This window comes from Azohydromonas australica DSM 1124, assembly GCF_000430725.1.
Taxonomy (GTDB): domain Bacteria; phylum Pseudomonadota; class Gammaproteobacteria; order Burkholderiales; family Burkholderiaceae_C; genus Azohydromonas; species Azohydromonas australica.
In genome coordinates this window covers 546,366-598,970 of sequence record NZ_KE387203.1, presented here as the reverse complement: position 1 = coordinate 598,970, position 52,605 = coordinate 546,366, and the positions used below count along the sequence as shown (strand labels likewise).

The following is a 52,605-nucleotide window of genomic DNA, read 5'->3' as shown; positions in this document are numbered from 1 at the left end:
CTGCTGGTGAACGCCGGCGTGCGCAGCACGGGCGGCGACCTGGCGCTCAAGGCGGCCGACGCCCTGGTGCTGAGCGCCGGTGTGACGGTGGCTACCAGCGCCACGGTGTCGCTGGACGCGCAGTCCGGTGCATTGGCGATGGCCGCCACGGCCGGCGTGTCGGGCAGCAGCGTGCGGCTGCACGCAGCCGCCGACGTGGTGCTGGGCCACGTGGCGGGCACGGGCGTGAGCGTGGTGGCCGGTGGCTCGGTCCTGGGCGCTGCGGGCAGCGGCGCGAACGTCAGCGGCGGCAGCCTGCGGCTGCAGGCCGCGGGCACCCTGGGCACGGCGCAGCAGGCGCTGGCCACGGCGGTGGACACGCTCAGCGGGCGCGCGGGCAGCGGGGCGTGGATCACGGAAGCCGATGCGGTGACGGTGGGCACGGTGGCGCTGAGCGTGAGCGAGCTGCGCGCCGACGGCACGGTGGCGCTGGTGAGCGACGCGGCGCAGTCGGAGCTGGTCACGGGCGCGGGCGGGGTGCTGGTGCTGCGCAGCGGCAGCACGGCGGTGGCCACGCCGGTGGACGGCCAGGGCCGCGACGTGGACCTGGTGGCCGACACGCTGGTGCTGGATGCGCCGGTGACAAGCCCGGGTGCGAACGCGACGATTCGCCCGGCCGACGCCACGCGCGTGCTTGGCGTGGGCGATGCGATGCTGGACGACGGGCAGTCGCTGTACGTGGGCCACGCGGCGCTGAGCCAGCTCGGCGAGGGCTTCGCCCAGGTCGTGATCGGCAGCGGTGCGGCGCAGAACCAGACGGTGCGCATCGCGGGCGTGCAGCAGGCCGTGGCGTGGAAGGACCCGGTGCTCATCGACGCCCACGGCGCGGGCAGCCGCGTGGAGCTGCAGGGCACGGTGCAGGCCGAGGCCTTCACGGTGCACGGCGCGGGCAGCGCCACGCACGCCGGCGCGCTGGCGCTGCAGGTGCAGCGCGAGGTGGTGATCGACGACGCGCTGCAGGTGCAGGGCACGGTACTGATCCAGGCCGGACTGAGCACGGACGTGGCCGACGACGGCGACATCACGCTGGCGCGCTCGGTCGATGGCCAGGCCGGCGGCGAGGCGGACGTGCTGACGCTGGACGCGCAAGGCGGCCACGTGCGGGTGCTGGGCAGCGTGGGCGCGAGCCAGGCGCTGGACGGGCTGCGCGTGGTACAGGCGCACGACGTGAGCTTCGAGCAGTCGGTGGCGGTCACGGGCGACGTGGAGATCCACGCCAGCGGCACGGTGACATTCCAGGGGGCGCTGACGCTGTCGCACGGCACGCTGCGCATCGTGGGCGCCACGCGCGTGGTGCTGGGCGACGTGGTGCTGGGCGAGGGCGACGTGGTCATCAGCGCCGACGCGCTGGTGCTGCACGGCACGGTGCAGGGCAGCGCGGGAGCGGGCGTGAGCCTGTCGCCCAGCCGCACGGGCGCGGGGCTGGTCATCGGCCAAGGCGACGCGTCGCAGGCGCTGGTGCTCAGCGCCCAGGCGCTGTCGCAGCTGCACGGCTTCGGCCGCGTGGAGCTGCACGCCGGGGGCGACATCGCGGTGCGCGAGAGCGTGGCGCTGAGCGACGCGGGGGCGGACCTGGTGCTGTCCAGCGGCGCGGCGCTGACGATGGCGGCCACGGCGCTGCTGTCCACGGCGGGTGGAGAGATCACGTTGCAGGCGCACGGCGACCTGGGCGTGGGGCTGGTGCACACGCACGGCGGCGGCGCGGTGCTGGTGAGCACGGCGGGCACCATCACCGACGCGGCGCTGGACGAGGCGGTGAACGTGCGCGCGGGCTGGGTGGCGCTGCGCGGGCACGGCCCGGTGCTGGGCGCGGGCGCGGCCAGCACGGCCGCGGCGGTGGACGTGGAGGCGGCGCGCGTGGACGTGGACGCGGCCAGCGGGCACGTGCTGCGCGACGGCGACGCGCAGGGGCGCACGCTGTTCAACCTGCTCGACGCGGGGGTGCTGTACCAGCAGCTCATGGTGTACGGCGAGCCGCAGCGCATGGCCTCGGGGCCGCAGCCGGCGCAGCCCGGCGTGGCGGACGGCGGCGTGGCGGCGCAGCGCTTTGCGGCGTGGATAGCGGCACTGCAGCCCACGGTGCGCAGCCTGGAGGCGGCGCAGTCGCTGCAATCGCTGCAGCCGCTGGCCACGGCGTCGCTGGCGGTGGGCGCGCAGGCTGCTGGCTACCTGGAGCGGCTGGGCAGCGGCGATGCCGAGGCACAGGCTGCGCAGGAAGTCACGCACAAGCAGGCGCTGGGGCTGCAATCGGTACGGCTGTTGTCCGAAGAATCCTTCGGGTTGGCGGCACGACTGGAGCCGACGGTGCCAGGCAATGGCCGTGCCACGGTGTACTGGAGCGACGAGTTGATGCTTTGATCTGTGAAGCCCTCAAACGTCTCCAGGAGCGCGGAGAGCGGCTGGCTTGCCCTGCCGCAAGCCGCGTTCCGGGAGCGACAGAGGACACAAGCCTATTTCAAGGAGAAAGCGGCTGCTGAGCCGCAGCCCTGGCGTCGCCAACGACGCCGGTTGTAATGTTGTGCGCGCAACCATTGCATGAGAGCTGCCGTTTTTTGATTCGACCGCGCGTCGTGGCCGGTTCCTGCTTCACTGACGCCAGGTACTGGCCCATGGAAGAGTGATGAATCGGTGCACGTCACGATTGGCCTTGCTCAGTAGTCTTGGGCAGGCGGATTTCACCAAGGAGTTCTCGTGTCCGCTCTTGCTTGTCACAACGTGCAGATTTCCGGAGAGGGCCGCTCGCCGATCCTGTTTGCCAACGGGTACGGCTGCAACCAGCAGGTGTGGCGCCATGTCGCGTCGGGCCTCATGGCCGAGTACCGCGTGGTGCAATTCGACTACATCGGCTCAGGTGGTTCAGACCTTCACGCCTACGACCCAGGTTGTTACGCCACCATCGCAGGCTGTGCCCGGGACGTGATCGACATTTACACCGAAGCGCGGCTGCAGGACACGGTAGTGGTCGGGCACTCGTTGCAGCGCGCATGCGGCCCGATCTCTTCAGCCGGCTGGTGCTGGTGGCCTCCAATCCCTACTACCTCAAGGATGGCGACTACGATGGTGGGTTCATTCGCGAGGATATCGACTCCTTGCTTGAAACGCTGGACAGCAACTACTTCTCGTGGTCTCGGATGATGGCCTCGATCATCATGGGCAAACCCCACAAGCCCGAACTGGCAAACGGCTTCTGCGTAATGGACTTGCATATCGCCCGAGAGTTTGCGCTGGTGCAGACCCCGTGCCTGATCATCCAGTGTGCCGACGACGCCTTGGCGCCCATGGCTGTGGGACACTGCCTGCAGGCCCAGTTGCCACAGAGCATGCTGGCTGTGCTGGACGCCACCGGGTACTGCTCGCACCTGAGCGCGTCGACCAAGACGATCCGGTCGATTCGCCGTTTTCGCGAAGCCTGAGTACGCCTGGATCCCTCATGCTGTATCCCACCGGCTCGCCGCCGTTGTTCGAGGACGCCACGTCTGGCCACCTGCTGGTGCGCTCCGACGGCCTCGTTGTGCGCGTCAACCGGTTGTTCGCACAATGGTGTGGGCGCCTGCCTGAGCAGATTGAGCAGCAACTGCGGCTACTGGATCTGCTGACTCCAGGAAGCCAGATCTTCCACAATACCCACTACGTGCCGCTGCTCAAACTGCAGGGATTCGCGCACGAGATCTCCTTCGACTTGAGCTTGCCGGGCGGCACGACGGTGCCGGTGCTCCTCAACGCACAGGCGTTCGACGCGCAGGGCGAGTGGCCTGCGCTCACCAGCGTGACCGTTTTCAACGCCAGTGTCACCCGTCGATACGAGGCAATGCTCAAGACAGCTCAACGCCAGGCCGAGCAGGCCCTGGACGAGCTGGCTGAGCGCAACGTGCAGTTGCAGCAGCAACAGGAGCGACTGCGCGTGACATTGCAGTCCATGACGGATGCCGTCGTGACCGTCGATGCTGCCGGCCAAATCGATCTGCTCAATCCGGCGGCATTGGTATTGCTTGAGAGCGAGGAAGCGCATGTCCTCGGCCGGCCATTTTCTGATGTGGTTGCGCTGCTGTGGGCTGACGACCGGCAGCCGCGCCAATGCCCCGTCAACGAGTGCCTGGTGCAGCATGAACCGCAGCGCCAGGCACGTGACAGCCTGGTGCGCGTGGGCGGTGGCCAGCGCCTGTGCCGGGTTAACGACACGGTTGCACCGATTCGCGATACCCATGGTCATTGCATCGGCGCGATATGGGTATGCCGTGATGTCAGTGCCCAGCGTCACTTGGCCGAGCGCGCCGCCTATATCACGCACCACGACGTACTCACGGGTCTGCCGAATCGGCGCGAGTTCGAGCAGGAGTTGGTGCGCAGCGACACGGCGCTGCCCCCCGGGCTGCTGTGCTACATCGATCTGGACCAGTTCAAAGTCATCAACGACACGCTAGGCCATGCCGCGGGTGACGCTTTGCTGCGCGAGATCGCCCTCTTGCTGCGTGACGGGGTGCGTCAGAGTGACTTGCTGGCGCGCCTTGGCGGCGACGAGTTTGGCTTGCTGTTGCGAGGCTGCTCGGTCGAGGGCGGTATGCAGTGGGCCCAGGTGCTGCGTGGCCGCATCGAGGCGTATCGCTTCCATTGGGAAGGTACCGTGCATGCCGTAACGGCCAGCATCGGCTTGGCACCGCTCGGCGGTGAGCGGGAACAGGCTTATGCTGTACTCATCAACGCTGACATTGCCTGCCATGCCGCCAAGGAAGCTGGGCGCAACCGAGTTCAGTTCGTCGATTCGGCCGACACGCAACTGCAGCGCCGCCGCAGCGAGATGCACTGGGTCACACGGCTGCAGCGTGCTCTGGCCGAGGACCGGTTTGAGCTTTTCTTCCAACCCATCGTCAGCACGGCGCAGGCGCAGGCGCAGGGCACAGCTTCGCATGGCGAAATCCTCTTGCGCTTGCGCAGCGAGGATGGTCAGCTCGTGTTGCCCGCGTTTTTCATTCCGGCGGCCGAGCGATACCAGCTCATGAGCGCCCTGGACCGCCATGTGCTGCGTAAATCCTTCGCCTGGATGCAAGACACGCCGGACGTCACTTGCTCGATCAACATCTCGGGCCAGTCATTGGGCGACGGAGGTTTTCTTCAAGACGTGGCAAGCATGATCGAGTCAAGTGGCGTGGACCCACGGCGGCTGTGCTTCGAGATTACCGAGACGGCTGCCATCGGCAACCTGGAGTCTGCACAGGCCTTCATCGCGCGATTTAGCACCTTGGGTGTGCGATTCGCGCTCGACGACTTCGGGGTCGGGCTGTCGTCGTTCGCCTACCTGCACTCGCTCAAGGCTGACCTGCTCAAGATAGATGGCAGTTTCGTCAGGGGTCTGCATCGCGACCCGCAGCGCCGCGTCATCGTGGAGTCGCTGCATCGGGTGGCTTCGGCCTTCAACATGCGCACCGTAGCCGAATGGGTTGAGAACGATACCATCCTGAGCGAACTGTGCACGATTGGCATCGATTATGCGCAAGGTTACTTTACCGGGCGGCCAATACCGGTACGGGACTGGAAAAATACGTAGCCGCCATGTCGGCTGCAGGCTTTGCATAGACGGCTGATCCGCCCTCGTGCATCCGGTTTCGACCCTTTGCTCCTTTCAGTGGAAATGTCGCGACTTCCATGCGTGTCAACGCAACTACGGCTTGTGCGATTGTGGCTGTGGCTTCCACAAGTTGTTGATTTTTCAACATATCCGTTGCCTCAAAGCGGCCAACGTTACGAGCGTAGCAAGCGATGGCGTTGTCTTCATCAGCATGCTGACGCTAGAACGTGGTCATGCGCACACTCGCCCACCAGCGCAGAATCTCCGGTCGCGACGGCGCCATCGGTAGTCGGACATGCGAAATTCGTTTCGGCGCGACCGTGCAGAAGTTCACCAGTCACGTGAAGGGTGATAACGGTCCAAATCCGGCTGGTGTCGCAGGCTTGGTCGCCTTGGCGCCGGCGCTGCGCCAGGCAACGGCCAAAGCGAGCAAAAAGTGCAGGCGCAAAAAAGCCCCCTTCAGTCCCAGACGGGCAATGGCGCGCAGCAGCCAGCGCACGTTGTAGCCCGCAGCGCACAGCACGGCATGCAGCGCGTCGCCCTCAGCGCCTTTGAGCCAGCAACGCTGCAACCCGTGGTCGCGCTTGGTATGTCCAATGGCCGGCTCAATGGCCTGGCGGCGACGCAGCCAGCGGCGCTGCAGCTTGGTGAGGCTTTTGAACTTGCCGCGGTGGTCTTACTGAAACATGCGCAAGTAAAGCCTCATCCTGAGGCGTAGCGGCAGGTTGGTGCATGGAAGAAGCTCGCGACCACCCGGAGCAACTTCTGAAGTCGGTGCAAGGCGCGGTAGACCGTGCGCTTGAGCTCGTTCTTGATCCGGGCTGTCGCCTTGGCCACACGGGCCTTCACGTGACCCCAGACGAGCTCGTCGGGATTGAGCTGGGGCGCGTACCCAGGCAGGAAGCACAACTCGAGCCGGTCGGCGTTGTCCTCGACGAAGCGCTTGGTCAGCTTGGAGGTGTGTGCGGGGTGCCCGTCTACCACCAGGAAGATCTTGCGGTCCATGCCCGTGATCAGCCGGCGCAGGAACTCGCAGAAGGCTTTGCCATTGAGCCGGCCTTCGATCGTCATGAAGCGCAGGTGACCCTTTGCAGAGATGGCTGAGAGCATGTTGAAGCCATATCGCGCGCCCGTGGCCTCGACCACCGGTGTCTGGCCTTTAGGCGCCCAAGTCGTGCCCGCATGGTGGTCTGCCCGAATCCCGGACTCGTCGGCAAACATCACCAGCGCTCCCTCACGCTTGGCCCGTGCAGCGATCTTGGGGTATTCGTGCTCGCGCCAGTGCGCCACCAGCGCCGCATCCTGCTGCCACGCCCGGTACAGCGGCCGCTGCGGTGAAAAACCCAGGCGCTGCTTCATCATCCGCCCCAGCGCGCTCTCGCTCAGACTCACGCCAAAGCGGCACTGGATCAGCTCGCCGATGATCGCCAGTGTCCACAGTGCCCCCTCGAAGCCGAAGTCCAGCGGCGTGTGCTCGCGCAGCAGCTGCGCCAGCTCCTGCATCTCCTGCGCGCTGAGCTTGGTCGGTGCTCCGGGTATCGGCTTGGCTGCCAGCGCATTGCTGCCGCCGCTTTGGGACGCCTCCAGCCAGCGGTAGATCGTGCGGCGGTTGATCCCCAGCCCCGCGGCGACGGCTTCCGGGCTCTCGCCTTCCTCCACTCGCTTGACTGCATCCCGGCGCAGCCGCTCCAGCATGTCGTGCGGGTAGCTGCGCGCATCAATCGTCTTCTTGCAACGCATGCTTCATTTTATCAATGAGGCAATACTTACGCATGGTTTGGTATGTGGTGACGTGGTCTCAGCTGGTGCAGGGCTTCTCGGATCCCGACAGTTACTGGATGGATGTCTTCGATCTGAGGGTGGTGGAGCACGGCCACGCGGAGCGCAATGCGGACAGCAGCTGGACCATCACGCCGGATGCCGACTTCAACGGGCAGCTGAAGCTGGAGTACTCCGTCACCGACGGCGAGGCGAGCAGCGCGCTGGCCGAGCTGTACCTGACGGTGGCCGGCGTCAACGACGCACCGGTGCTTGACGGTCCCCAGGCCGTGCTGGCAGCGGGTGCCGAGGACACCGACTACGTGGTGACGCAGGAACAGCTGGCGCTCGGGTTCACGGATTCGGAGGGCGATGTGGTGTGGCCGTCCGACCTGACGGTGGAAAACGCCCGGGTGTCGTTGAACGAGGACAGCACCTGGACCATCAGGCCGTACGAAAACGTCAGCGGACAGCTGGAGCTGAAGTACATCGTCAGCAACGCCATTGGCACGGCCCCCGACGTGTTCACGGAGGCCAAGCTGTACCTGGACATGCTCCCCGTCAACGATGCGCCGGCCCTCACCGGCCCGCAGACGGTGCTGGCCAAGGGCGCCGTGGGCTCGGACTTCGTGGTGACGCAGGGCCAGCTGCTGGAGGGCTTCTCGGACGTCGACAGCGAAAGCATGTGGGTGACCGACCTGGCGGTCCAGAACGGCACGGCGGTGTCCAACGGCGACGGCAGCTGGACCATCTCGCCGACGGCCGAGGGCGAGCTGTCGCTGATCTACAGCGTCACTGACGGCATCGACGACAGCACGCAGACCCAGCTGGTCACGCTGATCGGGCCCAACTCGGAGCTGTTCCCGGTCTGACCCCGGCGCCAGGGGCGCCGTCGCCGTGGCCACACGGCGGCGGCGTCCCGCGCCGACCCGCCGGATCCACACCACCCGACTGGGAAGTCCGGTGCCGGCGGGTGCATCACCGGCCGAAGCCCGCTCCGGCGGCGCCAGCGCGGCCGCTCAGGCCGCGCGCCTGCGCCTGCGCTGGTAGAGCTGCATGACCGGTGTCGCCGAGGAGCCGTGCAGCAGCACGGACAGCGCGATGGTGACCAGCACCGCATCGATCACCACCGGGGTGTCCTGCGTGAGCGCGCCGTGCGAGACGGCGTAGGCCAGGTAGTACAGCGAGCCTACGCCGCGCACCCCGAACCAGGCCGCGAGCACGCGCTGCATGGGCGTCCAGCCCAGGCGTGACGTGGTCAGCCACACGGCCAGCGGCCGGGCCACCAGCAGCAGCGCCGCCGCCACCGGCACGCTGTGCCAGCCGAAGTCGTCGGCGCTCAGCAGGCTGCCGACGATCAGCATCACCGTCAGCTCGACGAGCTTTTCCAGGTCCAGCGCGAACTCCAGCGCCGCTGGCGCGATGTAGTGCTGCCTGGCCGGCTCTACCGTCTCCCCGTCGCACGGCTTGTCGGGGTGGTCCACGTGCTCGACGTGGCGCATCGCCAGCCCGGCCGCGAACACCGCCAGGAAGCCGTAGGCATGCAGCTTCAAGGCCACGCCGTAGGCCAGCGCGATGAGGCCCAGCGACAGGAAGCTCTCCATGCCCAGCCCCTGCATGCGCTCGCGGCGCAGCCAGGCCACGGCGCGGGCGAAGCCCACGCCCATGAACCAGCCCAGCGCCAGCCCGGCGCCCACCGCCCACAGCACGTCCACGGTCCACCAGCGCCAGGCCCGCTCGCCCATGTCGTGCAGGCCCAGCCAGCCCAGCCCCAGCATGACGAAGGGGAAGGCGGCGCCGTCGTTGAGCCCGCCCTCGCCGGTGAGGCTGAAGCGCAGGCGGTCGCGGTCGCCCACCTGCTCGATCTGCACCTCCGAGGCCAGCACCGGGTCGGTCGGCGCCAGCATGGCCGCCAGCAGGATGGCGGCGCCCAGGGACAGCCCGTCCAGCCAGAAGCCCAGCGCCGTGATGAAGGCAATGGTCAGCAGCATCGCCACGCTCGCCAGCAGCACCGGCGCGCGCCACAAGGGGTCGTCCAGGTGCACCCGCAGCCGCAGGCCGACGGCGAACAGCGACACCAGCACAGCCACCTCGGTGACCCGCTCGATCAGCTGGGCGTCGCGCACGATGTCGAGCTGGATGAAGCCCAGCATCTGCGGCCCAAGCATGTAGCCGGCGGCCAGGTACAGCGCCGCGGCGCTGACCGGCAGCCGCTTGAGCAGCGTGTGGCTCAGGCCCATCGTGACGAGCAGCGAGCCGATCAGCAGGCACCAGGAGGCGAACAAGGCGGCAAGGGAAAAGGGGATCGGGGCGCTCGATCCGGCGGGCTCGCTGCCCGGCCGGCAGGGGCTTGCCGGATTCAGCAACGGGCATGCCGCTGAAGCGGCGGGCCCGTGTGGCGGACAATGCCGCGCATGACGGAACCCTTGCAGCTCCTGGTGACCACCGTCATGCCCTACGGCAAGTACAAGGGCAGGGCCATCGCCGACCTTCCTGGCGCCTACCTCGAATGGTTCGCCCGCACGGGCTTCCCCTCGGGGCAGCTCGGCCGGCTCGTGGCGCTGATGCATGAAATCGACCACAACGGTCTGCGGCACCTCCTGGCGCCGTTGCGGACCGGCTCCAGCGGAACTTGACCAGATGTCGCTTCAAGCCTTCCAGCATGCGCTGGACCAACTGCGCGCCGGCACGCTCGACGTACCCACCTTCTGCCAGCGCCTGCGCGCCGAGCCGCTGCCGCCGGGCTTGCCGCCCAGGTTCGGCGAGGTGCTGGGCAACCTGCTCGACCGGACGGAGTCCGGCGCCCTGTTCGGCGGGGAAAGCTGCTCCTTCAGCCAGGAGGATCTCAACGCCAGCCTGCAGCTCTGGATCGACAAGGCGCGCGAGCGGCTCGCCGGGTCGTGAGCGGCGGCGACGACGCGGCGGCGCGTGAAGCCGCCGCGCTGAAGGCGCTGAGCCGCCGCATCGGGCGGGCGCACCTGCGCCAGCGCCTGGGTCTGGAGCATGAAGCCGAACTGCGGCAACGCCGCCAGGGCGCGCGCTCGCCGCACCTGGAGAACTGGCGCGCGCTGCCGTCGCTGCTGCACCTGCTGCTGACGCTCACCGGGCTGCGCGAGCGGGGCCGGCGCAACACGCTGCGCATCGAGTTGCTGGAGCGCGACTGCGCGCTGGCGCGGCTGCCGGCGGCCTTCGAAGGGCTGCGGCTGCTGCACCTGAGCGACCTGCACTTGGACGTGGGCAATGGCTTCGTCGAAGCGCTGATCGAGCGGGTGCGCGGCGTGCCGCACGATCTGTGCGTGCTCACGGGCGACTTCCGCTTTCGCACCTACGGTCCCTGCGAGCCGGCGATGCAGGCGCTGGCCGCGCTGCGGCCGCACCTGGGCGCGCGCACCTTCGCGGTGCTGGGCAACCACGACAGCATCCGCATGGTTCCGGCGATGGAGGCGCTGGACATCCGGGTGCTGATGAACGAGTCGGAACGCATCGAGCGCGGCGGCGAGGCGCTCTACGTCGCGGGCATCGACGACGCCCACTTCTTTCGCGCCCACGGCCTGCACAAGGCGGCCGACAACATCCCGGCCGAGGCCTGCACCGTGCTGCTGTCGCACACGGCCGAGCCCTACCTGCAGGCGGCGCACTGCGGCTTCGACCTGATGCTGTGCGGGCACACCCACGGCGGGCAGATCTGCCTGCCCGGAGGCATTGCGCTGATCACGGAGTCCACGGCCCCACGCGCCCTGGTGCGCGGCGCGTGGCGCCACGGGCCGATGCAGGGCTATACCTCGGTGGGCTGCGGCTCCTCGCTGCTGGACGTGCGCTTCAACTGCAGGCCCGAGGTCACGGTGCACCGCCTGGTACGCGCCGGCGGCTGAGGCGCGCCGGCGGCGCCGGCCGCATTTGTGCTGCATCAAGGAAAGGCGGCGTTGGACGCGGCAGGCGCGGGAAGACCCCGGTGTCGCGCCGCGCTCCCGGGCACAGCATGGCTTCAGGCATCAACGGTGCGACGAGCGAGAAAAGGCGAGGGCGCTTCGGCAAGGAGGGCCGCCACGCGACATCCTCGATTGTCGAATTCCATCCAAAGCATCCAGCCGGCTGCCCGCGCCGACCTGCTGAACAAGGCCTGCCACCGTGGAACCGATCTTCGACTTCGACCGTTTCTCGCAACTGGCCCACGAGGACCCGATGGCGTTCGAGACGCAGCGGCAGGCCTTGTTCGCCGCCGCGCTGGACGAGATGCCGCCGTCGGTGCAGGGCGCCGCGCGGGCCTGCCTGGCGGAAGTTCAGGTGCGGATGCTGACGGCCTGCACGCCGGCCGGGCGGCTGGCCGTCGCCATGTCGGCGCTGGGCGACTCGGTGCAGGATCTGCACTTGAGCATGGCCTGCCTGAACCGGGAAGCGGTGCACATGGCGGTGCTGCACAACTGAGGCGTTGACGCGCCGCGCCCACGGTCCCTGGCGCCCGGGGCCGCCGTGGCGGGGAAGGGCTTCAGCCCGCAGGCCCCTCGGGCTTTTTAGACGGCACCGGTTGCACGACCTCGCCGTTGACGCGGACCTCGTCGCCGTCGACCTCGATCAGCATCGAGCCGAAACGGTGCTCCCAGACGAAGCGCTGAATACCTTCGGCCGCCAGCGGCAGGCTCGCCTGGGGCGAGGCTTCACGCAGCGTCAGGACCTCTTCTCGCAGTGGTGCATTCATGCCTTCAACCATACCGCGCCCGGAGCGGCACGGTATGCGTGCCCTGCCTGAAGTTCAGAACCAATGCCACACGCGGCGCAGCCAGCCCGGGATGCGGTCCGGCGCGGGCCGGTAGTGCTGGCGCAGGTTGTTGATGCTGGGGGTGCTGGACGTGTTCATCATGTGACTCCTGATGGACTACTGTATGTTTATACAGTCGTCGCGACAAGTCCTTTGGGACGCTCCGTCCCGTTGATGCAACGTCCGTACCCGCGTCACGCCGGGCGGGCCGCGCGCTTGTCCGCACCGCGCCGGGCCCGGCCGCACCGTCCGGTAGCCGGGCGCACGGTGGCGCGGCTCACTGCGCCTCGGACCACAGCACGTTCTCCCGCGCCACCAGCGCCGAGGCTGCCGGCGGTCCCCAGTTGCCGGCCGGGTAGGGCTTGGGCGGATCGCCCAGACTGTCCCAGCCCTCCAGGATCGGATCGGCCCAGCGCCACGCCGCCTCCAGCTCGTCGCGGCGCATGAAGTGCGTGAGCCGCCCCTTCACCACGTCGATCAGCAGCCGCTCGTAGGCCTCGGCGCGCCGCTCGGTGAAGGCGGACTGCAGGTCCAGGTCCAGGTACACCGGGCGCATGCGCAGGCCCGATCCCGGCTCCTTGGCCATCATCTGCAGCCGGATCGACTCCTCCGGCTGCAGCGTGATGAGCAGCCGGTTGGGCTGCTGCAGGCCGGACTGGTCGCCGAAGAGCGAGAAGGGCGGCTGCGAGAACTCCACGATGATTTCCGACTGCCGCCGCGGCAGCCGCTTGCCCGTGCGCAGGAAGAAGGGCACGCCGGCCCAGCGCGCGTTGTCGATGTGCGCGCGCAGCGCCACGAAGGTCTCGGTGCGGCTGCCCGCGGGCACGCCGTTCTCCTGCAGGTAGCCCGGCACGCGCTCGCCTTCGACGCTGCCGGCGGTGTACTGGCCGCGCACCGTGTCCTGGCGCAGCTGCGCGGGCGTGAGCTTGCGCAGGCTGCGCAGCACCTTGAGCTTCTCGTCGCGCACGTCGTCCGCTTCGAGCGAGATCGGCGGCTCCATGGCCGCGATGCACAGCAGCTGCAGCAGGTGGTTCTGAACCATGTCGCGCATCGCGCCGGTGTGGTCGTAGAAGCCCGCGCGCGTGCCCACGCCCACGGTCTCCGCCACCGTGATCTGCACGCTGCGGATGAAGGGCGCGCGCCACATCGGCTCGTAGATGGCGTTGCCGAAGCGCAGCACCATGAGGTTCTGCACCGTCTCCTTGCCCAGGTAGTGGTCGATGCGGTAGATCTGCCGCTCCTCGAAGTGCCGCGCCACCGCCTCGTTGATGGCCCGCGCCGAGGCCAGGTCGTGGCCCAGCGGCTTTTCCAGCACCACGCGGGAGTTCGCGTCCACCAGCCCGGCGCCGTGCAGGTGGGCTGTGGCCGCGGTGAACAGGTCCGGCGCCATGGCCAGGTAGAACACCTTGACCGAGTCAGGCTGGCACGCGGCCTTCAGCCGCTCGTAGCCCTCGGGCTGCGTGGCGTCGAGCTGCACGTAGTCCAGGCGCCGCAGGAAGTCCTGCCAGTGCAGGGGCTGCATCGACGCCGGGTCGATGCCCGGGCGCGACATGCGGTCCACGAACTCCACGTACTGCTTGCGCGGCCAGTCCTGGCGCCCCACCGCGATGATGCGGTGGCGCTCGCCCAGGCTGCCGTGGCGGTGCGCCATGTACAGCGCCGGCAGCAGCTTGCGCCAGGCGAGGTCGCCGGCCCCGCCGAAGATGATGAGGTCCAGCGCCGCCGACTCCGAAAGCTCCATTCGCTTGCTCCGTCAAGGATCGCCCGCCGCGGCCGGTCCGGGCCGCGGTGCGGTGGCCATTTCCGTTGGCCGTTGGGTTGCCGTTCCCGGCGCCGCTCAGGGCTTGAGCTGCGCGCGCACCTCGCCGCTTTGCTGGGCCGCGCTGTGCACGTTCACGTACAGCTCGCCGGCGCGGTAGGCCTTCATCTGGTCGGGCGTGAGCTTGGTGCCCTGGGGCACGCTCCAGCTGCCGTTCTCGCCCTTGGTCAGCGGGATGATCACCGGCCCGTTGCTGCCGGCGGCGGCGTGGTGGATGTGCGCGGCCAGGGCGTCCACGCCGGTGGTCTTGATGCTGCCGCTGACCGTGCCGTCCTCGGCCACGCTGATGCTGCCGGTGCCCAGCGCCATGGTCTGGACCGGCGGCACCTCCTGCTCGCCCGTGAGCTTCAGGTCGCCGGCCCAGGCCGCCGCGACCGGAGCCGCCAGCGCCAGCCCGAGGGCGGCGCGCAGGAGGGGTTGCTGCAGGTGCTTCATCGGTGCTTCCTCGTGTTGACTTGACGCGGCGATGATGCGTCGGCCTGGGCGGCGACGCCGTAACAGAGCTGCGACCCGGCCTTGCCGACCACGGTATGGCGCTTGCCCCAGGCATTCCGTTCTCACCCGCACTGAAAGCGCTCCGATGGCTCCGCCCCGTCTCCCCGCCTGCCGTGTTCCATGCCGCCGCGCGTCCCCGCGCGGCGCGCTGCTGGGCGCCGGCCTGCTGGCCGGCCTGGTGTTTGTCACCGCCCCCGCCGTGGCCGCGCCCGATGCCCCGCCCGACGGCGCGGGCGATTCCCTGCAGGCCCGCTACGCCGAGCTGCAGCCCGAGCTCGCGCGCAGCCCCTTCCGGCGTCCGCTGCTGCTGCAGTCCAACGATTCCTCCAGCGCGCCGCTGGGCGAGGTGTGGGCGCTGCTGGACCATCCCTTCGACGCCGTGGCCACCGCGCTGCAGCAGCCGCGGCACTGGTGCGACATCCTGATGCTGCAGACCAACGTCAAGCGCTGCATGCCCGCCGGGGGCGGCGCGCAGCAGCGGCTGGAGGTGGCGATAGCGCGGCGCTACACCGACCCGGTGGACCAGGCGCAGTCCATGGCCTTCGACTTCGCCGTGCCGGCCATGCAGCCGCAGTACCTGGCGGTGGCGCTGTCGGCCGCGGAAGGCCCGCTGGGCACGCAGAACTACCGGCTGCGTTTCCAGGCCGTGCCGGCCGGCGCCAAGCAGACCTTCATGCACCTGTCCTACGCCTACGAGATGGGCATGGCCGCCCGCATGGCCACCAGCGTCTACCTCTCCAGCGCGGGCAAGGACAAGGTCGGCTTCAGCGTCGCCGGCCGCGACGACCAGGGCCGGCCGCAGTACGTGCGCGGCATGCAGGGCGTGGCCGAGCGCAACACCATGCGCTACTTCCTGGCCATCGACACCTTCCTCGACACCGCGTCCGCCCCCATCGACGCCCGGCTGCGCCGCTTCCACGACGCGCTGGAGCGCTACCCGGCGCAGCTGCACGAGACGGAACAGGGCGAATACCTGGCGATGAAACGGCGCGAGACGCAGGCGAACTGAGCCGCGCGGCACCCCGGTTGCCTCGCTTCCATGTGAAGCCGGCAATGCCGCCGGCCGGAAGCACGGTGAAGGAGTCGACATGCCTGGTGAAGAACGTCCCGCGGGTCCCGATGACAAGGCCGCCCGCAGCGGGGAGCTGAACACGCAGTCCGGCTCGCGCATGGGCCAGCAGAGCCTGGACAGCAGCCACGTGGGCCAGCACGGGCAGCAGATGCACAGCCCGCCGGGCGGCGGCCCGCAGCAAGGCCAGGGCGGCGCGGGCGCGCAGCAAGGCGGGCAGCCGGTGGGCAAGAGCGGGGAAAAGGTCTCCGGCAGCCCGGATGTCGAGATGCAGCGCAAGTACCCCACGCCGCCGCAGTGAGCCGGCGCTGCGGCCGGGACGGCGCGGCCTCGAAGCGCCCGTCCTCGCGCCTGCGCGGGGCGTCACCGGTCAGGGGCCGGGCCCCGTGGGCGCGCTCGCGGCCGGCAGGCCCGCATCCACGCGCAGCTGGGGCAGGAACTGCGGGTACTCGCGCTGCATGAAGTCCAGCAGCGCCTCGCGCACGCGGCAGCGCAGCTCCCAGGCCTTGCCGCTGTCGGCCGCGGTCACCAGCGCGCGCAGCTGGATCGCGCGCTCGCCGGCTTCGGTCACCTGCAGCACGCAGAAGCGCCGGTCCCACTCCGGCGCGGCGTCGCAGGTCCGCTGCAGCGCCTCGCGCAGCGGCTGCAGCGGCATGCGGTAGTCCACCCACAGGAAGACGGTTCCCGTCAGCGCCGACGTGCTGCGCGTCCAGTTCTGGAACGGCTTCTCCACCCAGTACTGCAGCGGCACCACCAGGCGCCGCTCGTCCCACAGCCGCACCACCACATAGGCGCCCGTGATCTCCTCGATCACGCCCCATTCGCCTTCGAGCACCACCACGTCGTCGAGCCGGATGGGCTGCGTCAGGGCGATCTGCAGCCCGGCGATGAGGTTGCCCAGCACGGGGCGCGCCGCGAAGCCGGCCACGAGGCCGACCAGGCCCGCCGAGGCCAGCAGGCTCGCACCCACCTGGCGCACGCCGGGCAGCGTCATCAGCACCATCGCCCCGCCCACCACCACGACCAGCGACGACAGCGTGCGCGACAGCACGCGGGCCTGGGTGTGGATGCGGCGCGTGTCGGGGTTGTAGCCGTCCGAAACCGGGTGCGCCTCGATCACCGCGTGGCCCAGGCCGTTGATGCAGCGCACCAGCAGCCAGCTCACCGCGCCGATGAGCAGCATGCCGGTGAGGCGCTGCACCGGCGTCAGCCCGGGCAGCGCGTCGGGCGCCGCCTGCCAGATGAGATTCAGCGCCACCAGCGGCAGCACCAGCCGGGCCGGCAGGCTTGCCGCACGGGCCACGGTGGTGGCGGCGGCCCGGCCCCGGGCCGCACGCTGGATCAGGCGCTGGCCGATCAGGTAGAGGGCCTGGGCCAGCAGCAGGCCCAGCAGCGCGGCCGCGAGGGTGGGCAGCCACGCGGCCAGTGAGGCGGGTATCCAGTCGGGCATGGTGCTGCGGCGTTGCGGCGGAAGTGCCCGCGCGGCTGGGCAGCGCGCATGCCCGGACGGCCGGACCCGGCCCGTGCACGGGCCGCGGGATGCTCAGCGGGTCCCGCTGCCGCTCGCGGGTGCGCTCGCCGCCGGTGCGGTGCCGGACCCGGCGCCTCGTCCCGTGCTGCCGCTCGCCGTGCCGGTGCCGGCCTCGCCCGGCCGGCCGGGCGTCGTCGTGGAGCTGCTGCTCCCCGGTGCTCGCCTGGCCGGGTCGCCGCCGTTGGGTCCATCGACCACCCGGCCGTCGATGCCCGAGCCGGTGCCGCTGTTGGTGCCGCTGCGTGCGCCGCCCGCGCCCGGCGGGGTTGGCGCGCCCGTGCCGCCCAGGCCGGAGCCGCCGTTGGGCGCCACCACGATGGCGCCGCCGCTGCTGCCGCCCGGGCCGGTGGGCGTGCTGTTGCCGCTGGGGTTGTCGCTGCCGCCCGAAGGCGCGCCGCCGGCCTGCGCGTGCGCGAAGGCCGCCGCGCCCAGAGCCAGGGCCGCCAACCCGGTGCGGACCAGGCTTGCCGTTGCATTCATGTCGCACTCCGTGGCGGCCGACGGCCGCCGTGTCTTGGGTGTCTTGGGATACGGGCTCCGTCGGGCCCGTGTCACCCAGGCTTCAGCAAGCGGAGCGCCGCCTACGTGTCGCTTGTCCCGGACAGCGCGGAAGCCGCGCGCGCCGCCTCGCCCCCGCGCCCGCGATCCAGTGCCTGCAGCCAGTCCAGCACCCGGGGCCAGAGCTCGCGGTGGGCGCTGTCGCCGATCAGCGCGCCCAGGTGCTGCAGCGCCACGCCCACGTCGCCGCCGTACTGCAGCAGCAGCTTGTCCGGGCTCGCGGCGGCCTCCACGAAGCCGGCCACCGACGCCGCCGGCACGACCTGGCTGCGCGGATCGACGATCGCCGCCACCGGCACCGCCACGTCGCGCGGCGCGACGCGCTGGCCGTCGATGCACAGCGTGCCGCGCATGAAGCGGTCCTCCCGGTACAGCGCGTCCATCACCTGCGCCACCAGCCGGCCCGACAGAGGCCGCTCCTCCAGCGTCCAGCGCACCGCCAGCCAGTGCCGCCGCCACGTGCGCGGGCCGTGCAGCGCCGAGGCCAGCGCGTCCTGCCGCACGCCGGTGGAGAACTCCTCGGGCGAGGCCTTGCTGGCGGCCAGGCCCACCAGGCTGCCCGGCACGTGGTCGAAGCGCCGCGCGAAGCCGGGCGGCAGCGAATTCACCAGGTCCGCCAGGGCGCCGGTAGCGCTGCCGAAGCGCAGCGGCGCCTCCACCAGCACCAGCGAGGCCGCGTCCTGCGCATGGCGCGCCGCGCACAGCGCGGCCAGGGTGCCGCCCAGCGAGTGGCCGAGGAGGTGCGGGCGGTGCCTGACGAGGCCGCGTACCTGCGCGGCGGCGCGGGCCACCGCCGCCACGTGCTCGTCCAGCCCCCAGGATGCCGGCACCGACTGCCACTCCAGCAGGTGCACCTGGCAGCCCCGCGCCAGGGCCGCGCGCACCACGCTGCATTCGGGCGCCAGGTCCCAGATCCAGTGCGCCTTGATCGGCGACGGGACGATCAGCAGCGCCGGTCCGTCGCCGCCGCCCTCGTAGCGCCGCAGCCGCACGCCGGCCGCCTCGTGCAGCACCCGGCTGGGCGCGGGTTGCGGGCCCAAACCCAGGCTGTCCATCCCGCTGCCCGCGGCGCGGCGCAGGGCATCCATGCGCTGGAAGAAGGCGCCGTCCACGGCGGGTCCGTCGTCTTTCGCTGCCGCGATCCTGTGGTGCATCTGCATCCCCTTGCCGTGATCGCGGCTCCCCTGGCAAGCCCCGTACCGGCAGGCGTGCGGTTTCCGTACGGCCGTCCGGATTCCGGACGCCCGGACGGTCGGCCGCCGGGGGCGCACTGACGCTTCTGGTCTCCGTGCAAACCCGAGGCGACGTCAAGCAAATCAAGCACTTGCAAGACGCCTGGATACCGCGAGCCCGGCGTGGCACAGGCCTCGCGACTGAAAGCTCCGAGCGCGGCAAGCGTTCGAGCGGACGGCGGCGGCGCCGCCGTCCTGATCAAGCCAATTCAGGAGACCCAGTGATGCAAACGCTGTCCCAGGTCCAGGTGATGGGCATCGATGCCGGCGGCACGATGACCGACACCTTCTTCGTCAGGGCCGACGGCCGCTTCGTGGTCGGCAAGGCCCAGAGCAACCCGGCCGACGAGTCGCTCGCCATCCTCAACTCCTCGCGCGACGCGCTGGCCCACTGGCAGCGCGACGTGGACGAGGTCTATCCCGAGCTGCTGACCTGCGTGTACTCGGGCACTGCCATGCTCAACCGCGTGGTGCAGCGCAAGGGCCTGGAGGTGGGCCTGATCGTCAACCGCGGCTTCGAGCACGTGCACTCCATGGGCCGCGCGGTGCAGAGCTACCTCGGCTACGCGCTGGAGGAGCGCATCCACCTCAACACCCACCGCTACGACGAGCCGCTGGTGCCGCTGTCGCGCACGCGCGGCGTGACCGAGCGCACCGACGTGCAGGGCCAGATCGTCATCCCGCTGCGCGAGGAGGAGGTGCGCCAGGCCACGCGCGAGCTGGTCGCGCAGGGCGCCAAGGCCATCGTCATCTGCCTGCTGCAGTCGCACAAGAACGGCACGAGCGAGCAGCGCGCGCGCGACGTGTGCCGCGAGGCGCTGCGCCAGCTGGGCCGCGACGTGCCGGTGTTCGCCTCGGTGGACTACTACCCGCAGCGCAAGGAAAGCCACCGCATGAACACCACGGTGCTGGAGGCCTACGCCGCGGAGCCCTCGCGCCAGACGCTCCGGAAGGTCAGCGACCGCTTCCGCGAGCACGGCGCCAAGTTCGACCTGCGCGTCATGGCCACGCACGGCGGCACCATCAGCTGGAAGGCCAAGGAGCTGGCGCGCACCATCGTCTCCGGGCCCATCGGCGGCGTGATCGGCTCCAAGCTGCTGGGCGAGGTGCTGGGCTACGAGAACGTCGCCTGCTCGGACATCGGCGGCACCTCCTTCGACATGGCGCTGATCACCAAGGGCAACTTCGCCATCGCCGCCGACCCCGACATGGCGCGCCTGGTGCTCTCGCTGCCGCTGGTGACCATGGACTCCGTGGGCGCGGGCGCCGGCAGCTTCGTGCGGCTCGACCCGTACAGCGGCGCCCTGAAGCTCGGCCCCGACAGCGCCGGCTACCGCGTGGGCACCTGCTGGCCCGAGAGCGGGCTGGACACGGTCACCGTCTCCGACTGCCACGTGGTGCTGGGCTACCTCAACCCCGACAACTTCCTGGGCGGCGCCATCAAGCTTGACGTGCAGCGCGCGCGCGACCACATCAAGGCGCAGATCGCCGACCCGCTGGGCCTGTCGGTGGAGGACGCCGCCGCGGGCGTGATCGAGCTGCTGGACCTGCAGCTGCGCGAGTACCTACGCTCCAACGTCAGCGCCAAGGGCTACAACCCCACCGAGTTCGTCTGCTTCTCCTACGGCGGCGCGGGCCCGGTGCACACCTACGGCTACACCGAGGGGCTGGGCTTCAAGGACGTGGTGGTGCCGGCATGGGCCGCGGGCTTCTCGGCCTTTGGTTGCGCCTGCGCCGACTTCGAGTACCGCTACGACCGCAGCGTGGACCTGGCGCTGCCGCAGTCGGCCTCGGACGACGAGAAGGCCAGCGCCGCCGCCACCATCCAGTCGGCGTGGTCGGAGTTGGCGGCCAAGGTGATCGAGGAGTTCCGCATCAACGGCTTCGAGGCCAAGGACGTGATCCTGCGCCCGGGCTACCGCATGCAGTACCTGGGCCAGCTCAACGACCTGGAGATCGACGCGCCCATCGCCGCCGCCGCCACCGCGCAGGACTGGGACCAGATCGTCTCGGCGTTTGAACAGACCTACGGCCGCGTGTACGCCAGCGCCGCGCGCTCGCCGGAGCTGGGCTTCTCGGTCACGGGCGCCATCATGCGCGGCATGGTCGTCACGCAGAAGCCGGTGCTGCCGGAGGACCCCGAGGGCGGCGCCAAGCCGCCCAAGGAGGCGCACCTGGGCACGCGGGCGCTGTACCGCCACAAGACCTGGCACGAGGCGGTGATCTGGAAGATGGAGGCGCTCAAGCCCGGCAACACCATCGCCGGGCCGGCCATCATCGAATCCGACGCCACTACCTTCGTCGTGCCCAAGGGCTTCAGCACCACGCTCGACAAGCACCGCCTCTTCCACCTCAAGGAAGTCCGGTAAGCAACCCAAGGAGACATGCCATGAACATGATGACGGCCAAGGAAGTGGGCTTCGCGGACCTGCTCAAGAACGGGCAGACGCTCAAGGAGTTTCGCGACGGCATCCTGGAGCGCACCGCCAGCACCGGGCACTACAACGGGCTGGAGCGGCTGGAGCTGCGCGAGAAGGACCCGATCCGCTACGAGAAGCTGTTCTCCAAGCTGCGCGGCGGCCTGGTGCACGCGCGCGAGACGGCCAAGAAAATCGCGGCCAGCCCGATCGTGGAGCAGGAAGGCGAGCTGTGCTTCACGCTCTACAACGCCGCAGGCGACTGCGTGCTGACCTCCACCGGGATCATCATCCACGTGGGCACGATGGGCGCGGCGATCAAGTACATGATCGAGAACGGCTGGGAGCACAACCCGGGCATCCAGCCCGGCGACATGTTCACCAACAATGACTGCGCCATCGGCAACGTGCACCCCTGCGACATCGCCACCATCGTGCCGATCTTCGCGGAGGGCAAGCTCATCGGCTGGGTCGGCGGCGTCACGCACGTGATCGACACCGGCGCGGTGACGCCGGGCTCGATGTCCACCGGCCAGACGCAGCGCTTCGGCGATGGTTACATGATCACCTGCCGCAAGACCGGCGTGAACGACACGCCGCTGCGCGACTGGCTGCACGAGTCGCAGCGCTCGGTGCGCACGCCCAAGTACTGGATCCTGGATGAGCGCACCCGCATCGCCGGCTGCCACATGATCCGCGACCTGATCGAGGAGGTGGTGGCCGAGGAGGGGCTGGAGGCCTACGAGAAGTTCGCCTACGAGGTGATCGAGGAGGGCCGGCGCGGCCTGCAGACGCGCCTCAAGGCCATGACGCTGCCGGGCAAGTACCGCAAGGTGGCCTTCGTGGACGTGCCCTACGCGCACGAGGACGTGCAGACCTCCAACGCCTTCGCCAAGCTCGACTCCATCATGCACTCGCCGTGCGAGATGACGATCCGCCCTGACGGCAGCTGGCGGCTGGACTTCGAGGGCGCCAACCGCTGGGGCTGGCACACCTTCAACGCGCACCAGGTCGCGTTCACCAGCGGCATCTGGGTCATGATGTGCCAGACGCTGGTACCCACGCAGCGCATCAACGACGGCGCCTACTACGGTACCGAGTTCCACCTGCCCAAGGGCGCCTGGTGCAACCCCGACGACCGCCGCACCGGCCACGCCTACGCCTGGCACTTCCTGGTCTCGGGCTGGAGCGCGCTGTGGCGCGGGCTGTCGCAGGCCTACTTCAGCCGCGGCTACCTGGAGGAGGTCAACGCCGGCAACGCCAACACCTCCAACTGGCTGCAGGGCGGGGGCATCAACCAGGACGGCGACATCCACGCCGTCAACAGCTTCGAGGCGTCCTCGTGCGGCACCGGCGCCTGCGCCATCAAGGACGGCCTGAACCACGCCGCCGCGATCTGGAACCCCGAAGGCGACATGGGCGACATCGAGATCTGGGAGATGGCCGAGCCGCTGCTCTACCTGGGCCGCAACGTGAAGGCCAACTCCGGCGGCTACGGCAAGTACCGCGGCGGCTGCGGCTTCGAGACGCTGCGCATGGTCTGGAAGGCGCAGGACTGGACCATGTTCTTCATGGGCAACGGCTACATGAACAGCGACTGGGGCCTGATGGGCGGCTACCCCGCGGCCACCGGCTACCGCTTCGAGGCCCACAAGACGGGCCTGAAGGAGCGCATCGCGCTGGGCGACAGCCTGCCGCTGGGCGGCGACACCAACCCCGACCTGCCCGACTACGAGAACCACCTCAACGCCGGCGCGGTGGTCAAGCGCGACCAGCAGTGCATGACCACCGAGGACTGCTACGACAACCACGACCTGTACCTGAACTACCTGCGCGGCGGCCCCGGCTTCGGCGACCCGCTGGACCGCGAGGTGGAGGCCATCGCCAAGGACCTCAACAACGCGCTGCTGCTGCCCGAGTACGCGCGCAAGGTCTACGGCGCCGTGGCGACCAAGGACGCCAACGGCGTGTGGACGGTCGATGCGCAGCAGACGGCGCTGCAGCGGCTGGAGATCCGGCGCCAGCGCAAGGAGCGCTCGGTGCCCACGCGCGAGTGGATGAAGGAGGAGCGCGAGCGCATCCTCACCAAGAGCGCCTCGCCGCAGGTGCAGCACATGTTTGCCACCAGCTTCGGGCTCTCGCCCGCCTTCGAGCAGCAGTTCCGCGCCTTCTGGAACCTGCCCGAGGACTGGAAGCTGAGCGAATCCGAGCTGGGCGTGCCCAGCTACGGCGCCAAGTACCGCATGGACCTCTCGAAGATGCCCGACGTGCGCACCGTCGTGCTGGTCGAAGAGTGAACCGCCCCACCGAGGAGAACCGCGATGTCCGCCTACACCCGTGAACAAGTCAAGAACCTCGTCGACGGCAAGCTCGACTGGGACACCACGCTGCGCATGCTCTCCATGCCCAAGGACGGCGAGCGCTTCCAGCTCTACCTGGCGGCGCTGCAGGAGAAGCTGGGCTGGAGCGACCGCATCGTGCTGCCGCTGGGGCCGCACCTGCACATCGTGCAGCAGGCCAAGACCAGCAAGTGGGTCACGCAGTGCGACTGCGGCCACGTGTTCTGCGACTGGCGCGAGAACTGGAAGCTGCACGCCAACGTCTACGTGCGCGACAACGAGGAGGCCATGGCCGAGGTCTATCCGAAGCTCATGGCGCCCGACACGCGCTGGCAGGTCTACCGCGAGTACACCTGCCCGCAGTGCGCCGCGCTGCACGACGTGGAGGCGCCCACGCCGTGGTACCCGGTGATCCACGACTTCGAGCCCGACATCGACGCCTTCTACAAGGAGTGGGTGAAGCTGCCGCTGCCTGAACGCGTCGACTGACGCCTCGGCGGCACGGGCCGCCGCGCGCCCTCCCACGGCTGTACGGCGTGGGAGGGCGTGCTACTTTGCGGGTCGCAGGCCGGGTACACGGCCGCGTGGAGACAACGATGACATCGGAGCCTCAGCAGATGTTCTCGAACCCTGGCAATGAGCCCGAAGTGACGGCCGCGTGGGAAGCCTTCCTGAGCGGGGACGGCCGCCCGCTGGAGACGCTGCGCTCGCTGGTGGACGCTTCCTGGCAGCGCTGCCTGCAGGCGCAGGTCGATCCGCACGCGCGCCGCGGGCCGCAGCCCGTGTCGGACCAGGACCTGTTCCTGCTGCGCGAGCGCCAGCGCGAGATGCTGGAGGCCAGCGCGCCGGTGATGGCCTGCGCGCGCGACTTCCTCTCCGAGACCGGCACGCTGATGGCGCTGGCCGACACCAGCGGCACCATCCTCGCCACCGAGGGCGACGTGCGCGCGATCGGTTCGGCCGAAACCATCCGCCTCATGCCCGGCGTGAGCTGGAGCGAGGACCTGGCCGGCACCAACGCCATCGGCACTGCGCTGGCGGTGGGGCAGCCGGTGCAGATCCACAGCGCCGAGCACTTCTGCGAGGGCATCAAGCGCTGGACCTGTTCGGCCACGGTGCTGCGCCACCCGCTGGACGGCGAGGTCGTGGGCGTGCTCGACGTCTCGGGCCTGTCCCAGACCTACAACCGTCAGACGCTGGCGCTGGTGGTGACGGCGGCCAGCCGCATCGAGAACCGCCTGGCCGCCAGCGAGATGGAGCGCCGCTACCGGCTGCTGGACCACGCCGTGGGCCGCCTGGCCCGCGCCGGGCAGGACGGCGTGGTGCTGTTCGACCGGCTGGGCTGCCCGATCAAGGCCAACGAGCACGCCGCCGACGCCATCGCCGCCGCGGGCGGCGAGCTGGACCTGGCCCGCGCGCGCCGCCTGCCCGCGCTGGCGGCGCAGCGCGTGGGCCGCGGCAAGCTGGCCGGGCTGCCGGCGTGGATCCGGCCCGAGTGGCTGGAGCCGCTGGTCGTGCAGGGCGAGCCCATGGGCACGCTGCTGGTGGTGCCGACCTCGGCGCGCACCCGCGTGCCGGTGCCGCGTCCGTCAGCGCCCGCGGGCGCCGCGCCGGTGGCGCCGCCGGCGGCCGACGCCTTCTCCTCGCTGGTGACGGCCGACGCGGGGCTGCAGGACGTGATCGCCAAGGCGCGCCAGCTCTCGCGCTCGCGCGCGCCGGTGCTGCTGCACGGCGAGACGGGCGTGGGCAAGGAGGAGTTCGCGCGCGGCATCCATGGCGCGGGCACCGGCGCCTACGTGGCGCTGAACTGCGGCGGGCTGTCGCGCGAGCTGCTCGCCAGCGAGCTCTTCGGCTATGCCGAGGGCGCCTTCACCGGCGCGCGCAAGGGCGGCATGGTGGGCAAGATCGAGGCGGCCAACGGCGGCACGCTGTTCCTGGACGAGATCGGCGAGATGCCGCTCGACATGCAGCCCAACCTGCTGCGCGTGCTGGAGCAGGGCGAGCTGTACCGGCTGGGCGAGAACACGCCGCGCAAGGTGCGCTTTCGCCTGATCGCGGCCACGCACCGCGACCTGCGCCAGGAGATCGCGGCCGGGCGCTTCCGCATGGACCTGTACTACCGCATCGCCGTGACCAGCCTGCGCATCCCGCCGCTGCGCGAGCGCCGCGGCGACATCCCGCTGCTGGCACGGTTTTTCCTACAGCGCTTCCGCACCGAGCAGGGGCTGGAGCCGGGTGCGCTTTCCGAAGAGGTGGTGCAGGCACTGCAGGCCTACGCGTGGCCGGGCAACGTGCGCGAGCTGCGCAACATCATCGAAGGGGCGGTGCTGCTGTCCGAAGGGCCGGTGCTGACACTGGACGCGCTGCCGCGCGAGTTCCTGGAGACGGTGCAGTCGGCGCCGTCCGGGCCCGCCGCCGCGCCGGCGGGCGGCGTGTGCAGCATCGCCGAGGGCGAGGAGGCGCTGATCCGCCGTGCCATCGAGGCCAGCGGCGGCAACCTGACGCTGGCCGCGCGCCAGCTCGGCATCGCCAAGAGCACGCTGTACGTGAAGCTCCAGCGCTACGGGCTGTCACGGGCCGGTGCCAGAGCGTGAGCCGCGCGCGTCCCACGCCGCTGATGCCGGCGCGGAATGCGGCTTGCCCTGGCTGGCCTGGCCCGGGGTGAAGCGCGCTTCGCCCCGGACGGCACCGGGCCCGCGCCCGGGATGACGAAACCAGGATGCCCACCCCGCCGGCTGCGCCATGCTCGCGGCGGCCACTTCCGACGGACTCCACTTGCTTCCCCCTTCCGCACCGCCAGATCCAGCCGGCTAGGCCGTGTCCGCCGAGCCGCCGCCCGCCCACTCGCTGCCCGCGCTGCTGCAAGCCGCCCTGCGCCGGGCGCCACGCCGCTACCGCATGCCCGCCTTGCCGGCGGATGCCGAAGCGGCCCGTGCCGCCGGCGTCGAGACGGCGCTGGCCTTCGCACTGGAGGCGGCGCGCGGCGCGGCCGAGCACCACACGAGCGTGCCGGCCGGCGTGGAGGCGCTCTTCACCTGGGCGCTGGAGACGCTGATCCGCGAATCCCTGCAGCCCGAAGGCGGCGACCCGAGCTTCCAGGCGCTCGTGCTGCGGGCGCGCGAGCCCGCGGTGGACGAGTACGTCCGGCTGTCCGCCCAGGTCCTGACCGACGCGCGCGCGGTCCGCGCCGCCGTCAACGCCGTCGCCCATCCCGGCAAGCTGCGCCACCAGGCGCCCGTGGAGGTGCAGGAGGCGCTGGCGCCGCTGCACCGCCATGCCATGGCGGGCGAGTGGTCCGCGCTGCGCCCGGCGCTGGAACCGCTGCTCGCGCAGGCGCCAGCGGAGCGGGCCGAGTCGCGTCCCCTGCTCGAAGCGCTGTCGGACCTGTCCGCGCTGCAGCGCCTGGAGCGCGGCGCCGCGCTGCTGCGGGACGAAGCCGTGCAGCGCTACCGCGCCCTGTGCGAGCGCCGCGGCCCGCTGGCCGGCACGGCTTCCGCCGCCGCGAACGGCCGCGCGGCGGCCCGGCTCGGCGCGGCGGCGGAAGCGGGCACGGTGCAGGCCTTCAGTCAGGTCGCCGCGCTGCTGGACCGCGAGGCGCCGGCGGGTGCGCGTCACTCGGTCGTGCACGGCCTGCGCATTCCCGGCCACTACCCGGGCGTGGCGACGCAGACCAAGGGCGAGTGGGACGTCGCGCTCGCGCGCGCCGTGGAGGGCTCCGACGCGGTGGACATCGTGCTGCTGGCCGAGGTGAAGGCTTCCGCGGCGGCCGCCACCACCGACTTGCCGCGCCTGCTGCGCGGCTTGGAGCGGCTGGCGCAGGCCCAGCCCAATGCCAGCTACACCTTGGCGGCCAACGGCGGCGAGGTGAAGGTGAGCGGCGGCTCGCTGTGCGCGCTCCAGCCGCAGGACGAAGCCCTGCCGCCGCAGGTGATCTATTGCTGCGCGGCGCCGACCGATACGCCGCCGGCGATGCTCAGCGCCGCCGCGAAGGCGGTGCTCCTGACCGACGCCGCCTGCGTGGCCTTCGCGCGCGGCCTGGTCGAGGGCGCTTCGCCGGATGCCGCCACGCTGCTGCCGCTGTGGGCGGACCTGATCAGGCGCCCCCTGCGCTGGCGCTCGGTGCTGCGGCAGTACCCCAACGCCTGCCATGCGCGCGAGGCGATGCTGCAGCCGCAGGACCTGGTGAGCGCCCTCGTGGCGGCGATGGCGGCCTGATGCCGCTGCTGCCCGCCGCGGCCTCCCGCAGTTACCCCCGCGATCTGTGGACAACTCTGTGACGTACCTGCTTGCGGCGAAGCCAAGTCGTTGATTCGTATGGATGCCGTGGGTGGTGCCTAAAAAATGGGCGCTTTCGGGCGTTCCACGCCGCTGTGGCGCGGCTGGGCAGGTGCGCCGGCAACTGCCGAAGCGCGTGTGCTCACCAGTCGGGCTGCTGGTGCTCGACCCGGGCGCACACCACCAGCGCGGTGGTGATCTCCAGCAGCCGGGCCTGCAGGTCGCTCACGTCAGACTGGTGCAGCGGCTGGCCGCTCACGCTGGCGGCGAGCTCTTGCCATTGGCGCAGCTCCGCGCGCAGCCGCTGCGTGGCCCAGGACGGCGCCACGGCGCCGGCCGCCTCGTCCAGCGGACGCAGCAGCGCATGCGCCTCCTCGACGATGCACCGGCACAGCGCCTCCCACTGTGGACGCGACAGCTGCTTGCCCGTGTAGCCGGCGCGCATCTGGCCCAGTTGCCGCTCCAGGCCATGCAGCCGCAGCGCCAGCGCTTCCAGGTCGACGGCCTGCACGCGGCGCCAGGCATCGCGCGCACCGCGTCCGGGCCAGTGGCTGGGACGATGGCGCCACGCCGCGTGCAGCACGCGCCACAGCTGGCAGCGAAACTTCCGTTCCCTCACCGCCATGCGGCCTCGGGCGCCGTGGGCGGCGAAAGAGAAACTCGGGTCATTTACAAAGCGGTAGTGGATTCACTCGCACCCAGTAGGCCCGCCCCTCCACGGTGCGCCTGTTGCGAGCCGCTGGATTTGTGCGCCGGGGGCAACCAGCCGTTTCCCCCGGACCGGGTGGTGGGGTTGCCGATACATCCGATACGGACAGGGTGTCTCGAATCCGCACCGCGCCTTGCCAGCCGCGGCGCTACGTGCTAGGGCACAGCCTCATCCTCAACGATCCCATGCCGAAACGAAGTTCCCGCCGCCTGCTTTCCGCCCCCTTGTTTTCCAGCCTGCACTCGCCCGAGGCGTTGCGCGCCGACCTGCTGGCCGGTGTGCTGGGCGCGGTGCTGGTGCTGCCGCAAGGCATCGCCTTCGCCACGCTGGCCGGGCTGCCGCCGCAGTACGGGCTCTATTCCGCCGTGGTGCCCTGCATCGTCGCGGCGGTGGCGGGCTCCAGCCGCCATGTCGTGTCCGGGCCTACCAACGCCAACTCGCTGGCGCTGTTCGCCATGCTCACGCCGCTGGCGGCCGTGGGCAGCCCGGCCTACGTGGAGCTGGCGCTGGCGGTGACGGTGCTGGTGGGGCTGCTGCAGTTCGCCACCGGCGCGCTGCGGCTGGGAGCCATCGCCAACTTCATCTCCCCGACAGCGCTGCTGGGCTTCACCACCGGCGCGGCGCTGCTGATCGTGGTGCACGCGCTCAAGGACGCGCTGGGGCTGACGCTGCCACCCGGGCCCGGCGCCGGCACGGTGCTGCGCGCGGCCTTCACGCAAGTGCCGCAGCCCGGGGCGCTGCTGGTGGCGCTGGCCACGCTGGCCACCGCCGCGGGGCTGCGGCGCTGGAAGCCCGGCTCCCCGTTCATGCTGGCGGCACTGGGCGTGTGCACGCTGCTGGCGTGGACGCTGCAGCACTGGGCGCCGCCGACGTGGCAGCTGCGGCTGCTGGGGCCGCTGCCCTCGGCGCTGCCGCCGCTGCACGTGCCCAGCGTCAACCTGGAGCAGCTGCCGCAGCTGCTGGCCATCGCCGCGGCGCTGACGGTGGTGGCGCTGGCGCAGTCCATCGCCATCGCCAAGGCCGTGGCCGCGCGCTCGGGCCAGCGCATCGAGGCCAACCGCGAGTTCCTGGGCCAGGGCCTGTCCAACCTGGTGGGCGGCCTGTTCTCCTGCTACGTCTCCTGCGGCTCGCTCAACCGCTCCATGCCCAACCTGGAAGCGGGTGCGCGCTCGCCGCTGGCGGCCGTGGCGTCGGCGCTGCTGGTGGTGCCGATGGTGGCGCTCACGGCGCCGGTGCTGGCGTGGATTCCCTTCGCCGCCATCGCCGGGTTGCTGGTGCTGGTGGGTTGGACGCTGCTGGACTTGCCGCGCTGGCGCCGCTTGGGCGCCGCCAGCCGCCAGGAACTGGCCGTGGCGCTGATCACCCTGGCCGCCACGCTCACGTTGCACCTGGAGGTGGCGGTGCTCGTCGGCAGCGCGCTGTCGCTGGGCCTGTACCTGCACCGCACCTCGCGCCCGGCGCTGCGCGCCATGGGCTTCGGCACGCCGCGCGGCGACCCGCACCGGCCCTTCGTGGTGCTGGCCCACACCGAGCACGCGCAGCCGGAGTGCCCGCAGCTCAAGCTGCTGCGCATGGAAGGCTCGGTCTACTTCGGCGCCACCGCCCATGTGTCGGACCGGCTGCAGGGGCTGCGCGACGCCCCGCACCCGCAGAAGCACCTGCTGGTGATGGGCAAGAGCATGAATTTCGTGGACGTGGCCGGCTCGGAGCTGTGGCGCCAGGAGCTGCGCGCGCGCCGTGCCATGGGCGGCGACTTGTACTTCCACCGCCCCCGCCCGGGCGTGCTGGCGCAGTGGAAGCGCGACGGCTTCCTGGACGAGCTGGGCGAGGGACACATCTTCCCGGACAAGCGCCGCGCCATCGCCACCATCACGCACCGGCTGGATTGCCCCACCTGCACCCGCTGCACGGTGCGGGTTTTCGAGGAGTGCGCCACCCTGCCCGGCCCGGGCTGTGAAAAGGGGAACCTGGGTTGAGGCCCGGGGCCGGCGGAAGTGCCCCGGGGTTGTCACCCTTTCGGGGCACCGCGTCCCATATGACGGGATCCGGAGACTGCTCCAACTCAACTCCGCCGTAGGCACGCCGATAGCGCGCCGTCAGCTTTCATTAAGAAACACGCAAGGAGACGGCGATGTTCGAGAACCTCAAGACCCGCACGGTGCTGCCGCTGGGCTTTGCCTGCGTGCTGCTGTTCATGGTGGCCTTGACGGCGTTGGGCGTCAGCGGCCTCAACGACCTGGAGCGCCTGCACCGCCAGTCGCTCGTGGCCGAACGGGCTGCGACGGCGCAACAGGAGATGGAGCGCGAGGTGAGCACCCTGAGCACGCTGATGATGGCGCTCACGGGAGCCGGGCTGCTGGTGGGCGTGGGCGTTGCGGTGGGTCTGGTGCGGGCGATCTCCAAGCCGCTGGACGAGGCGGTCTACATCGCCGAGACCGTGGCCGCGGGCGACCTCAGCCAGGAGTTCGACACCGAGCGCGGCGGCGACTTCGGCCGCTTGCTGGGCGCGCTGGGCCACATGGAGAACACGCTCACGGACCTGGTCACGCGCATCAAGGGCAGCACCGACCTGATCGCCACGGCCTCGCGCCAGATCGACGGCGGCAACTCGGACCTGGCCCGGCGCACCGAGCAGCAGGCGGCCTCGCTGCAGCAGACCGCCGCCAGCATGAGCCAGCTCACCGAGACGGTGAAGCTCAACTCCGACCGCGCGCGCTCGGGCAGCTCGCTGGCCGCGCAGGCCAAGCAGGTGGCGGAGCAGGGCGGCTCGGTGATGGCGCAGGTGGTGCAGACCATGGACTCCATCAACCAGAGCTCGCGCAAGGTGTCGGACATCATCGACGTGATCGAAGGCATCGCCTTCCAGACCAACATCCTCGCGCTCAACGCGGCGGTGGAAGCCGCGCGCGCGGGCGAGCAGGGCCGCGGCTTCGCCGTGGTGGCCGGCGAGGTACGGCAGCTGGCGCAGCGCAGCTCGCAGGCGGCCAAGGAGATCAAGGAGCTGATCACCGACGCCGTCGACCACGTGGACAGCGGCTCGACCCTGGTGCGTCAGGCCGGCGGCACGATGCAGGACATCGTGCAGGCGGTGCAGCGGGTCAACGGCATCCTGGGCGAGATCTCGGCCGCGCTGGCCGAGCAGAGCGGCGGCATCGAGGAAGTGAACCAGGCCGTGTCGCACATGGACCGCGTGACGCAGGAGAACGCCGCGCTGGTGCAGCAGGCCGTGGCCGCCACCTCCGCCCTGGCCGCGCAGGCGCGCTCGCTGCAGGGCGTGGTGGACGAGTTCAAGCTCGAAGCGGCCTGAGCCAAAAAAAAGCCGCCCGGACCTGGCCCTTTGACAGGCCCGGCACGGGCGGTAGAAGGTTCGCCTGTCGAACCGTGATTCTTCTTACTGCGCCTTGAGCCCCGTGGGTGCCGCCACCCTGGTGGCTCCGGTCTCGAACTCGAAGGCGCCGCGCTCGTACACGCCGTCCCCGCCGCGGGTGTTGCCCAGCGCGTCCACGTTGAAGGGCGCGCCCAGCGGCAGGCCGGTGGGCATGGCCTTCTTGAGCCGGAAGTCCTTGCCGGCGATGTCCACGAAGGGGTTCACGCTGTCGGTGATGCCCTTGGGCTCGCCCTGCGTGCCGCCGGAGTTGATGAAGACGTTGTAGTCGTGCTTCGAGAAGCGCGAGAAGTCCGGGCTGTCGCTGTTGTAGAAGATGTTGTTGTAGGCCTCGTTGCCCGAGGCCACGCGCGGCAGCGAGCTCAGCGGCGCCTGGTTCACGTTGATGAAGGCGTTGTTGTAGACCTTGGCGTTGTGGAACTCCTCGCCGCCGTTGCCGGTCCAGCCGCCCACCACGCCGTTGGCCTCCTGCCAGTTCGCGCCCTCCGGTCGGTAGAACACGTTGCCGTACACCAGCAGCCGGGCGCTGGGGTTGGAGGAGTTGTCCCACATCAGGCCGCCGGTGCTGCGGATGTCGGTGACCAGGTTGTGGCGGAAGGTCACGTCGCCCACGCTGCCGGAGAAGCCCCAGATGCTGGCGACCTCGGAGTGCACCGCGCCGGAGCCGTTGTACGACTCCACCCAGCCGTGCTCGATGACGAGGTTGCGCGGGCTGACGAAGAAGGGGCAGCGGCCGATGCCGGTCATGCGGAAGTACGACAGCGTCACGTTGGAGGCGCCGTACACGGCCAGGCCGTCGTTGGAGTAGGAGCCGCCGGCGCTGCTGACGCTGCCCTTGCCCACCAGCTCGACGTGGCGGATGGTCACGTTGTTGGCCGTGCCCTCCTGGCCGACGTTGAGCACGGGGTTGCCGTCGCCGCGCTCGACCACCTTGATGCCGAAGTTGCCCGCCCAGTCGTTGGCCGCGCCGCCGCCGGTCTGGCCGTCGATGACCCAGTAGGAGCTCTTGAAGTTCAGCCCCCCGCCGAACACCGCCTGGCCACTGCCGTAGGCGCTGTTCCAGCCGGTGCTGGTGCCGTGGTCGGTCGCGGTGGCCTTCTTGATGGTGATGGTGGCCGTGCCGCTGGCGGGCGTGGAGAAGCTGCGCGCCGGGTACAGGCCCGCGGCGATGTAGTAGGTGTCGCCGCGCTGGAAATTGGTCGGCAGCGCGGGCAGGGCATTGGCCCAGTCGCGGCCGGAGTCGTTGCCGTTGGCGCCCGGGCGCACGTACCACGTGGCCGCGCTGGCTAGCGCCGGCAGCAGGAAGGCGGTACCCAGCGCCGCCAGGCGGAAATATCGGATCGTGTTCATGGCGTTCCCCTGTTCGAGTCGGTGCGTGTTCTGTGGCCGGTAAGGATCCATCAGGGGATCGGCTTGATGGCCTCACTCGAATAGGTACTCTCCGCGCCGTCAACCGTCACGGCGGTGACCGCGAAGTAATAAGTGGTGCCGCTGTCGAGATTGGGCACCGAGACGGTGGTGTTGGTGACGTACAGGCCGGCGCCCTTGTCCTGCGCGTAGGCGCGGGAGCTGGTGCCGTAATAGACGCGGTAGCCCGACACGGAGCCGGCCGGCGCGGTCCAGGTCAGCAGCGCCGAGCCCGTGGCCGCCGGTGCGGGGGCGGGCGCGGGAGAGGGCACGGGTGCCGGAGCGGGCGCAGGGGCCGGGGCGACCGGGGCCGGGGTGGTGTCCGCCGCGTAGACCTCGCAGACCTTGGTCACGCCCACCGCGGGATCGGAACCGAAGAAATCATTGGCGCATTGCGCGGAGCCGGCTTCCACGTATTTGCCGACCCAATTGCTGCCCGAGCCGTAGCGCACGAAACTGCGCGTGGCGAGCTTGAAATAAGCATATTCGCTGGCCACCCTGTTCCAGGTTCCGGACGAGGTCGGGGAAATTTCCTTGGAACTTTCGTTGTTGTTTCCAGCGGAAGTGGCGGTATTTTCACTGTCCTGGCCGCCGCCGCAGGCGGTGGCGAGGAAGGCGCTCGCCATCAAAGCGGCGAGCAAAGCAAGGCGAGAGGAGCGATTTTGTGGCGGCATGATGTCTATAAAAGCAGACATGAAAAAGGCATCCCGGCGCCGAGCCAAATGGGCCAAGACCGGGGACGGCTGAGCGCAGTGGATGCCTAGTTACTGCGCCGAACTTGGGAACACGGCTGCCGGCTGTAAAACCGTGCAGGGGACGTGACCCGATGTGCATGAATCCGGGTCAATAACCCAGGAAATTCATGCACCTTTTTGTTGCTTGCTCAGGTTGGGAAGGACTCGCTTTCAGCAAACTGGCCGGAACGAAATCGTCTCAGGTTCGGAAAATGGATCCGTTTACTTCGCTTTCCTAAGGATGCAAACGTGATACAAAATCTGATTGAAACGAAACTGCTTCCCGCGCCTAGGGCAGGCGCAAGTCGAAGCAGCCGTGAAGTGGATGGCGAGATGATAGATATGAATTGATGGCCCGTCCCGGCGTGATGACAATGCTTAGACAATGAAAAGATCTGACACATCGTCCCCCGGCCTGCGGCAGCGGGCGGAATACCGGAAAATTTAATTTAGGCTTAAACAATATCCGGGTTCTCCCGGGACGGGACGACCCGGTGCCGGGCACCGGTTTTGCACACCGTGGCGTACTGCGGGTGCAGCACGCGCGCGGCAGCCGTTGCGGCCACCGCGCGGGCTCGGTGGCTCAGGTCGGGCGCGGACCCACTTCGAACTCGAAGCCTCCCACGCCGGCCACGCCGCCGCGCACGCGGTCGCCCGGCTGCAGCGCGCCGACGCCGGCGGGCGTGCCGGTGAAGATCAGGTCGCCGGGCTGCAGCGCCACCGCCTGCGAGATGTGGCTGATGATGTCCGGCACCGGCCAGATCAGCTCGGTGAGGTCGCCCTGCTGGCGCAGCTCACCGTTGACCTGCAGCCAGATGCGCCCGGCTTCCGGATGCCCCACCGCCGACACTGGCTGCAGCGCGCCGCAGGGTGCGGACGCATCGAAGCCCTTGGACCAGTCCCACGGCCGGCTCATCTGCTTGGCCGTGTCCTGCAGGTCGCGCCGCGTGAGGTCCACGCCCACGCCGTAGCCCCACACCAGCGCCAGCGCCTGCTCCGGCGCGATGCGGCTGCCGCCCTGGGCCAGCGCCACCACCAGTTCGACCTCGTGGTGCAGGTTGGAGGTGAGCGTGGGGTAGGGCACCACGCCCTCGGCCGGCACCACCGCGTCGGCGGGCTTCATGAAGAAGAACGGCGGCTCGCGCGTGGGGTCGTTGCCCATCTCGCGTGCATGCGCGGCGTAGTTGCGGCCGACGCAGAACACGCGCCGGATCGGGAAGCGCGCGCCGCTGCCGGCCACGGCGAGCGAGGGAACGTGCGGGGGCGGGAAAACGTAATCGGTCATGTCGTGTCTCCTGGGCGGGGCCCGCCGCGAACAGCGCGGGGGCGCGAAGCGCAGCGTAGCCGCCGGCGCGCGCCGCGCCGGTGATGCCGCCCGCGCCGTGTCCACGCCGCGGGACGGCACGGCTTATGCCCCGGGCGCGGGACCTGTTTTCGCCCGACGGGAGAAGCCTGCTGCCATGGCCTTGCGCCCGACGCCGACCCGCCTGCGCGCGGACGCCCCGCGGCTGCGCCAGGGCGTGCGCACGGCGCTGAGCGCCCACGTCACCAACGGGCTGTCGGCCGCGCTGGGGCTGCTGCTGATCTCAGCCGGCGTGCACGCGGTGCTGGGCGCGTCCGCCGCCTCGGCGGCGTCGGTGGGCGTGATCGTGTGCATCCCGCCGGACCAGCCCGCGCCGCAGCGCGGCAAGCTGCTGCGGCTGCTGCCGGCCGCGCTGTTCGGCTGGCCGCTGTTCTGGGCCGCCCACGCGCTGCACGGCAACGCCTGGCTGCTGGGGCTGCTGCTGGTGCCGGCCACCTTCCTCGCCTTCCTGGCCGGCGCCTGGGGCAAGCGCGGGCTGCCGATCGTGGTGTCGGTGATGTTCGCGATGGTGTTCGCCACGGCCGTGCCGCGCCACGAGGCCCCGGGCGCGGCGCTGCAGGGGGCGCTGCACTTCGGGCTGGGCGCGGGGCTCTACCTGCTGTGGGCCACGGCGGCCAACGCGCTGCTCAACCGCGTCTACCGGGTGCAGATGCTGGCCGACGTGCTGTTCACGCTGGCGGCGCTGATGCGGCTGCAGGCGGCGCGCTTCGTGCCGGCACCGGATACGGCGCCGGCGCTGGACGCGCTGCTGCGCCGCCAGGCCGCGCTGGCGGACCAGCTCCAGGCGGTGCGCGACTTGGTGCTGGAGTCGCCGCGCACGCCGCGGCGCCAGCGCCAGGCGGGGCTGCTGCTGCACGTGCTGGAGCTGCGCGACCACCTGCTGGCCTGCGAGCTGGACCTGGACGGGCTGCTGGCCCATCCCGGCCACGTGCCGGTGCTGGCGGGCCTGCGCGCGATGCTGCTGGGCGCCGCGGCCGACGTCGAAGCGCTGGCCGACGCGCTGCTCACCGGGCGTGCGCCGGTGGCCTCCGAGTCGCGGCGCCAGCGGCTGCGCCGCCTGCCGTGGGACGCGATCCACGCCCTGGCGCAGCGCCAGCCGCAGCCCGCCGCGCGGCTGGCGCGCAGCCTCGCCAACCGGGTGCGCCACGTGGCCGACGAGGTGGCGCACGCGGTGGCGCTGGCGCGCGGCGAGCGCGAGCCGGACCTGCCGGCGGTGCGCACGGCCTGGCGGCTGTTCGTCAGCCCGACGGCCTGGTCGTGGCGGCCCTTCGTGGCGCTGTGGCGCTGGGACGCGCCGCCGCTGCGCCACGCCCTCCGCGCCGCGCTGGCCGTGGGCAGCGCCTACGCGCTGGCGCAGGCGCTGCCCTGGGGCACGCACGCGTACTGGATCCTGCTGACCATCGTGGTGGTGCTGCGCGGCAGCCTGGCGCAGACGCTGGAGCGGCGCGACAGCCGCGTGCTGGGCACCTTCTTCGGCTGCCTGCTCACCGGGGCGCTGCTGGCGCTGCACCCGCCGGGTTGGGCGCTGCTGCTGGTGCTGACGCTGGCGCAGGCCGTCGCGCACGCCTTCGCCGTGCGGCGCTACCTGGCCACGTCGGTGGCGGCCACGGTGCTGGGCCTGGTGCAGGCGCACCTGCTGGGGGCGGGGGGCGGGCCGGTGTTCGACATGGTGGAGCGGCTGGCCGACACGCTCATCGGCGTGGGCCTGGCCTGGGGCTTCAGCTATGTGCTGCCCTCGTGGGAGCGCGGGCAGCTGCCGGCGCTGATCACGCGGGTGCTGCGGGCGCAGGCGCGGCACGCGCGCGTGGCGCTGGCGCTGGCGCAGTTCGAGGCGGTGGACGACGAGCCGGAGCTGCAATGGCGGCTGGCACGGCGCGAGGCCTACGACAGCCTCTCGGCGCTGGTGCAGGCCACGCAGCGCGCGCTGGTCGAGCCGCGTGCGGTGCGTCCGCCGCTGCAGGCGCTGGAGCGGCTGCAGGTACAGGCCTACCAGCTGCTGGCGCAGCTCACCGCGCTCAAGACCATGCTGGTGTTGCGTCGCGGGCGGCTGGACTTGCAGGCGCTGCGCGCGCCGCTGGCACAGGCGGCCGAAGACCTGTGTGCCACGCTGGAGCACGGCGTGCCGCCGGCGCTGGAGCCGGCCGAGCTGGACGGCACCTCGCGCCTGCCGGCCTACCTGCCCGAGGAGGACCTCAATCCCTGGGCGCTGCGCCGGCTGGCGCTGGCGCGGGGCTTGGCGGGGCGGCTGCGGCAGGAGGCCGACCAGGTGGGCGAGGCGCTGCGCGACCCGCCCGCCCCGCCGGCTTCGCCCGCCCAGGCGGCGTAGACGGGGCGCAAGCGGCCAGTGGCCTTGCGGCCCGACAGGGGCAGCCCGGCAGCGGAGCGGCACCCTGCATCACGCCGTGAAGGAGCAGGCACGGCGCCTGCTTCATATTCACGATCGTATTTGTGCCGAATTCAATGGCCTCCTGCCCCTGGAGTTTGGGCAGCCTTGAATCAAACTCCTCATCAGCCCCGCTGCCGTGGGGCTTTCCCATTTTCTGGGGGATCCGGCATAAGCCCGGGTGGAGGCGGCACGCCCGCTGCTATGGTCAGGGCAGAAGCAATACAAGCACCGGTGCGGCAGTCGGGAGCGCCGGGCATGACGGAGTTGACGCCATGAATCAACCGGATATCGATTCCACCGGCTACGAGCTGCATTTCGAATCCCTGGCCGACCCGTGCCAGGCCTGCGCCTTCCCTTGCGACGCGCACGGGCAGGTGGACATGGACCGCCTGGGGGACGCGGCGCTGCACCGCTACCTGTACGCTCGGGCCGTGATCGGGCGGGTGTACCGCCTGCCGGCGGTCAGGAGCCGCGCACGGCGTTGAGCCCGCCAGCAGCGGGCGCGGGCGGTGGGATGGGCGTTCCGGTGGCGGCCGGCACCCCTACGGACACGAGATTGATGGCGCTTGCTTAGCCGCGCGTTCGGCTTGGCTCAAGAGATTGCGCGCAATCAGGCGCGCTGGGTGTGAAATCGTTGGCACGGTGGTGCAAGAGGCGTTGGATATTGCCGACGCCAAACCGCTTGTAAGTCTGGGCAATCTCAATAAGCGGCATGCCCATGCCAGCCTGAAACATGTCCGCAAACCAGAACGTGCCACTTGCACACGCCCTTGTTGTTAAAACGTGAAAACCTTTTCGCGTCAGTCGGCAGCAAGGCAGCGCACTGACACTGCGGCCCCATGCCCTTCTTGGTGTTAACCCTTGGATTTTCGGCCTTTGCAGCGTTGGCACGGTCGATGCAGTAAAGGCGGCGTGCAAAGGAGACGTGTTGCATGAGCACTCTGGAACTGGAACAGCCCGGCTACGAACTGCGCTTCGAATCCCTGGTCGATCCGCTGCGTGCCTGCGCCTTCCCGTGCGACGCACGTGGGCTGGTGGACATGGACGGCCTGGGTGAGCAGGCCTTGCGCCGCTATCTGTATGCGCGCGCCGTCATCGGCAAGGAATTCAGGCGCCCGCTGGTGCATGCCGTCGGTATGGAGCGTGCCGCTGTGCCAGCCTGACACAATGACATCACGGGCGCGCCGCCGTGACGGCGCTGTCGCCTGATTTCCGTCTTCCTGGATTTCCCGCGGTTCGCACTGCACTGGGCTTGCCCGGCTCTGACGGCTGCCGTGCCTCGTGCGCCGTGGCCCTGGCCTCCAACCACGCAGGAAGCGGGCGAGGCGCCTTCTAAGGAAATGTTCGCGGTGCTTGAGAAGACTCGCACGAATTAGTCGGTGTGGTGACGGCCGGGCGCCCTGTCGGTCTCACACCAGCCCCGCCGCCGCCAGCTCCTTTTTGGCGTAGGCGTAGTACAGCGGCGCGGCCACGAGCCCCGGGACGCCGAACAGCGTCTCGGCGGCGAACATCACCGCCAGCAGCTCCCACACGCCGGTGCTGGTGCGCGCGCCCACCACGCGGGCGTTGATGAAGTACTCCGCCTTGTGGATGCCGATGAGGAAAGCCAGGCAGCCCACGCCCACGAACACCGACACCGACACGCCCACCAGCGTCATCACCACGTTGACCACCAGGTTGCCGACGATAGGCACCAGGCCGAAGACGAAGGTCATGCCCACCAGGGCGTAGTCGTAGGGCATGGCGACGCCGAAGGCCGGCAGCAGCGCAAGCACGAACAGCGCCGTGAGCACGGCGTTGAAGGTGGCGATCCAGAACTGCGCCGCCACGATCTGGCGAAAGGCGTCGATGAAGTGCGCCGCGCGCGTGGCGATCGCCGCCGACAGCGGCCGACGCTGCGCCGGCGGCCGGCGCGTGGCCAGCAACGCGCCCACGATCAGCCCCACGTAGGCCAGCAGCAGGCCGTGCAGCCAGGTGCGTCCCACCGTGGCCAGATGGCTGGCCTGCGCGCGCAGGTGCGTCGCCACCAGTTCCTGCACGCCGGCCACGCCCTCGGGCAGGTGGCGCACGATCTCCGGCGGCAGCCGCTCGCGCATCTCCAGGATGGTGTTGGCCAGGTGGTTGAGCAGCTCCTGGTACTGCTGCACCGCCAGCAGCGAGTAGCCCTTGGCGTTGAGCATCAGCGCCACCAGGCCCGCCAGCGGCGCCACGATGACCAGCGTCGCCGCCAGCCACGGCGGCAGCCCGCTGCTGCCAGCGTGCCGCGCCGCCAGCGGGACACGCGTGAGCGCGCGGGTGAGCAGGAAGCTCACGCACACCGCCAGCAGCCCCGGCAGCAGGCCCGCGGACAGTGACAGCAGGCACAGCACGCCCACCAGCACGAAGCTCGCGCCCTGCACCATGCGGTGCGCCAGGGTGCCGGGCGCCGCCGGCCAGTCCGATTTATTCGTCATGCACGTTGTTGGTATTGCATTCAGGCCCACGGCGGGGCGGCGGGTGTCCGCGGTCCAGGATGGTCAAACCGGCAGCGCCGAGCGCGGCAGCCCGAACACGCGGTCGAACACCCAGTTGAATACGAAGGTGTAGGCGAGAAAGAAAAGCACCAGCCCCAGGTCCATCGCCACGGCGTGCCACAGGCCCACGTCCAGCCACCAGGCCATCACCGGCACCAGCATCGCGGCCAGCCCGCCTTCGAAGCCCACCGCGTGTGCCAGGCGCCGGCGCAGGCTGCGTCCGCGCACCGCCTGGCGAGACTCCCACCGCTCGAAGGCATGGTTGAACGCCACGTTCCACAGCACGGCAACGGCCGAGCTGATCACGGAGAGCGCGCCGGCGTGCGGCAGGTCGGCGTCCGACATCAGCAGGAAGCCGGCACTGGCCAGCACGATGGCGATCGCCTCGTACAGCGTCACGTAGACGACGCGGCGCTTGATGCCCTGCATGCCGGGCCGCTCAAGCCCCGCCGCCAGGCTGCGAGGCCTTGCGCGCCGCCTCCTGGCGAGCCTTGAACTTGAAGTACGTCCACAGCACGCCCAGCGTGGCGAAGGCGACCATCCACCAGCCGAACAGCACGTAACCCGCGTAGACCAGCACCACCCACAGCAACAGCAGCAGCACGAAACCCAAAGCTCTCATCGCATCTCCTCCAGAGTGGGATTGTCCCAGGCCCGGCGAGGTTCCCTGCGCCGGGCGCGATGGCGGCCGTGCGGACCTGCTCATGCCGGCACGCGGCGGCGCAAGGCGCGGAAATGGTCGCACCGGCAACGGTGAGGAGGGTGCAGGCGGCCACCGACACGGGGCTGGGTGCCGCCACGCACAGCCAGGTCGGCGACTTCGTGCGCGGCGAGGACCGCATCGACCTGACGGCGCTGATCGACGCGGCAGCGGCGATCACGGCACCAAGGCAGCTGTGCTTTGCCGACGGTGCGCTCTACGGCAACACCGATGCGGCGTTCAGCCTGGCGCTGGCGCGTGTGACGGCGCTGTCGCTGTCGGATCTCGTGCTGGCGCGCTGAGCCCGGTCCGCGCTGCGGCTGGAAGACCTTCGTCATGCCCGCCCAGGCGGGCATCCACGCGCCCCGGGATGCTGCCTGGCGCTGCTGGACACCCGCTCCACGCCTGTGCGGCTACGGGCTGTGCGGGTGCAGCGAAGTCATTCGACTGCCGGCATCCGGATCAGGCCGCCGCGGGCTGCGCGCACTGGGCAGCTTCCAGCCCGGTCCTGATCTCCAGAATGGTCGGCAGGATGGACTCGAAGAGCCGCACCAGGCGCGGCTCCAGCTGGCTGCCGGACGCGCCGCGCAGGGTGGCCATCGCGATGTCCACGGGCCAGGCCTTGCGGTAGGGGCGCGTCGTCGTCAGCGCGTTGAACATGTCGGCCACCGCCGCGATGCGTGCTGCTTCTGGAATGTCCCGCCCGGCCAGGCCCGCCGGGTAGCCGCTGCCGTCCCACTTCTCGTGGTGGTGCAGCGCGATCGTCGCCGCCAGCTGGAACACCGGGGAATGCTGCCTGGCGAGCATGTCGTGGCCGATCTGGCAATGGGTCTTCATGAGTTCCCACTCGCCGTCGTCGAGCTTCAGCGGCTTGAGCAGGATGGCCTCGGGCACGCCGAGCTCACCGATGTCGTGCAGCGCGGCAGCCACGTTGATCAGGTTCACCTGCTCGGCGCTCCAGCCCGCGCTTTCCGCCAGTGCCGCGGCATAGGCAGCCACGCGCAGGGGGTGCTTGCCGGCCCGGTCCGGGCGGTCGCTGCCGGCGTTGCACAGCAGGTCCAGCGCGTCGCGGTAGTCGGCGTCCAGGGCCGTCTGTGCCTGCGGAACGAGCTGGCTCTTCACGCAGTCCAGCAACTCCTGTGCGCTCACGGGCTTGATCAAGCAGCCGTCGGCACCCAGGGACGCGGCGGCCTTGCGGCTGGCGTGCGCGCGGCTTGCGATCAGTACCAGCGGGATCGCCGCGGTGTCCGGATCTCCTTTCAGGGCCCGGCACAGGGTGGGGCCGTCCAGGTCCGGCAGCTCGGTGTCCAGCAGGATGAGTGCCGGTCGTTGCCTGCGCACGGAGGCCAGGGCGTCCCGGCCGGTCCAGGCAAAGGACAGCCGGTGGCCGGCGGCCAGCACCTGCGCCATGTTGGCGAGATCGTCGGGATGGCTTTCCACAATGAGAACGGGCGGGGTGGTCATGGTCGTGAGTCTTGATGGATACCGTGCCGCTATGAGTGGCGGGTTGCCCCTGGTATCGACCACCGGCAGGGGCGTGTTGAGGCCGCAGCATTGCAACAGCGCGTCATGCCAGGACACTGTGGCCAGATCGCGCGCCGCGGCACCGTGCCTGGGCGGGACAGGGCGGGTGTGGCCGGCGCGATCGTGGGCCGATCTAGCGGCGGGCGTGCACCATGGTGCGGATCGTGCTAGCTTGAGTCTGAGGCCTGGCAGCAACGGGGCCGTTCCTTCCAGACCGCGGTGGTTGGGGACGGCACGCCGCAGGGCCAGTCCCTCGTCAACGAGCGCGTGCCGAATGCGGCATTCACGGAGGGAAATCGTGATCGAAATGCATGCCACCATCCCTGAGGGCATCAACTTCTCGGACCTGCAGCTGTCACGGGACGCCGAGGACGGCGCCGTGGTCTTCGCCATGGAGCCGATCGAGGCGATCTGCGAAGCCAGCGGGCTGGACATCGAGGAGATCGTGGACGGGCCCGAGCCCACCATCTGCGTGCTCATCGCCGCCTGGTATGAGATCCACCTGCAGCGCGGCGGCGAGCCCGACCCGGTGCAGGAGGACTTCCTGGAAGAAACCCGGCTGGAGCTCGAGCGCGGCTTCGGCTTCACCTACCCGCCCGGGCACGCCTGATTTCCTGACTTCACGACGGTTTGAGTTGGCCCGTCATACCCGCAGGTGCAAGCCCGGGGTGTGACGCGGCTCATTCAACGACAGCCGCCAAGCGGCTGAGCCACGGCTCCGGATCCGCCTGCGCGGATCCGGAGCTTTTTTCTTGCCCGGGTGCTTTTCCTAATAATCAGTCATCTTGATTTAAGTAGTTGCCTGCACCACACTGGTTCACGAGGGCCATTGGGCGAGCGTCAGGATGGTCCGTGATGAACACACGGGCGGGCACGGCCGGCGGGCCGGGGCGCGCAAGGAGACAAGCTTGAGCGTCGAAGCACTGCAGCAGGAGGGGGCCACCGCGTCGGCGCGCCTGAAGCCACGCGGTTCCAGCCAGGGAGGGCTGCGCCAGTACAACGAGCGCGTGGTGCTGCACGCGATCCGGCTGCATGGCGCGCTGCCCGGCGCCGAGCTGGCGCGGCTGACCGGGCTGACCGCGCAGACGGTGTCGCAGATCAGCAAGCGGCTGCTGGAAGAGGGGCTGCTGCTCAAGGGCACGCCGGTGCGCGGCCGGGTGGGACAGCCCTCGGTGCCGCTGGGCCTGCGCCCGGACGGCGCCTTCGCCGTGGGCGTGCACGTGGGCCGGCGCCGGCTCGACACGGTGCTGGTGGACTTCGTGGGCACGGTGCGCGAGCGCTGGTCGCTGGAACACGACTTTCCGGATCCGCAGGCGGTACTGGCCGAGATCGGGCAGCGGCTGCAGGCCATCCGGGAACACCTGGGCGCCGAGGGCAGCGAGCGCATCACCGCCGTGGGCCTGGCGGCGCCGCTGTCCATGGGCGGCTGGGCCTCGCTGCTGGGCATCGACCCGGCGCAGGCCGCGCGCTGGCACGGCGTGGACCTGCGCGCCGAGGTGGAGCGGTGCACGGGGCTGCCGGTGCACGCGCTCAAGGACACGGCCGCGGCCTGCGTGTCGGAGCTGGTGGCCGGGCGCGGCCACAGCGTGCACAGCTTTCTGTACCTGTTCGTGGACACGCTCATTGGTGGCGGGCTGGTGCTGGACAGCCGACTGCGCACGGGGCTGCACGGCAACGCCGGCGCCGTGGGCTCGCTGCCGCTGGGCCTGGCGAACGAGGAGGGCGGCCGCCCCTCGCAGCTACTGAGTGCCGCCTCGCTGCTGGGCCTGGAGCAGCGCTGGCGCGACGCCGGCCTGCCCACCGATGCCGCGGCGCTGGCGCAGGCGCTGCAGCCGCCCTGGAAGCCGCACACCGAGGCCTGGCTGGCGCAGGCCGGGCGGGCCATCGCCATGGCCATGAACGCCGCGGCCTGCCTGCTGGACCTGGAGGGCGTGATCATCGACGGCGCCTTCGACCGTGAATTGCTGCAGGCGCTGCTGGAAGCGGTGCAGCGTGCCCAGGCGCTGTACGACTGGGAAGGCGTGGCGGCGCCGCAGCTGCTGGCGGGCACCATCGGTGCGGAGGCCCGCGCCGTCGGCGGTGCGCTGCTGCCGCTGTACGCGGCCTTCGCACCCGACCGGGACCTGTTTCTCAAGACCGAGGGCTGAAGCGCCTGGCCTTCCGTGCCGCCAAGGCGCATCGCAAGGCACCGGGCACGCCTTCACACTCATGCCACCCTCGCCAATGCCAAGAAACCTAAGCTGCGCGACATTCGTTGATGCAGTGCAAGGTTCACGGCTGTGCAATTACTGACTCTCTCCCGCGAGCATCTTTTTTCGCAATCCCGCTTGCCCTTCGACATCGTTGACCGCGACGGCAAGCTGCTGCTGCCCGCGTTCAAGGCGCTGGACGAGCAGGCGGTGCGCGCCAAGCTGCTGGCCTTCGGGGAGGTCTATGGCGAGGCACGCAGCGTCGAGGCCTGGCGCCGCAGCCTAGCGCAGACGGTGGACGCGCTGGTGCGGCGCAACGCGCCGCTGGCGCTCATCGCGCGCGCGCAACCCATGGCCTCGCGGCACCCGGCCGGCAACGATGCTGCCGTGACGGGAGAGACCGACGCGGACGTGTGGGAGCAGTTGCAGTCTCAACTGGACATGGCGCTGCGCGATGCGGCTCCCGGGCAGCCCTGGCTGCACCGCGTGCTGCAGCTGCATGCGCGCGCCAGCGCCCTGGGCCGCTCGCGCCTGGACGAGGCGCTGTTCCACTTCTTCCACAGCCGCGCACGCCATGCCGAGCAGTACAGCAGCCACCAGGCGCTGCGCTGCATGCTGGCCGCCGGCGCGATGGCGCGCGAGCTGGGCTGGGACGCCGGGCAGGTCCAGGCGCTGGAGCTGGCGGCGCTGACCATGAACGTGACGGTGCACCGGCTGCAGGACCGCCTGGCGCGCACGCACGTGGGCCCGCTGGACCGGACGCTGCGCGCGCGCATCGCGCGCCATGGCGACGACGCGGCGGCGCTGCTGCAGGCCAGTGGCGTGAGCGACCCGGTGTGGCTGGAGGCGGTGCGGCTGCACCAGGACGCGAGCCTGGAGTCGCTGCCGGAAGCCGCGCTGCGCCCGGGGCAGCGCATGGCCCGGCTGCTGCGCCGGGTGGACGTGTACTGCGCCAAGCTCAGCTGCCGTGCCGACCGCGTGGCGCTGTCGCCCCTGCAGGCCGCCAAGCAGGTGTGCCTGGGTCCCGACGGCCGGCCGGACCGCCTGGGCGCGGTCCTGCTCAAGGTGCTGGGCCTGTACCCGCCGGGCAGCTTCGTGCTGCTCGACAGCGACGAGGTGGGCATCGTGCTCAGCCGCGGTGCGCGCGCCGACCAGCCGCTGGCCGCCGCGCTGGTCAACGCGCAGGGCGAAGGCCTGCTGGAGCCGCGGCTGCGCGATACGGCCCGGCTGGGCCTGCGCGTGCGCGCCGCGCTGCGCGCGGACCAGGTCGCCGTGCAGCCGTCGCGCAAGCAGTTCAAGGTGCTGCACCAGGCCAGCCGCGCGGCCTTCGCGCCCGCGGGCCGGCGCCTGATGGCGATGGCCTGAGCCCGGCCACGCGGCGCCGGGGCCGGCTCAGCCGCGGCCGCTGCCGCCCGTGGATTCGCGCTCGATGATGCGAAAGCCCAGGTCCACCACGCGCTGCGCCACGGCCTCGTCGCGGCAGCGCGCGAGCAGCAGCTCGGCAGCCATGCGGCCGATGGCCGGGCCGTCCACGTGCACCGTGGTCATCGACGGGTCGTAGTGCGCCGCGAAGGCGGCATTGCCGAAGCCGCAGACCGCCAGGTCCTGCGGCACGCGCAGCCCGCGCGCGCGCGCCTCCACCAGCACGCCCTGCGCCATCTGGTCGGAGCTGCAGTAGACGGCCTGCAGGGCCGGGTCCTGCGCCAGCAGCTCGCCCAGCGCGCGCCGGCCGCTTTCCAGGCTGCTCGGTGCCGGCGCGACCGCCACTGGCACTTCGCGGCCCAGCGTGGCGACGAAACCCTCGCGCCGCTGCGCGGCCCGCTCGTCGTCGCCGGTGGCGATGCCCAGCCGCTGCCAGCCCTTGGTGAGGAAATAGCCGGCGATGGCGCTGCCCACCTTCAGGTGCGAGAAGCCGACCACCATGTCCACCGGGTGGTCCGTCAGGTCCCAGGTCTCGACCACCGGAATGCCGGCGCGGCGCAGCCGCTCGCGCGACGCCTCCGAGTGCACCAAGCCCGACATGACCAGCGCATCCGGGCGCCGGCTCAGCATCGTGCCCAGCAGCGCGTCCTCCCGCGCATGGTCATAGCCGGTCTGGCCCAGGATGAGCTGGTAGCCCGCCGCGTCCAGCACGTCGGTCAGCGCCTGGATCGTCGGCAGGAACTGCGCCACCGACAGCGCCGGCACCAGCGCCGCGACCATGTGGCTGCGCTGCGACTTCAGCCCCCCGGCCAGCAGGTTCGGGATGTAGCCCGTGGCCCGCACCGCCTGCTGCACGCGCTCGATGGTGTCCTTGGACACCAGGGCCGGGTTGCTCAGCGCGCGCGAGGCGGTGATGGTCGAGACGCCCGCCTCGCGGGCCACATCGTGGAGCGTGACGGTCTTTCGGGCGGGACGCGAGGCGGCCATGCGGTGTCGGGCAGGTGGATCGGTGGAATCCCCAGGATTGTCCATGAATGCCTGCAAGCCTCTTGACCTAGGCAATGACAACGATAACATTCGCGACCTGCGCACCGCTTCAGCGTTTATCGCCAAAGCAATGCCGTGAATGACAACGATGTCATGTTCTGAGGAACATGGCGCTTTCGCTTCCCTCCCCGGATCCGCCCATGACGACTCCCCTCTCCGCCAGCACCGACCGCATCGAATGGGTGCGCATTTCCTCGTGCTACCTGCCGCTGGCCACGCCGATCAGCGACGCCAAGGTGCTCACCGGGCGCCAGAAGCCGATGACGGAGATCGCGATGCTGTTCGCCGAGGTCCGCACGGCCTCGGGGCACGAGGGCCTGGGCTTCAGCTACTCCAAGCGCGCCGGCGGCCCGGGGCAGTTCGCGCACGCCAAGGAGATCGCGCCGGCGCTGCTGGGCGAAGACCCCAGCGACATCGCCAAGCTGTGGAACAAGCTGTGCTGGGCCGGCGCCTCGGTGGGCCGCAGTGGCCTGTCCACGCAGGCCATCGGCGCCTTCGACGTGGCGCTGTACGACCTCAAGGCCAGGCGCGCCGGCCTGTCGTTGGCCAAGCTGCTGGGCAGCTACCGCGATTCGGTGCAGTGCTACAACACCTCGGGCGGCTTCCTGCACACGCCGCTGGAGCAGCTGCTGGTCAACGCGGCCGCGTCCGTCGAGCGCGGCATCGGCGGCATCAAGCTCAAGGTGGGCCAGCCCGACAAGGCGCTGGACATCCGGCGCGTGGAGGCCGTGCGCAAGCACCTGGGCGACGACGTGCCGCTGATGGTGGATGCCAACCAGCAGTGGGACCGCCCCACCGCGCAGCGCATGTGCCGCGTCTTCGAGCAGTTCAACCTGGTCTGGATCGAGGAGCCGCTGGACGCCTACGACCACGAAGGCCATGCCGCGCTGGCTGCGCAGTTCGACACGCCCATCGCCACCGGCGAGATGCTCACCAGCGCCGCCGAGCACGGCGAGCTCATCCGTCACCGCGCGGCCGACTACCTGATGCCCGACGGCCCGCGCGTGGGCGGCATCACGCCCTTCCTGAAGATCGCCTCGCAGGCCGAGCACGCCGGGCTGATGCTGGGCCCGCACTTCGCGATGGAGCTGCACGTGCACCTGGCCGCCGCCTACCCGACCGAGCCGTGGGTGGAGCACTTCGACTGGCTGGAGCCGCTGTTCAACGAGCGGCTGCAGATCAGGGACGGCCGCATGTTGGTGCCCACGCGGCCCGGCCTGGGCGTGTCCCTGAGCGAGCAGGCGCGGGCCTGGACCCGCGAGACCGCGGAATTCGGCCAGCGCGCCTGACCACCCGGCGCCGCAGCGGGCGGCCGCAGAGCCTTTCCCCTTCACCCGACGACACCACCACGAGGAGACATTCGATGGTCAACCACGCACATCCCCGGCGCTGCCTGCTCGGCATCGCTGCCGCTGCCGCCTTGGTGGCAGCCACGGCGCTGCCCCGGGCCGTCCTGGCGGCCGAGCCCGGAAGCGCCCATTTCGCCGGCAAGACGGTGAAGATCGTCGTGCCCAACCCGGCGGGCGGCACCTCCGACGTGCTGGCACGGATGCTGGCGCCGAAGCTGGGCGAGCTGCTGGGGGCCACCGTGGTGGTCGAGAACAAGGCCGGCGCCACCGGTAACCTGGGCTCGGACTTCGTTGCCAAGGCACCCGCCGACGGGCTGACGCTGCTGCTGACCGACATCGGCTCGCTGGCCATCGCGCCCAGCGTGTTCAAGCAGCTGCCCTTCGATCCGGTGAAGGACTTCGCCCCCGTCACCCTCGTCGCCTACTCGCCGCACCTGCTGGCCGTCAGCCCGCAGCTGCCGGTGAAGAGCGTCGCCGAGCTGATCAAGCTGGCCAAGGCCAAGCCCAACACCGTCAACTTCGCGATCTCGGGCACGGGCGGCGCCAATCACCTTGCCGGCATCGAGTTCGCGCTGCGCAGTGGCGTGGCCTGGTCCTACATCCCCTACAAGGGCGGCGCGCAGGCGCTCAACGACGTGGCGGCGGGCCAAGCGGACGTGTTGTTCAACGGCATGGTTGCCACCTTGCCGCTGGTGCAGGGCGGCAAGCTCAAGGCGCTGGCCGTCTCCAGCGCCAAGCGCTTCGCGGCGGCGCCCGACGTGCCGACCGTGGCCGAGGCCGCGGGCCTGCCCGGCTTCGAGACCGGGTCGTACCAGGGCATCGCCGCGCCGGCGGGTACGCCGCCCGCCGTGGTGAACACGCTGCACGCCGCGGTGACGAAGATCCTGGCGACGCCGGACGTGCAGGCCCGGCTGGCGACCATGGGTGCCGAGCTGCGCCCGGGATCGCCGGCCGAGTTCGGCGCCTTCATCCGCAAGGAGAAGGAGCGCTGGGCGCGCGTGGTGAAGGAATCCGGTGCGAGCTTCGACTGAGATGAGCGCATCGAAACCCCTGCCGGGGTCGCGGCCCCGGCTGCTCAACGTCGGCCGCATCGCCCCGGCGCTGCTGGCCCGGCTGGCCCAGGACTACGAGCTGACGGACCTCGCGGGCGAGCGTGACCTCGCTGCGCGGCTGCAGGGTGATGCAGCGTCCTTCCGCGCCCTGGTGACCTCCGCGCCCGTGGGCGTGGACGCCGCCATGATGGCCGCGCTGCCAGGCCTGCAGGTCATCTCCAGCTTCGGCGTGGGCCTGGACCGCATCGACCTGGCGGCAGCCCGCGAGCGCGGCATCCAGGTCGGCTACACGCCGCACGTCCTCGACGACTGCGTGGCGGACACGGCGATGGGCCTGGTCATCGACGCCGCCCGCGGCCTGAGCGCGGCCGACCGCTACGTGCGCGCCGGGCGCTGGCCGGGCGGACCCTTCGCGACCATGCGCAAGGTCAGCGGCGCCCGCATGGGCATCGTCGGGATGGGCAGGATCGGGCAACAGATCGCCGCGCGGGCCGAGGGCTTTCGCATGGAGGTGCGCTACCACGCACGCCAGCCAGTGAGCCGCCTCCCGCAGGCGCACGAGCCCTCGCTGCACGCGCTGGCGCGCTGGGCCGACTTCCTGGTGCTGGCGCTCCCCGGCGGCGCGGCCACGCGCCACATCGTGGACGCCGCCGTGCTGGACGCGCTGGGGCCGGAGGGCTTCCTGGTCAACATCGCGCGCGGCAGCGTGGTGGATGAGGACGCACTGGTCGAAGCGCTCGCCGAAGGCCGGATCGCCGGCGCCGGCCTCGACGTCTACCAGAACGAGCCGCGGGTGCCGGAGCGCCTGCTGCAGCTGGACAACGTGGTGCTGCTGCCCCACGTCGGCAGCAACACCCGCGAGACGCGGGCGGCGATGGCCGATCTGGTGGTGGACAACCTGCGCGCGTTCTTCGAGCGGGGCCAGCCGGTCTGCAGCGCAGAGCCGCCCACGCTGTAGCGCTTGCCGTCCGTACGGAGCGGCGCGTCCGCCCGACGCCGCTTTCCATTCAATTCGAGAACTCTGGAGACACACCCATGCGCAAGCTTTTCGCTGCCCTGGCTTTCGGACTCGCCGCGACGAGCGGTGCCCATGCCCAATCCTGGCCGTCCAAGCCGGTCACCCTGGTGGTGCCGTTCCCGGCGGGCGGCTCCACCGACATGATCGCCCGCACGCTGGGCGCCAAGCTGCAGGAGAAGCTGGGCAGCACCTTCGTGGTGGAGAACAAGCCCGGTGCGGGCGGCACGCTGGGCGCCGCCGCGGTCAAGCGCGCGGCGCCGGACGGCTACACGCTGCTGGTGTCCTCGTTGGGGCCCTTCGTGATCGGGCCGCACCTGATCAAGAACACCGCCTACGACGCGCTCAAGGACTTCGACTACATCACCGTGGCGGTGCAGGCGCCCAACGTGCTGACCGTGCCAGGCACCTCGCCGCACAAGAGCTTCGCCGACGTGCTCGCCTACTTGAAGGCCAACCCGGGGAAGATGACCTTCGCCTCCGCAGGCAACGGCACCAGCGACCACCTCACGGCCGAGCTGTTCTGGCAAGCCACCAAGACCAGCGCCGCGCACGTGCCCTACAAGGGCGGCGCCCCGGCCATCCAGGACCTCATCGGCGGCCAGGTCGATGCCACCTTCATGAACATCAACACCGGCCTGCCCAACTACAAGGCCGGCAAGCTCCGGCCCCTGGCCATCACCAGCGACAAGCGCTCGCCGCTGCTGCCCGACGTGCCGACCCTGGCGGAGCTGGGCTTCAAGGACGTCACGGTGTACTCGTGGCAGGCCTTTGCCGCGCCCAAGGGACTGCCGGCGGACGTCAAGGCCAAGCTGCGCGACACGCTGGTGGCCGGGCTGAACGACTCCGCCGTGAAGCCCAGGCTGCAGGAGCTGGGCTTCGAGATCGTGGGCAACACGCCTGAGCAGTTCACGGCTTTCCAGGCGGCCGAGTTCCAGCGCTGGAAGAAGGTGATCGAGACCGGAAAGATCACCGCCGACTGAAGGCGCCCCGTGCCTCACGCCCACCCGAACCCCTGACCAAGACCCGAGCCATGGAACCCCTGACCATCAAGATGCACGAGCGCGACAACGTCGCCATCGTCGCCAACGACGGCGGCCTGCCCGCCGGCACCGAGCTGCCCGGCGGCCTGGTGCTGCGCGAGCACGTGCCCCAGGGCCACAAGGTGGCGCTGGTGGACTTCAAGGCCGGCGACGCCGTGCGCCGCTACGACGTGCCCATCGGTTTCGCCCTCGACGACCTGCCCGCTGGCAGCTGGATGCACGAGCGCCGGCTGCAGATGCCCGAGGCCCGCGGCCTCGAAGACCTGCCCATGGCCACGCGCCAGGTGGAGCTGCCGCCGCTGGAGGGCTACACCTTCGAGGGCTTCCGCAACCCGGACGGCTCGGTGGGCACGCGCAACCTGCTGGCGATCACGACGACGGTGCAGTGCGTGGCCGGCGTGCTGGACCACGCGGTCAAGCGCATCCGCGAGGAGCTGCTGCCCAAGTACCCCAACGTGGACGACGTGGTGGGCCTGGAGCACGGCTATGGCTGCGGCGTGGCCATCGACGCGCCCGACGCGGTGATTCCCATCCGCACCCTGCGCCACATCTCGCTGAACCCGAACTTCGGCGGCGAGGTGATGGTGGTGAGCCTGGGCTGCGAGAAGCTGCAGCCCGAGCGGCTGCTGCCGCCCGGCTCCTTCTCCATCAAGGACCTGCGCCAGGAGCCGCAGGAGCCCGGGCTGGACGTGGTGACGCTGCAGGAGCAGGACGGCTTCGGGCCGATGATCGTCACCATCATGGCGCGCGCCGAAGTGCACCTGGAGCGGCTCAACGCCCGCCACCGCGAGACGGTGCCGGCCTCGGAGCTGGTCGTGGGCGTGCAGTGCGGCGGCTCCGACGCCTTCAGCGGCGTCACCGCCAACCCGGCCGTGGGCTTCTGCGCCGACCTGCTGGTGCGCGCCGGCGCCACCGT

Annotated in this window: 47 protein-coding genes and 2 pseudogenes; 30 read left to right on the top strand and 19 right to left on the bottom strand. The window is 70.5% G+C overall.

Annotated features, from left to right (window positions below; all coding sequences use genetic code 11):
- From H537_RS54555 to H537_RS44670, 4 genes and pseudogenes are all read left to right on the top strand, one after another.
- Positions 1-2,397: autotransporter outer membrane beta-barrel domain-containing protein (locus H537_RS54555; protein WP_028999551.1), on the top strand; the 2,397-nt coding region annotated here is incomplete at its 5' end.
- Between the two features lie 333 nt (positions 2,398-2,730).
- A pseudogene (locus tag H537_RS56850) lies at positions 2,731-3,003 on the top strand (alpha/beta fold hydrolase); the annotation flags it as partial.
- Between the two features lie 20 nt (positions 3,004-3,023).
- Positions 3,024-3,452, top strand: a complete 429-nt coding sequence (locus H537_RS55065) for an alpha/beta fold hydrolase (RefSeq protein ID WP_051243062.1) — start codon at positions 3,024-3,026, stop codon at positions 3,450-3,452.
- Positions 3,453-3,469: 17 nt separating this feature from the next.
- Positions 3,470-5,581 carry an EAL domain-containing protein gene (locus H537_RS44670; RefSeq protein ID WP_051243061.1) on the top strand — a complete coding sequence of 704 codons (2,112 nt, stop codon included), beginning with the start codon at positions 3,470-3,472 and terminating at the stop codon, positions 5,579-5,581.
- 358 nt (positions 5,582-5,939) lie between these two features.
- On the opposite strand, the pseudogene H537_RS44665 reads toward H537_RS44670, so the two are convergent.
- Together H537_RS44665 and H537_RS0121845 are read right to left on the bottom strand one after the other, a co-directional pair.
- A pseudogene (locus tag H537_RS44665) lies at positions 5,940-6,275 on the bottom strand (transposase); the annotation flags it as partial.
- 29 nt (positions 6,276-6,304) lie between these two features.
- On the bottom strand, positions 6,305-7,342 hold the full coding sequence (locus tag H537_RS0121845) for an IS630 family transposase (RefSeq protein ID WP_028999549.1): 1,038 nt from the start codon (positions 7,340-7,342) through the stop codon (positions 6,305-6,307).
- A 32-nt stretch (positions 7,343-7,374) separates the two neighbouring features.
- On the opposite strand from H537_RS0121845, the gene H537_RS0121840 reads away from it, so the two are divergent.
- Positions 7,375-8,232, top strand: coding sequence for a cadherin-like domain-containing protein (locus tag H537_RS0121840; RefSeq protein ID WP_028999548.1), 858 nt, complete (start codon positions 7,375-7,377; stop codon positions 8,230-8,232).
- Positions 8,233-8,379: 147 nt separating this feature from the next.
- Here H537_RS0121840 and H537_RS0121835 read toward each other — a convergent pair whose 3' ends face one another.
- The gene (locus tag H537_RS0121835) at positions 8,380-9,645 is read right to left on the bottom strand and encodes a cation:proton antiporter (RefSeq protein ID WP_028999547.1); all 1,266 of its coding nucleotides are present in this window, start codon (positions 9,643-9,645) and stop codon (positions 8,380-8,382) included.
- Positions 9,646-9,774: 129 nt separating this feature from the next.
- Between H537_RS0121835 and H537_RS0121830 the strand changes: the two genes are divergently transcribed.
- The 4 genes from H537_RS0121830 to H537_RS0121815 all read left to right on the top strand — a co-directional run bounded on the left by H537_RS0121830 (position 9,775) and on the right by H537_RS0121815 (position 11,785).
- Positions 9,775-9,996 (top strand): DUF3820 family protein, encoded by a 222-nt coding sequence (locus H537_RS0121830; protein ID WP_043459600.1) that lies wholly within the window; start codon positions 9,775-9,777, stop codon positions 9,994-9,996.
- A gap of 4 nt (positions 9,997-10,000) precedes the next feature.
- Positions 10,001-10,264 carry a hypothetical protein gene (locus H537_RS0121825; protein WP_028999545.1) on the top strand — a complete coding sequence of 88 codons (264 nt, stop codon included), beginning with the start codon at positions 10,001-10,003 and terminating at the stop codon, positions 10,262-10,264.
- On the top strand, positions 10,261-11,232 hold the full coding sequence (locus H537_RS44660) for a metallophosphoesterase (RefSeq protein ID WP_211235050.1): 972 nt from the start codon (positions 10,261-10,263) through the stop codon (positions 11,230-11,232). The genes H537_RS0121825 and H537_RS44660 overlap by 4 nt, the downstream gene beginning before the upstream one ends.
- A 256-nt stretch (positions 11,233-11,488) precedes the next feature.
- Positions 11,489-11,785: a DUF3135 domain-containing protein gene (locus tag H537_RS0121815; RefSeq protein ID WP_028999544.1), complete on the top strand. Its 297-nt coding sequence runs from the start codon at positions 11,489-11,491 to the stop codon at positions 11,783-11,785.
- Positions 11,786-11,846: 61 nt separating this feature from the next.
- Here the strand turns inward: H537_RS0121815 and H537_RS0121810 are convergent, their stop codons facing one another.
- From H537_RS0121810 to H537_RS0121795, 3 genes are all read right to left on the bottom strand, one after another.
- Complete coding sequence (locus tag H537_RS0121810; protein ID WP_028999543.1) at positions 11,847-12,056, bottom strand: hypothetical protein; 210 nt, start codon at positions 12,054-12,056, stop codon at positions 11,847-11,849.
- A gap of 337 nt (positions 12,057-12,393) precedes the next feature.
- The gene (gene zwf, locus H537_RS0121800) at positions 12,394-13,857 is read right to left on the bottom strand and encodes a glucose-6-phosphate dehydrogenase (protein ID WP_028999542.1); all 1,464 of its coding nucleotides are present in this window, start codon (positions 13,855-13,857) and stop codon (positions 12,394-12,396) included.
- A gap of 96 nt (positions 13,858-13,953) precedes the next feature.
- Entirely contained in the window at positions 13,954-14,370 is a 417-nt protein-coding gene (locus H537_RS0121795; RefSeq protein ID WP_028999541.1) for a CHRD domain-containing protein, read from the bottom strand.
- Positions 14,371-14,515: 145 nt separating this feature from the next.
- Between H537_RS0121795 and H537_RS44655 the strand changes: the two genes are divergently transcribed.
- Both H537_RS44655 and H537_RS0121785 read left to right on the top strand, forming a co-directional pair.
- Entirely contained in the window at positions 14,516-15,439 is a 924-nt protein-coding gene (locus tag H537_RS44655) for a hypothetical protein (protein WP_051243060.1), read from the top strand.
- Positions 15,440-15,518: 79 nt separating this feature from the next.
- Entirely contained in the window at positions 15,519-15,800 is a 282-nt protein-coding gene (locus H537_RS0121785; protein WP_028999540.1) for a hypothetical protein, read from the top strand.
- 69 nt (positions 15,801-15,869) lie between these two features.
- Here the strand turns inward: H537_RS0121785 and H537_RS44650 are convergent, their stop codons facing one another.
- From H537_RS44650 to H537_RS44645, 3 genes are all read right to left on the bottom strand, one after another.
- A complete protein-coding gene (locus H537_RS44650) occupies positions 15,870-16,949 on the bottom strand; it encodes a mechanosensitive ion channel family protein (RefSeq protein ID WP_051243059.1) in 1,080 nt (359 codons plus the stop codon).
- A 93-nt stretch (positions 16,950-17,042) separates the two neighbouring features.
- Complete coding sequence (locus H537_RS0121775; RefSeq protein WP_156901876.1) at positions 17,043-17,510, bottom strand: hypothetical protein; 468 nt, start codon at positions 17,508-17,510, stop codon at positions 17,043-17,045.
- A 101-nt stretch (positions 17,511-17,611) separates the two neighbouring features.
- Positions 17,612-18,742: an alpha/beta fold hydrolase gene (locus H537_RS44645; RefSeq protein WP_169517063.1), complete on the bottom strand. Its 1,131-nt coding sequence runs from the start codon at positions 18,740-18,742 to the stop codon at positions 17,612-17,614.
- A 302-nt stretch (positions 18,743-19,044) separates the two neighbouring features.
- Between H537_RS44645 and H537_RS0121765 the strand changes: the two genes are divergently transcribed.
- The 5 genes from H537_RS0121765 (at position 19,045) to H537_RS0121745 (ending at position 27,791) form a co-directional block, all read left to right on the top strand.
- Entirely contained in the window at positions 19,045-21,189 is a 2,145-nt protein-coding gene (locus tag H537_RS0121765) for a hydantoinase/oxoprolinase family protein (RefSeq protein WP_028999538.1), read from the top strand.
- Between the two features lie 20 nt (positions 21,190-21,209).
- On the top strand, positions 21,210-23,534 hold the full coding sequence (locus tag H537_RS0121760; protein ID WP_028999537.1) for a hydantoinase B/oxoprolinase family protein: 2,325 nt from the start codon (positions 21,210-21,212) through the stop codon (positions 23,532-23,534).
- Between the two features lie 24 nt (positions 23,535-23,558).
- Positions 23,559-24,065: an acetone carboxylase subunit gamma gene (locus tag H537_RS0121755; RefSeq protein WP_028999536.1), complete on the top strand. Its 507-nt coding sequence runs from the start codon at positions 23,559-23,561 to the stop codon at positions 24,063-24,065.
- Between the two features lie 107 nt (positions 24,066-24,172).
- Entirely contained in the window at positions 24,173-26,170 is a 1,998-nt protein-coding gene (locus H537_RS0121750) for a sigma-54-dependent Fis family transcriptional regulator (RefSeq protein ID WP_028999535.1), read from the top strand.
- A 223-nt stretch (positions 26,171-26,393) separates the two neighbouring features.
- Entirely contained in the window at positions 26,394-27,791 is a 1,398-nt protein-coding gene (locus H537_RS0121745) for a hypothetical protein (RefSeq protein ID WP_043459419.1), read from the top strand.
- Positions 27,792-27,993: 202 nt separating this feature from the next.
- On the opposite strand, the gene H537_RS0121740 is transcribed toward H537_RS0121745, so the two are convergent.
- Positions 27,994-28,476 carry a hypothetical protein gene (locus tag H537_RS0121740; RefSeq protein WP_028999533.1) on the bottom strand — a complete coding sequence of 161 codons (483 nt, stop codon included), beginning with the start codon at positions 28,474-28,476 and terminating at the stop codon, positions 27,994-27,996.
- 269 nt (positions 28,477-28,745) lie between these two features.
- On the opposite strand from H537_RS0121740, the gene H537_RS0121735 reads away from it, so the two are divergent.
- Together H537_RS0121735 and H537_RS0121730 are read left to right on the top strand one after the other, a co-directional pair.
- Positions 28,746-30,536, top strand: coding sequence for a SulP family inorganic anion transporter (locus H537_RS0121735; RefSeq protein WP_028999532.1), 1,791 nt, complete (start codon positions 28,746-28,748; stop codon positions 30,534-30,536).
- A gap of 155 nt (positions 30,537-30,691) precedes the next feature.
- A complete protein-coding gene (locus H537_RS0121730) occupies positions 30,692-31,867 on the top strand; it encodes a methyl-accepting chemotaxis protein (protein WP_028999531.1) in 1,176 nt (391 codons plus the stop codon).
- Positions 31,868-31,951: 84 nt separating this feature from the next.
- On the opposite strand, the gene H537_RS0121725 is transcribed toward H537_RS0121730, so the two are convergent.
- The 3 genes from H537_RS0121725 to H537_RS0121715 form a co-directional block, all read right to left on the bottom strand.
- Positions 31,952-33,295 (bottom strand): hypothetical protein, encoded by a 1,344-nt coding sequence (locus H537_RS0121725; RefSeq protein ID WP_156901875.1) that lies wholly within the window; start codon positions 33,293-33,295, stop codon positions 31,952-31,954.
- Positions 33,296-33,345: 50 nt separating this feature from the next.
- On the bottom strand, positions 33,346-34,047 hold the full coding sequence (locus H537_RS53290) for a fibronectin type III domain-containing protein (RefSeq protein WP_156901874.1): 702 nt from the start codon (positions 34,045-34,047) through the stop codon (positions 33,346-33,348).
- 622 nt (positions 34,048-34,669) lie between these two features.
- Positions 34,670-35,371, bottom strand: coding sequence for a fumarylacetoacetate hydrolase family protein (locus tag H537_RS0121715; RefSeq protein WP_028999528.1), 702 nt, complete (start codon positions 35,369-35,371; stop codon positions 34,670-34,672).
- A 175-nt stretch (positions 35,372-35,546) separates the two neighbouring features.
- Between H537_RS0121715 and H537_RS0121710 the strand changes: the two genes are divergently transcribed.
- Together H537_RS0121710 and H537_RS0121705 are read left to right on the top strand one after the other, a co-directional pair.
- Positions 35,547-37,775 (top strand): FUSC family protein, encoded by a 2,229-nt coding sequence (locus tag H537_RS0121710; RefSeq protein WP_156901873.1) that lies wholly within the window; start codon positions 35,547-35,549, stop codon positions 37,773-37,775.
- Positions 37,776-38,107: 332 nt separating this feature from the next.
- Positions 38,108-38,320 carry a hypothetical protein gene (locus H537_RS0121705; protein WP_028999526.1) on the top strand — a complete coding sequence of 71 codons (213 nt, stop codon included), beginning with the start codon at positions 38,108-38,110 and terminating at the stop codon, positions 38,318-38,320.
- A 215-nt stretch (positions 38,321-38,535) separates the two neighbouring features.
- Here the strand turns inward: H537_RS0121705 and H537_RS53285 are convergent, their stop codons facing one another.
- Positions 38,536-38,769, bottom strand: a complete 234-nt coding sequence (locus tag H537_RS53285) for a hypothetical protein (RefSeq protein ID WP_156901872.1) — start codon at positions 38,767-38,769, stop codon at positions 38,536-38,538.
- Between H537_RS53285 and H537_RS0121700 the strand changes: the two genes are divergently transcribed.
- Positions 38,768-38,998, top strand: coding sequence for a hypothetical protein (locus H537_RS0121700; protein WP_028999525.1), 231 nt, complete (start codon positions 38,768-38,770; stop codon positions 38,996-38,998). The genes H537_RS53285 and H537_RS0121700 overlap by 2 nt on opposite strands.
- A gap of 246 nt (positions 38,999-39,244) precedes the next feature.
- Here H537_RS0121700 and H537_RS0121695 read toward each other — a convergent pair whose 3' ends face one another.
- The 3 genes from H537_RS0121695 to H537_RS53280 form a co-directional block, all read right to left on the bottom strand.
- Positions 39,245-40,288, bottom strand: coding sequence for an AI-2E family transporter (locus H537_RS0121695; RefSeq protein ID WP_043459416.1), 1,044 nt, complete (start codon positions 40,286-40,288; stop codon positions 39,245-39,247).
- Positions 40,289-40,351: 63 nt separating this feature from the next.
- Positions 40,352-40,777, bottom strand: coding sequence for a PACE efflux transporter (locus H537_RS0121690; protein ID WP_028999523.1), 426 nt, complete (start codon positions 40,775-40,777; stop codon positions 40,352-40,354).
- A 10-nt stretch (positions 40,778-40,787) separates the two neighbouring features.
- Positions 40,788-40,970 (bottom strand): hypothetical protein, encoded by a 183-nt coding sequence (locus tag H537_RS53280; RefSeq protein ID WP_156901871.1) that lies wholly within the window; start codon positions 40,968-40,970, stop codon positions 40,788-40,790.
- A gap of 113 nt (positions 40,971-41,083) precedes the next feature.
- On the opposite strand from H537_RS53280, the gene H537_RS0121680 reads away from it, so the two are divergent.
- Positions 41,084-41,350 carry a hypothetical protein gene (locus H537_RS0121680; protein ID WP_156901870.1) on the top strand — a complete coding sequence of 89 codons (267 nt, stop codon included), beginning with the start codon at positions 41,084-41,086 and terminating at the stop codon, positions 41,348-41,350.
- Between the two features lie 160 nt (positions 41,351-41,510).
- Here the strand turns inward: H537_RS0121680 and H537_RS0121675 are convergent, their stop codons facing one another.
- On the bottom strand, positions 41,511-42,512 hold the full coding sequence (locus H537_RS0121675; RefSeq protein ID WP_028999521.1) for an HD-GYP domain-containing protein: 1,002 nt from the start codon (positions 42,510-42,512) through the stop codon (positions 41,511-41,513).
- A gap of 358 nt (positions 42,513-42,870) precedes the next feature.
- On the opposite strand from H537_RS0121675, the gene H537_RS44640 reads away from it, so the two are divergent.
- The 3 genes from H537_RS44640 (at position 42,871) to H537_RS49575 (ending at position 46,126) form a co-directional block, all read left to right on the top strand.
- Positions 42,871-43,182 (top strand): hypothetical protein, encoded by a 312-nt coding sequence (locus H537_RS44640; RefSeq protein WP_051243057.1) that lies wholly within the window; start codon positions 42,871-42,873, stop codon positions 43,180-43,182.
- Between the two features lie 298 nt (positions 43,183-43,480).
- Positions 43,481-44,719, top strand: coding sequence for an ROK family protein (locus H537_RS0121665; protein ID WP_051243056.1), 1,239 nt, complete (start codon positions 43,481-43,483; stop codon positions 44,717-44,719).
- Between the two features lie 180 nt (positions 44,720-44,899).
- A complete protein-coding gene (locus H537_RS49575; protein ID WP_051243055.1) occupies positions 44,900-46,126 on the top strand; it encodes an HD-GYP domain-containing protein in 1,227 nt (408 codons plus the stop codon).
- 27 nt (positions 46,127-46,153) lie between these two features.
- Here the strand turns inward: H537_RS49575 and H537_RS0121655 are convergent, their stop codons facing one another.
- Positions 46,154-47,170, bottom strand: coding sequence for a LacI family DNA-binding transcriptional regulator (locus H537_RS0121655; RefSeq protein ID WP_028999519.1), 1,017 nt, complete (start codon positions 47,168-47,170; stop codon positions 46,154-46,156).
- 200 nt (positions 47,171-47,370) lie between these two features.
- On the opposite strand from H537_RS0121655, the gene H537_RS0121650 reads away from it, so the two are divergent.
- The 5 genes from H537_RS0121650 to H537_RS44630 all read left to right on the top strand — a co-directional run.
- Positions 47,371-48,519 (top strand): L-talarate/galactarate dehydratase, encoded by a 1,149-nt coding sequence (locus tag H537_RS0121650; protein ID WP_028999518.1) that lies wholly within the window; start codon positions 47,371-47,373, stop codon positions 48,517-48,519.
- 74 nt (positions 48,520-48,593) lie between these two features.
- Complete coding sequence (locus tag H537_RS0121645; protein WP_051243054.1) at positions 48,594-49,610, top strand: Bug family tripartite tricarboxylate transporter substrate binding protein; 1,017 nt, start codon at positions 48,594-48,596, stop codon at positions 49,608-49,610.
- 1 nt (position 49,611) lies between these two features.
- A complete protein-coding gene (locus H537_RS0121640) occupies positions 49,612-50,589 on the top strand; it encodes a 2-hydroxyacid dehydrogenase (protein WP_028999516.1) in 978 nt (325 codons plus the stop codon).
- Positions 50,590-50,666: 77 nt separating this feature from the next.
- A complete protein-coding gene (locus tag H537_RS0121635) occupies positions 50,667-51,629 on the top strand; it encodes a Bug family tripartite tricarboxylate transporter substrate binding protein (protein WP_028999515.1) in 963 nt (320 codons plus the stop codon).
- Between the two features lie 50 nt (positions 51,630-51,679).
- Positions 51,680-52,605, top strand: a 926-nt coding sequence (locus H537_RS44630) for a UxaA family hydrolase (protein ID WP_043459587.1), incomplete at its 3' end; no start/stop codon positions are given.

What these genes read in the sequence shown, in the direction of transcription:
- H537_RS0121645 (WP_051243054.1), top strand. Translation starts at nt 48,594, where the DNA reads ATGGTCAACCACGCACATCCCCGGCGCTGCCTGCTCGGCATCGCTGCC.
- H537_RS0121695 (WP_043459416.1), bottom strand. Translation starts at nt 40,288, where the DNA reads ATGACGAATAAATCGGACTGGCCGGCGGCGCCCGGCACCCTGGCGCAC.
- H537_RS44670 (WP_051243061.1), top strand. Translation starts at nt 3,470, where the DNA reads ATGCTGTATCCCACCGGCTCGCCGCCGTTGTTCGAGGACGCCACGTCT.
- zwf (WP_028999542.1), bottom strand. Translation starts at nt 13,857, where the DNA reads ATGGAGCTTTCGGAGTCGGCGGCGCTGGACCTCATCATCTTCGGCGGG.
- H537_RS0121825 (WP_028999545.1), top strand. Translation starts at nt 10,001, where the DNA reads ATGTCGCTTCAAGCCTTCCAGCATGCGCTGGACCAACTGCGCGCCGGC.
- H537_RS0121640 (WP_028999516.1), top strand. Translation starts at nt 49,612, where the DNA reads ATGAGCGCATCGAAACCCCTGCCGGGGTCGCGGCCCCGGCTGCTCAAC.
- H537_RS0121845 (WP_028999549.1), bottom strand. Translation starts at nt 7,342, where the DNA reads ATGCGTTGCAAGAAGACGATTGATGCGCGCAGCTACCCGCACGACATG.
- H537_RS0121655 (WP_028999519.1), bottom strand. Translation starts at nt 47,170, where the DNA reads ATGGCCGCCTCGCGTCCCGCCCGAAAGACCGTCACGCTCCACGATGTG.
- H537_RS44650 (WP_051243059.1), bottom strand. Translation starts at nt 16,949, where the DNA reads ATGCCCGACTGGATACCCGCCTCACTGGCCGCGTGGCTGCCCACCCTC.
- H537_RS53280 (WP_156901871.1), bottom strand. Translation starts at nt 40,970, where the DNA reads ATGAGAGCTTTGGGTTTCGTGCTGCTGCTGTTGCTGTGGGTGGTGCTG.
- H537_RS44655 (WP_051243060.1), top strand. Translation starts at nt 14,516, where the DNA reads ATGGCTCCGCCCCGTCTCCCCGCCTGCCGTGTTCCATGCCGCCGCGCG.
- H537_RS0121830 (WP_043459600.1), top strand. Translation starts at nt 9,775, where the DNA reads ATGACGGAACCCTTGCAGCTCCTGGTGACCACCGTCATGCCCTACGGC.
- H537_RS0121710 (WP_156901873.1), top strand. Translation starts at nt 35,547, where the DNA reads ATGGCCTTGCGCCCGACGCCGACCCGCCTGCGCGCGGACGCCCCGCGG.
- H537_RS53285 (WP_156901872.1), bottom strand. Translation starts at nt 38,769, where the DNA reads ATGCAACACGTCTCCTTTGCACGCCGCCTTTACTGCATCGACCGTGCC.
- H537_RS0121750 (WP_028999535.1), top strand. Translation starts at nt 24,173, where the DNA reads ATGACATCGGAGCCTCAGCAGATGTTCTCGAACCCTGGCAATGAGCCC.
- H537_RS0121765 (WP_028999538.1), top strand. Translation starts at nt 19,045, where the DNA reads ATGCAAACGCTGTCCCAGGTCCAGGTGATGGGCATCGATGCCGGCGGC.
- H537_RS0121680 (WP_156901870.1), top strand. Translation starts at nt 41,084, where the DNA reads ATGGTCGCACCGGCAACGGTGAGGAGGGTGCAGGCGGCCACCGACACG.
- H537_RS0121690 (WP_028999523.1), bottom strand. Translation starts at nt 40,777, where the DNA reads ATGCAGGGCATCAAGCGCCGCGTCGTCTACGTGACGCTGTACGAGGCG.
- H537_RS0121650 (WP_028999518.1), top strand. Translation starts at nt 47,371, where the DNA reads ATGACGACTCCCCTCTCCGCCAGCACCGACCGCATCGAATGGGTGCGC.
- H537_RS0121730 (WP_028999531.1), top strand. Translation starts at nt 30,692, where the DNA reads ATGTTCGAGAACCTCAAGACCCGCACGGTGCTGCCGCTGGGCTTTGCC.
- H537_RS0121705 (WP_028999526.1), top strand. Translation starts at nt 38,108, where the DNA reads ATGAATCAACCGGATATCGATTCCACCGGCTACGAGCTGCATTTCGAA.
- H537_RS0121810 (WP_028999543.1), bottom strand. Translation starts at nt 12,056, where the DNA reads ATGAATGCACCACTGCGAGAAGAGGTCCTGACGCTGCGTGAAGCCTCG.
- H537_RS0121795 (WP_028999541.1), bottom strand. Translation starts at nt 14,370, where the DNA reads ATGAAGCACCTGCAGCAACCCCTCCTGCGCGCCGCCCTCGGGCTGGCG.
- H537_RS0121775 (WP_156901876.1), bottom strand. Translation starts at nt 17,510, where the DNA reads ATGAATGCAACGGCAAGCCTGGTCCGCACCGGGTTGGCGGCCCTGGCT.
- H537_RS0121755 (WP_028999536.1), top strand. Translation starts at nt 23,559, where the DNA reads ATGTCCGCCTACACCCGTGAACAAGTCAAGAACCTCGTCGACGGCAAG.
- H537_RS0121840 (WP_028999548.1), top strand. Translation starts at nt 7,375, where the DNA reads ATGGTTTGGTATGTGGTGACGTGGTCTCAGCTGGTGCAGGGCTTCTCG.
- H537_RS0121715 (WP_028999528.1), bottom strand. Translation starts at nt 35,371, where the DNA reads ATGACCGATTACGTTTTCCCGCCCCCGCACGTTCCCTCGCTCGCCGTG.
- H537_RS0121725 (WP_156901875.1), bottom strand. Translation starts at nt 33,295, where the DNA reads ATGAACACGATCCGATATTTCCGCCTGGCGGCGCTGGGTACCGCCTTC.
- H537_RS0121675 (WP_028999521.1), bottom strand. Translation starts at nt 42,512, where the DNA reads ATGACCACCCCGCCCGTTCTCATTGTGGAAAGCCATCCCGACGATCTC.
- H537_RS0121635 (WP_028999515.1), top strand. Translation starts at nt 50,667, where the DNA reads ATGCGCAAGCTTTTCGCTGCCCTGGCTTTCGGACTCGCCGCGACGAGC.
- H537_RS44645 (WP_169517063.1), bottom strand. Translation starts at nt 18,742, where the DNA reads ATGCACCACAGGATCGCGGCAGCGAAAGACGACGGACCCGCCGTGGAC.
- H537_RS53290 (WP_156901874.1), bottom strand. Translation starts at nt 34,047, where the DNA reads ATGTCTGCTTTTATAGACATCATGCCGCCACAAAATCGCTCCTCTCGC.
- H537_RS0121700 (WP_028999525.1), top strand. Translation starts at nt 38,768, where the DNA reads ATGAGCACTCTGGAACTGGAACAGCCCGGCTACGAACTGCGCTTCGAA.
- H537_RS55065 (WP_051243062.1), top strand. Translation starts at nt 3,024, where the DNA reads ATGCGGCCCGATCTCTTCAGCCGGCTGGTGCTGGTGGCCTCCAATCCC.
- H537_RS0121760 (WP_028999537.1), top strand. Translation starts at nt 21,210, where the DNA reads ATGAACATGATGACGGCCAAGGAAGTGGGCTTCGCGGACCTGCTCAAG.
- H537_RS0121785 (WP_028999540.1), top strand. Translation starts at nt 15,519, where the DNA reads ATGCCTGGTGAAGAACGTCCCGCGGGTCCCGATGACAAGGCCGCCCGC.
- H537_RS0121735 (WP_028999532.1), top strand. Translation starts at nt 28,746, where the DNA reads ATGCCGAAACGAAGTTCCCGCCGCCTGCTTTCCGCCCCCTTGTTTTCC.
- H537_RS0121740 (WP_028999533.1), bottom strand. Translation starts at nt 28,476, where the DNA reads ATGGCGGTGAGGGAACGGAAGTTTCGCTGCCAGCTGTGGCGCGTGCTG.